Annotated in this window: 51 protein-coding genes, 1 tRNA gene and 2 pseudogenes (1 of these 54 running past the window's edge); 41 read left to right on the forward strand and 13 right to left on the reverse strand. The window is 57.6% G+C overall.

Annotated features, from left to right (window positions below):
• The 4 genes and pseudogenes from QP934_RS07300 to QP934_RS07315 all read left to right on the forward strand — a co-directional run.
• Positions 1 to 590: pseudogene (locus tag QP934_RS07300) on the forward strand (IS3 family transposase); the annotation flags it as partial.
• Positions 591 to 640: 50 nt separating this feature from the next.
• Positions 641 to 1,875 (forward strand): IS3 family transposase gene (locus tag QP934_RS07305; protein ID WP_172465262.1). Its coding sequence is split into 2 segments (ribosomal slippage): positions 641 to 929 and positions 929 to 1,875, totalling 1,236 coding nucleotides; the frame shifts between segments, so codons are not numbered across the junction.
• Between the two features lie 23 nt (positions 1,876 to 1,898).
• Positions 1,899 to 2,405 (forward strand): annotated as a pseudogene (locus QP934_RS07310) (IS3 family transposase); the annotation flags it as partial.
• 29 nt (positions 2,406 to 2,434) lie between these two features.
• Positions 2,435 to 2,863 (forward strand): hypothetical protein, encoded by a 429-nt coding sequence (locus QP934_RS07315; protein WP_419127192.1) that lies wholly within the window; start codon positions 2,435 to 2,437, stop codon positions 2,861 to 2,863.
• Positions 2,864 to 2,967: 104 nt separating this feature from the next.
• Here QP934_RS07315 and QP934_RS07320 read toward each other — a convergent pair whose 3' ends face one another.
• Positions 2,968 to 3,966 (reverse strand): bifunctional NUDIX hydrolase/histidine phosphatase family protein, encoded by a 999-nt coding sequence (locus tag QP934_RS07320; RefSeq protein WP_337888736.1) that lies wholly within the window; start codon positions 3,964 to 3,966, stop codon positions 2,968 to 2,970.
• A gap of 161 nt (positions 3,967 to 4,127) precedes the next feature.
• Between QP934_RS07320 and QP934_RS07325 the strand changes: the two genes are divergently transcribed.
• Positions 4,128 to 5,126, forward strand: a complete 999-nt coding sequence (locus tag QP934_RS07325; RefSeq protein ID WP_337888737.1) for an NAD(P)H-dependent glycerol-3-phosphate dehydrogenase — start codon at positions 4,128 to 4,130, stop codon at positions 5,124 to 5,126.
• 22 nt (positions 5,127 to 5,148) lie between these two features.
• The gene (locus tag QP934_RS07330; RefSeq protein WP_239272978.1) at positions 5,149 to 6,210 is read left to right on the forward strand and encodes a D-alanine--D-alanine ligase family protein; all 1,062 of its coding nucleotides are present in this window, start codon (positions 5,149 to 5,151) and stop codon (positions 6,208 to 6,210) included.
• 13 nt (positions 6,211 to 6,223) lie between these two features.
• Here QP934_RS07330 and QP934_RS07335 read toward each other — a convergent pair whose 3' ends face one another.
• On the reverse strand, positions 6,224 to 7,123 hold the full coding sequence (locus QP934_RS07335; RefSeq protein WP_419127193.1) for a DUF3515 domain-containing protein: 900 nt from the start codon (positions 7,121 to 7,123) through the stop codon (positions 6,224 to 6,226).
• Between QP934_RS07335 and QP934_RS07340 the strand changes: the two genes are divergently transcribed.
• Genes QP934_RS07340 through QP934_RS07375 form a run of 8 tightly spaced genes read left to right on the forward strand, consistent with a single transcriptional unit; the run spans position 7,071 to position 14,292 of the window.
• Positions 7,071 to 8,108 carry a thiamine-phosphate kinase gene (locus QP934_RS07340; protein ID WP_337888739.1) on the forward strand — a complete coding sequence of 346 codons (1,038 nt, stop codon included), beginning with the start codon at positions 7,071 to 7,073 and terminating at the stop codon, positions 8,106 to 8,108. The genes QP934_RS07335 and QP934_RS07340 overlap by 53 nt on opposite strands.
• 2 nt (positions 8,109 to 8,110) lie before the next feature.
• The gene (locus QP934_RS07345) at positions 8,111 to 8,749 is read left to right on the forward strand and encodes a uracil-DNA glycosylase (protein ID WP_337888740.1); all 639 of its coding nucleotides are present in this window, start codon (positions 8,111 to 8,113) and stop codon (positions 8,747 to 8,749) included.
• Between the two features lie 10 nt (positions 8,750 to 8,759).
• Positions 8,760 to 10,103 (forward strand): DAK2 domain-containing protein, encoded by a 1,344-nt coding sequence (locus tag QP934_RS07350; RefSeq protein WP_337888741.1) that lies wholly within the window; start codon positions 8,760 to 8,762, stop codon positions 10,101 to 10,103.
• Positions 10,104 to 10,105: 2 nt separating this feature from the next.
• On the forward strand, positions 10,106 to 12,238 hold the full coding sequence (locus QP934_RS07355) for an ATP-dependent DNA helicase RecG (RefSeq protein WP_419127194.1): 2,133 nt from the start codon (positions 10,106 to 10,108) through the stop codon (positions 12,236 to 12,238).
• Between the two features lie 19 nt (positions 12,239 to 12,257).
• A complete protein-coding gene (locus tag QP934_RS07360; RefSeq protein ID WP_419127195.1) occupies positions 12,258 to 12,470 on the forward strand; it encodes a biotin/lipoyl-containing protein in 213 nt (70 codons plus the stop codon).
• Positions 12,471 to 13,052, forward strand: coding sequence for a 16S rRNA (guanine(966)-N(2))-methyltransferase RsmD (gene rsmD, locus QP934_RS07365; RefSeq protein ID WP_299139525.1), 582 nt, complete (start codon positions 12,471 to 12,473; stop codon positions 13,050 to 13,052).
• Between the two features lie 26 nt (positions 13,053 to 13,078).
• Positions 13,079 to 13,552: a pantetheine-phosphate adenylyltransferase gene (gene coaD / locus QP934_RS07370; protein ID WP_419127196.1), complete on the forward strand. Its 474-nt coding sequence runs from the start codon at positions 13,079 to 13,081 to the stop codon at positions 13,550 to 13,552.
• Positions 13,549 to 14,292 carry a TSUP family transporter gene (locus QP934_RS07375; RefSeq protein ID WP_419127197.1) on the forward strand — a complete coding sequence of 248 codons (744 nt, stop codon included), beginning with the start codon at positions 13,549 to 13,551 and terminating at the stop codon, positions 14,290 to 14,292. Before coaD ends, QP934_RS07375 begins: the two co-directional genes overlap by 4 nt.
• Before the next feature lie 87 nt (positions 14,293 to 14,379).
• Here QP934_RS07375 and QP934_RS07380 read toward each other — a convergent pair whose 3' ends face one another.
• Genes QP934_RS07380 through QP934_RS07395 form a run of 4 tightly spaced genes read right to left on the reverse strand, consistent with a single transcriptional unit; the run spans position 14,380 to position 17,813 of the window.
• The gene (locus QP934_RS07380) at positions 14,380 to 15,144 is read right to left on the reverse strand and encodes an amino acid ABC transporter ATP-binding protein (RefSeq protein ID WP_005323289.1); all 765 of its coding nucleotides are present in this window, start codon (positions 15,142 to 15,144) and stop codon (positions 14,380 to 14,382) included.
• Entirely contained in the window at positions 15,144 to 16,097 is a 954-nt protein-coding gene (locus QP934_RS07385) for an amino acid ABC transporter permease (RefSeq protein ID WP_225747022.1), read from the reverse strand. The genes QP934_RS07380 and QP934_RS07385 overlap by 1 nt, the downstream gene beginning before the upstream one ends.
• On the reverse strand, positions 16,090 to 16,977 hold the full coding sequence (locus QP934_RS07390) for an ABC transporter substrate-binding protein (protein ID WP_419127198.1): 888 nt from the start codon (positions 16,975 to 16,977) through the stop codon (positions 16,090 to 16,092). The genes QP934_RS07385 and QP934_RS07390 overlap by 8 nt, the downstream gene beginning before the upstream one ends.
• Entirely contained in the window at positions 16,977 to 17,813 is an 837-nt protein-coding gene (locus QP934_RS07395; protein ID WP_225747020.1) for a DUF368 domain-containing protein, read from the reverse strand. The genes QP934_RS07390 and QP934_RS07395 overlap by 1 nt, the downstream gene beginning before the upstream one ends.
• A gap of 425 nt (positions 17,814 to 18,238) precedes the next feature.
• Here QP934_RS07395 and QP934_RS07400 point away from each other — a divergent pair, with 425 nt between their 5' ends.
• On the forward strand, positions 18,239 to 20,422 hold the full coding sequence (locus QP934_RS07400) for a LamG-like jellyroll fold domain-containing protein (protein WP_419127199.1): 2,184 nt from the start codon (positions 18,239 to 18,241) through the stop codon (positions 20,420 to 20,422).
• Positions 20,423 to 20,474: 52 nt separating this feature from the next.
• On the opposite strand, the gene QP934_RS07405 is transcribed toward QP934_RS07400, so the two are convergent.
• Positions 20,475 to 20,548: transfer RNA gene (locus tag QP934_RS07405), tRNA-Leu, on the reverse strand.
• Between the two features lie 128 nt (positions 20,549 to 20,676).
• Here QP934_RS07405 and polA point away from each other — a divergent pair.
• Positions 20,677 to 23,346, forward strand: a complete 2,670-nt coding sequence (gene polA, locus QP934_RS07410) for a DNA polymerase I (protein ID WP_419127200.1) — start codon at positions 20,677 to 20,679, stop codon at positions 23,344 to 23,346.
• Between the two features lie 61 nt (positions 23,347 to 23,407).
• Positions 23,408 to 24,289, forward strand: coding sequence for a DNA glycosylase AlkZ-like family protein (locus tag QP934_RS07415; RefSeq protein ID WP_419127201.1), 882 nt, complete (start codon positions 23,408 to 23,410; stop codon positions 24,287 to 24,289).
• A 397-nt stretch (positions 24,290 to 24,686) separates the two neighbouring features.
• On the opposite strand, the gene QP934_RS07420 is transcribed toward QP934_RS07415, so the two are convergent.
• Together QP934_RS07420 and QP934_RS07425 are read right to left on the reverse strand one after the other, a co-directional pair.
• Positions 24,687 to 25,157, reverse strand: a complete 471-nt coding sequence (locus tag QP934_RS07420) for an RDD family protein (protein WP_337888751.1) — start codon at positions 25,155 to 25,157, stop codon at positions 24,687 to 24,689.
• Positions 25,158 to 25,166: 9 nt separating this feature from the next.
• Complete coding sequence (locus QP934_RS07425; protein ID WP_419127202.1) at positions 25,167 to 25,898, reverse strand: class I SAM-dependent methyltransferase; 732 nt, start codon at positions 25,896 to 25,898, stop codon at positions 25,167 to 25,169.
• Positions 25,899 to 26,148: 250 nt separating this feature from the next.
• On the opposite strand from QP934_RS07425, the gene rpsA reads away from it, so the two are divergent.
• The 7 genes from rpsA (at position 26,149) to QP934_RS07460 (ending at position 34,331) form a co-directional block, all read left to right on the forward strand.
• Positions 26,149 to 27,609, forward strand: a complete 1,461-nt coding sequence (rpsA, locus tag QP934_RS07430) for a 30S ribosomal protein S1 (RefSeq protein ID WP_023021654.1) — start codon at positions 26,149 to 26,151, stop codon at positions 27,607 to 27,609.
• A 296-nt stretch (positions 27,610 to 27,905) separates the two neighbouring features.
• Positions 27,906 to 29,957 carry a glucose PTS transporter subunit IIA gene (locus QP934_RS07435; protein ID WP_419127203.1) on the forward strand — a complete coding sequence of 684 codons (2,052 nt, stop codon included), beginning with the start codon at positions 27,906 to 27,908 and terminating at the stop codon, positions 29,955 to 29,957.
• Between the two features lie 81 nt (positions 29,958 to 30,038).
• A complete protein-coding gene (gene coaE / locus QP934_RS07440) occupies positions 30,039 to 30,638 on the forward strand; it encodes a dephospho-CoA kinase (RefSeq protein ID WP_419127204.1) in 600 nt (199 codons plus the stop codon).
• Between the two features lie 90 nt (positions 30,639 to 30,728).
• Positions 30,729 to 31,091, forward strand: a complete 363-nt coding sequence (locus tag QP934_RS07445; RefSeq protein ID WP_419127205.1) for a DUF4259 domain-containing protein — start codon at positions 30,729 to 30,731, stop codon at positions 31,089 to 31,091.
• 40 nt (positions 31,092 to 31,131) lie between these two features.
• The gene (gene uvrB, locus QP934_RS07450) at positions 31,132 to 33,225 is read left to right on the forward strand and encodes an excinuclease ABC subunit UvrB (protein ID WP_419127206.1); all 2,094 of its coding nucleotides are present in this window, start codon (positions 31,132 to 31,134) and stop codon (positions 33,223 to 33,225) included.
• A 129-nt stretch (positions 33,226 to 33,354) separates the two neighbouring features.
• Positions 33,355 to 33,807: a universal stress protein gene (locus QP934_RS07455; RefSeq protein ID WP_005323274.1), complete on the forward strand. Its 453-nt coding sequence runs from the start codon at positions 33,355 to 33,357 to the stop codon at positions 33,805 to 33,807.
• 83 nt (positions 33,808 to 33,890) lie between these two features.
• Complete coding sequence (locus tag QP934_RS07460; RefSeq protein WP_317026587.1) at positions 33,891 to 34,331, forward strand: universal stress protein; 441 nt, start codon at positions 33,891 to 33,893, stop codon at positions 34,329 to 34,331.
• Between the two features lie 69 nt (positions 34,332 to 34,400).
• On the opposite strand, the gene QP934_RS07465 is transcribed toward QP934_RS07460, so the two are convergent.
• From QP934_RS07465 to QP934_RS07480, 4 genes are all read right to left on the reverse strand, one after another.
• Positions 34,401 to 35,417, reverse strand: coding sequence for an App1 family protein (locus tag QP934_RS07465; protein WP_337888757.1), 1,017 nt, complete (start codon positions 35,415 to 35,417; stop codon positions 34,401 to 34,403).
• A 20-nt stretch (positions 35,418 to 35,437) separates the two neighbouring features.
• The gene (locus tag QP934_RS07470) at positions 35,438 to 37,663 is read right to left on the reverse strand and encodes a HelD family protein (RefSeq protein WP_419127207.1); all 2,226 of its coding nucleotides are present in this window, start codon (positions 37,661 to 37,663) and stop codon (positions 35,438 to 35,440) included.
• A 163-nt stretch (positions 37,664 to 37,826) separates the two neighbouring features.
• On the reverse strand, positions 37,827 to 38,843 hold the full coding sequence (locus QP934_RS07475; protein ID WP_337888759.1) for a DoxX family membrane protein: 1,017 nt from the start codon (positions 38,841 to 38,843) through the stop codon (positions 37,827 to 37,829).
• Between the two features lie 77 nt (positions 38,844 to 38,920).
• Positions 38,921 to 39,523, reverse strand: coding sequence for an MBL fold metallo-hydrolase (locus QP934_RS07480; protein WP_419127208.1), 603 nt, complete (start codon positions 39,521 to 39,523; stop codon positions 38,921 to 38,923).
• Between the two features lie 65 nt (positions 39,524 to 39,588).
• Between QP934_RS07480 and uvrA the strand changes: the two genes are divergently transcribed.
• The 17 genes from uvrA to argH all read left to right on the forward strand — a co-directional run.
• Positions 39,589 to 42,429, forward strand: a complete 2,841-nt coding sequence (gene uvrA / locus QP934_RS07485; protein WP_419127209.1) for an excinuclease ABC subunit UvrA — start codon at positions 39,589 to 39,591, stop codon at positions 42,427 to 42,429.
• Between the two features lie 7 nt (positions 42,430 to 42,436).
• Entirely contained in the window at positions 42,437 to 43,285 is an 849-nt protein-coding gene (locus tag QP934_RS07490) for a hypothetical protein (protein WP_419127210.1), read from the forward strand.
• A gap of 270 nt (positions 43,286 to 43,555) precedes the next feature.
• Entirely contained in the window at positions 43,556 to 44,077 is a 522-nt protein-coding gene (gene infC, locus QP934_RS07495; RefSeq protein WP_080970442.1) for a translation initiation factor IF-3, read from the forward strand.
• A 36-nt stretch (positions 44,078 to 44,113) separates the two neighbouring features.
• Positions 44,114 to 44,308 carry a 50S ribosomal protein L35 gene (gene rpmI, locus QP934_RS07500; RefSeq protein ID WP_005323265.1) on the forward strand — a complete coding sequence of 65 codons (195 nt, stop codon included), beginning with the start codon at positions 44,114 to 44,116 and terminating at the stop codon, positions 44,306 to 44,308.
• A 55-nt stretch (positions 44,309 to 44,363) separates the two neighbouring features.
• Positions 44,364 to 44,747: a 50S ribosomal protein L20 gene (gene rplT / locus QP934_RS07505; RefSeq protein WP_005323264.1), complete on the forward strand. Its 384-nt coding sequence runs from the start codon at positions 44,364 to 44,366 to the stop codon at positions 44,745 to 44,747.
• Positions 44,748 to 44,900: 153 nt separating this feature from the next.
• Complete coding sequence (locus tag QP934_RS07510) at positions 44,901 to 45,353, forward strand: TM2 domain-containing protein (protein WP_419127211.1); 453 nt, start codon at positions 44,901 to 44,903, stop codon at positions 45,351 to 45,353.
• A gap of 107 nt (positions 45,354 to 45,460) precedes the next feature.
• The gene (locus tag QP934_RS07515; RefSeq protein WP_005323262.1) at positions 45,461 to 46,264 is read left to right on the forward strand and encodes a TrmH family RNA methyltransferase; all 804 of its coding nucleotides are present in this window, start codon (positions 45,461 to 45,463) and stop codon (positions 46,262 to 46,264) included.
• 103 nt (positions 46,265 to 46,367) lie between these two features.
• Positions 46,368 to 47,414 carry a phenylalanine--tRNA ligase subunit alpha gene (gene pheS / locus QP934_RS07520; protein ID WP_419127212.1) on the forward strand — a complete coding sequence of 349 codons (1,047 nt, stop codon included), beginning with the start codon at positions 46,368 to 46,370 and terminating at the stop codon, positions 47,412 to 47,414.
• A 24-nt stretch (positions 47,415 to 47,438) separates the two neighbouring features.
• Positions 47,439 to 49,952, forward strand: coding sequence for a phenylalanine--tRNA ligase subunit beta (gene pheT / locus QP934_RS07525; protein WP_419127213.1), 2,514 nt, complete (start codon positions 47,439 to 47,441; stop codon positions 49,950 to 49,952).
• 145 nt (positions 49,953 to 50,097) lie between these two features.
• On the forward strand, positions 50,098 to 51,141 hold the full coding sequence (gene argC / locus QP934_RS07530; protein ID WP_419127214.1) for an N-acetyl-gamma-glutamyl-phosphate reductase: 1,044 nt from the start codon (positions 50,098 to 50,100) through the stop codon (positions 51,139 to 51,141).
• A 15-nt stretch (positions 51,142 to 51,156) separates the two neighbouring features.
• Positions 51,157 to 52,326, forward strand: coding sequence for a bifunctional glutamate N-acetyltransferase/amino-acid acetyltransferase ArgJ (argJ, locus tag QP934_RS07535; protein ID WP_419127215.1), 1,170 nt, complete (start codon positions 51,157 to 51,159; stop codon positions 52,324 to 52,326).
• Positions 52,327 to 52,339: 13 nt separating this feature from the next.
• On the forward strand, positions 52,340 to 53,275 hold the full coding sequence (argB, locus tag QP934_RS07540) for an acetylglutamate kinase (protein ID WP_419127216.1): 936 nt from the start codon (positions 52,340 to 52,342) through the stop codon (positions 53,273 to 53,275).
• The gene (locus tag QP934_RS07545; protein ID WP_419127217.1) at positions 53,272 to 54,450 is read left to right on the forward strand and encodes an acetylornithine transaminase; all 1,179 of its coding nucleotides are present in this window, start codon (positions 53,272 to 53,274) and stop codon (positions 54,448 to 54,450) included. The genes argB and QP934_RS07545 overlap by 4 nt, the downstream gene beginning before the upstream one ends.
• Complete coding sequence (gene argF / locus QP934_RS07550; protein WP_419127218.1) at positions 54,447 to 55,367, forward strand: ornithine carbamoyltransferase; 921 nt, start codon at positions 54,447 to 54,449, stop codon at positions 55,365 to 55,367. The genes QP934_RS07545 and argF overlap by 4 nt, the downstream gene beginning before the upstream one ends.
• 3 nt (positions 55,368 to 55,370) lie before the next feature.
• Entirely contained in the window at positions 55,371 to 55,853 is a 483-nt protein-coding gene (locus tag QP934_RS07555; protein WP_419127219.1) for an arginine repressor, read from the forward strand.
• A gap of 81 nt (positions 55,854 to 55,934) precedes the next feature.
• Positions 55,935 to 57,155 carry an argininosuccinate synthase gene (locus QP934_RS07560; protein WP_049378720.1) on the forward strand — a complete coding sequence of 407 codons (1,221 nt, stop codon included), beginning with the start codon at positions 55,935 to 55,937 and terminating at the stop codon, positions 57,153 to 57,155.
• Positions 57,156 to 57,161: 6 nt separating this feature from the next.
• A protein-coding gene (gene argH / locus QP934_RS07565; RefSeq protein ID WP_419127220.1) for an argininosuccinate lyase crosses the window boundary here: on the forward strand, positions 57,162 to 57,671 show its start. Its footprint extends 921 nt past the window's final position; only the first 510 of its 1,431 coding nucleotides appear in the window; its start codon is at positions 57,162 to 57,164; its stop codon lies off the right edge, out of view.

Consider the following 57,671-nt stretch of genomic DNA (forward strand, 5'->3'; position numbering starts at 1 on the left):
GCGAAGGCTTTCATATTGGTCGCGACAAGACCGCACGTCTGATGAAACTTGCAGGTGTTTCTGGCCGCAGACGTGGGCGAACCCCAATAACAACGGTAAGCCCGAAGACACCGGATCATCGCCCGGACCTAGTGCGCCGAAACTTCCGTGCGCAGGCACCAGGCAGGCTTTGGGTTGCCGACATTACCTACGTTCGCACCCTGTCAGGATTCGCCTACACCGCGTTTGTCGTGGATGTCTTCAGCCGAAAAATTGTTGGTGTTGCTACACGCTCGACAATGCGCACCGATGCGCTGCCCATGGAGGCATTGGAACATGCGTTAACGACTGCAGGACGAATCCATGGAAACCAACTAATTCACCACAGCGATCGGGGCAGCCAGTACGTGTCACTGAAGTATTCCACCGCGCTAGCTGAGTCAGGAATCCGCCCGAGTGTGGGAACAATCGGCGATTCTTACGACAATGCACTAGCCGAAACAGTCAACGGTCTCTACAAGGCGGAACTGATTCATGCCCAGGGCCCGTGGACGTCGGTCGGAGAAGTCGAACTGGCCACCTTGCGGTGGGTGCATTGGTGGAACACTAAGTGAAGTGTCCCAGGTTTTGTTCCGTTTGAGTAGATGGGAAAATCTGGAACATGCCAAGGAAATTTGACCAGGATGCCAAAGACCGTGTGGTCCGTCTCGTGGAAGACCGCATCTTGGCGGAAAATATGTCGATGCAAGCCGCGTGCCAGGCAGTAGCTCCAAAGTTGGGGGTTTCATGGCACACGGCTCGCCAATGGACCCAGCAGGCCCGTCGTGCGGGAAACATCCCACAACCTGTGCCTGAAGACTTGGCCGCGGAAAACGCGAGGCTACGCCGTGAAAATCAAGAGCTCCGCGACACTAATGAGCTGCTGAAGGCCGCCTCAGCTTTTTTCGCGTCGGAACTCGACCCAAAACGTCGGAAATGATCCGGTTCATCGATGAATACCGGAATCGCTTCTCTGTCGAGTTCATCTGTAAGACGTTGAAGAATAACCGCACTGGTGGGTTTATCACCTCGCGTGGGTATCGCCAGTCCAAGGCCCGTGGGTTAAGTGCTCGTCGCCTTCGTGATGCTGTGCTGGTTGAACGCATTAGTGCTATTCATCGGGATAATTACGGTGTCTACGGTGTACGGAAAATGTGGCATGCTCTCCGCCGTGACGGAATTGATATCGGTCGTGAACAAACTGCCCGTTTAATGCGCCTGGCCGGTGTTTCTGGCAAAGGCAAAGGTGGATCACCAATCACAACCCGTAAGCCTAACGTGCCTGATCTGCGCCCAGACTTGGTGGAGCGTGAATTCAAAGCCCAAGGGCCGAACAAACTGTGGGTGGCTGACATTACGTATGTGCACACGAAGAACGGCTTTGTGTATGCCGCGTTTGTCACCGACGTTTACTCCCGACGGATCGTTGGGTGGGCGTTATCAGATTCTATGCGTACCGAAGCTTTGCCGCTGCAAGCTCTCAATCAGGCGATCGTGTGTGCTGAGGAAACAACAGGTCTCATTCACCATTCGGATCACGGCTCGCAGTACGTCAGCGTTGTCTACAACGAGCGCCTTGCCCAGCACGGGATTGCCGCTTCTACTGGAACAGTTGGCGACTCCTATGACAATGCTCTGGCTGAAAACGTTAACGGCTCCTTCAAGAACGAGCTAATCCATACTCGCAGGTGGAATGACGTTGTCGAGGTAGAAATCGCGACGTTCGAGTGGGTCTCATGGTGGAACGAGACCAGGCTCCACCAAAGCTTGGGGTACCGAACCCCGGTCGAGGTGGAAACCGAATTTTGGAAGCAGAACCCGCCGCAAGTGATAATAGAAATCAAGGCAAATGCCTAGGAACAAAACTCGGGGCACTTCATTGGGTTGCCGACATTACCTACGTTCGCACCCTGTCAGGATTCGCCTACACCGCGTTTGTCGTGGATGTCTTCAGCCGAAAAATTGTTGGTGTTGCTACACGCTCGACAATGCGCACCGATGCGCTGCCCATGGAGGCATTGGAACATGCGTTAACGACTGCAGGACGAATCCATGGAAACCAACTAATTCACCACAGCGATCGGGGCAGCCAGTACGTGTCACTGAAGTATTCCACCGCGCTAGCTGAGTCAGGAATCCGCCCGAGTGTGGGAACAATCGGCGATTCTTACGACAATGCACTAGCCGAAACAGTCAACGGTCTCTACAAGGCGGAACTGATTCATGCCCAGGGCCCGTGGACGTCGGTCGGAGAAGTCGAACTGGCCACCTTGCGGTGGGTGCATTGGTGGAACACTAAGCGACTTCACGAAGCATTGGACTACGCCACCCCACAGGAAGTAGAAACCGAGTACTATCTCACCCAGCCCATCAACACAGGGCCGTAAAAGAAGCGGAACTAAACCCAGGACGCTTCATGCTTATTTGGGCAGCTAGCACCTGGTACAAGGCTGCTAATAAACAGGTTGATACCGGGATGCTGGAGATAAAGGACTTTCTGATCTTTAAAAATGTCGCCGGTCTCATGGCGGTGTATGTGCTTTCGACCCTGGTTATTTCCCTGGGCTTCATTCTCCTGATTATTCCGGGACTCTTCGCCGCCTTCTTCTTTACTTGGATGCCGGCTGTTAAGGCCGCACGCCCTGAGCTATCCGTTGGCGAAACTTTCGGGGCTTCCATCGAGGTCGCGAAGAAGAATGTCGGAGTGAGCATTTTGGTGCTCGTCCTAATTGCCGTCCTGTACGCAGTGTTGAGCTTTACCCTAGTCGGCATGCTTGTGTTCCCAGCACTGAACACCCTCATTTTGGTCCTCTTCGTCCGTCGCACGCTCGGCTTGCGCGGTTAGAAACCCCGCAGACGCACGATAGTTGCGCAAATAAGGCCCTGCCGGTCCACCGAGTACGGTGGGCGGGCAGGGCCTTAATTGTTGGTCGGGGAGGAACCAGGAAACTAGCGCACCGGCAGTGGGCTAGCCAGGTAATCGGCACCGGTCAGCTCGCCATTGTTGAAAGACAAGACCCACACAGAAGCCTTCTTAAACTTCAACTTGTCCACTGGCTTTTTAAGGAACTTTGGGGCGAGGTCTTCAATGATCCCAGGAATGGTGGCGCCTTGGCTGACGATGACGGGCACCCCGCCTTCGTTGACCACGCGGCGGAAAGCTTTCTTGGCTGCTTCTGGGTCGTTCTCCCAGGCCTCGTCGCCAAAGTTTTTGTTGATGGAAATGTCCTTGCCTAGTTCGTCGGCGAGCGGGGCAGCCGTCTGCTGGCAGCGCTGGGGCAAGGCCGAGTAAATCGCGGTGGGCTGGAAGGCGCTCAGCATCGGCACCAGCATCTCTGCTTGGCGGCGGCCCTTTTTATCCAGTGGCCGCAGGTTGTCATCGCCTTCCCAGCTGCCGCTTTCATGCGCGCGTGCGTGGCGCACATAAAGCACGCGGGTAGCGGGCGCGATGCGCAGGCGCTTAGCCGCCTTGGCCACTACCGCGGTATCAACGTCGTAGGACAAGAGGTCTTGCGCCTCGTCGATGGGCAGCCACCGTAGCTCATCGGTTTCACTATTGGCGGAATAGGTTCCGCCTAGGTACTTGGCCACCCAGTAGTAGACCACCTTAGTGCGGCCCTGGACTGGGTACGTTACCTTGCCGATGAGCTTGCCTAGACGCACGCTAAAGCCGGTTTCTTCCAGGATTTCCCGGGCCGCGGTAGTGGGCAGGGATTCGCCGGGATCGACCTTGCCCTTGGGCAGGGACCAATCATCGTAATGGGGGCGGTGGATGAGCGCGATTTCTGGGTCCTGCGGGGACCCGCGCCAGATTACGGCGCCGGCCGCAAGCGTAGTGCGGTGGAATTCCTTGGCGGGGTCCACCGGGATTTCCTGGTGGCGGCCGGAAATAAACTCCTCGTGCTGCTGATCCTTGTCGGTTTCGTGCATCTTTTTAATATTGGGCATCGTCTGCCTCCACGGGGCCTTTCCACAGAAATTGGGTGTTTGAAAACAACGTCTAAGCGCCCATTGTCCCACGGGTAAGGCGCGTTGTGCATCCTCGCCCCACGGGGGACGGGCATGCTTTAAGGTTGGGGTTATAGATTTGCACGTTTGGAGGAGACACCATGGTTAATGTTGCCGTGATGGGTGCTGGTTCTTGGGGCACTACCTTGGCCAAGGTCTTTGCGGACGCCGGAAATGACGTTCGCCTGTGGGCGCGCCGCGCGGAATTGGCGCAGGCCATCAACGAGACCCACACCAATCCGGACTATTTGCCGGATACCCGGCTGCCGGCCGCAGTGAGGGCCACCCACAATGATGTGGAAGCGCTGGCGCTTGCCGACGTCGTCGTGTTCGGCGTTCCCTCCCAAACCTTGCGCGCCAACGTGGAAAAGTGGGCGCCGCACTTGCCGGAAGACGCCACCTTGGTCTCCATTTCTAAGGGTGTAGAGACCGCCACGCTCAAGCGCATGAGCGAGGTCATTATGGATGCGGCCGGCGTGCCAGCAGACCGCGTGGCGGTACTGTCTGGCCCGAACTTGGCCAAGGAGATTGCTGCCGGCCAAGTGGCCGCGACGGTGATTGCCTGCTCCGATGAAGACCGCGCTCAGCGCGTGCAAGCAGCGGTCGCCGCTCCGTACCTGCGGCCCTACACCAATACCGATGTTATAGGCGCGGAAATCGGCGGCGCCTGCAAGAACGTCATCGCCTTGGCCTGTGGTATCGCCTCCGGCAAGGGGCTGGGCAATAACACCATGGCCACCATCATCACCCGCGGTCTGGCGGAAATTACCCGCCTGGGCGTGGAGCTGGGGGCGGATCCATTTACTTTCTCCGGCCTCGCAGGCATGGGCGACTTGGTGGCAACGTGCACCTCGACATTGTCGCGCAACCGCACCTTTGGCTACCGCCTGGGCCAAGGCGGCACGATTGAAGAGGCCAAGGCCGCGACCAATGGCCAGGTCGCGGAGGGCGTCTACTCCTGTGACTCCATCTATCGCCTTGCCCAGCAGGCCGGGGTAGAGATGCCTATCACGCACGCGGTTTATGGCGTGTGCTACGAGGGTATGGCGGTGGAAGATATGATCATCGCTTTGATGGGTCGGTCCAAGAAGTCGGAGTAGGTCGAGGGTAAAATCTGCGGGCATGACTGAAAAGACCCGCGTGGCCGTTATCTATGGCGGCCGTAGCACCGAGCACTCCGTATCCTGCGTATCCGCAGGCGCGATCATGAACCACCTCGACCCAGAGAAATTCGAGGTCGTGCCCATCGGCATTACCCGTGAGGGCACGTGGACGCCCGGCACCACGGAGGGCTTAGAAATTGTCGATGGCGTTATGCCGGAGGTCAGCCCAGGTGCGGAGCTGACCCTTTCTCTTGATCCCAATGCCAGGGGACAATTCCACAACGTCACCGACGGCACGCTCTTCGCAGAGGTCGACGTGGTATTTCCCATTCTGCACGGCCCCTTTGGTGAGGACGGCACTGTCCAAGGCCTCTTTGAGCTTTCCGGCTTGCCCTATGTAGGCCCAGGGGTATTGGCTTCCTCGGTGGGTATGGATAAGGAATTTACCAAGAAGGTGCTGGCGGCCGCAGACTTACCAGTAGCACCCGAGGTCATCCTCAAAGGCCGTACCGAGCTAAGCGAGGACGAAAAGCAACGGTTAGGCCTGCCCGTCTTTGTAAAACCCGCACGCGGTGGATCCTCCATTGGCGTTTCCAAGGTCTCTACTTGGGAGGAGTTCCCCGCAGCCGTCGACCTGGCATTAGAAGATGACGAAAAGATCCTGGTGGAGCCTGAAATCGTTGGCCAAGAGGTAGAAATCGGTGTACTCCACTATGCCGATGGCACCTTGCTGGCCTCCGTCCCAGCGCTGCTTGCCGGTATCGATGATTCCGACGAGGGCTTTTATGGCTTCGACACCAAGTACCTCGACAATGTGGTCACCGCCGAAATCCCTGCGCCTTTCGCACCTGAGCTGACTGAGAAACTACGAGGCATGGCAATCCGCGCCTTCGAGGCCCTCAACTGTGAGGGCCTGTCCCGAGTCGACTTCTTCGTCACCGAGGACTCCGTGTATATCAACGAGATCAATACCCTGCCGGGCTTTACCCCGATCTCCATGTACCCGCAGGTGCTCGCGGCTTCCGGGGTGGAATACCCGGCGCTACTTGAGGCGCTTATCGAGCAGGCCCTAGCCAAGTAGGCCTAAGCGCTGCCTACTTTTCGGTCGTGTGCTCTGCGAGCACGTCGCCGATTTCCACCAGTGCCGCCTGCGCGGCATCTTGTGGGGCATGTAGCGCAAGGTAGTCCTCGCGGCCGAGGGCAAACCATGTGCCTGCGGTCGTGCCATGAGCCAAGGTAGTGTCCTCGAACCACGGAATATCGTTAACCTGCTGGAGCTTGACTCCGGCGCGATAGTTCTCCGGCTTGACTACGCCGCATCGCGCAACGATGTCTTCGCGGCCATCGGCGCTCCACACATAGGTATTCTTTTCCTCTACCTTGCGGCGGTTGTATCCCTCAGCCACCGAATCGGGCAAGGCCTTGTCCACCTCGGCGCACATGCGGTCATTGCCCGCCTTGAGCGCCTTGAGTGGCGCGTCGTGCGCGGTGGCTGGCTTTTCTTCGAGGGAAGAGAGGGCGTCGTTAAGCTCGCCCGGCTCTGCATCAGTGGAGGCAGTGACCGCGACAATGGGGAAGCGCTGTGCCGCATACCAGGTGGTGAGGTTGGAGCCAGGGGTGGCATCACGCACCTGGAACCACTGTTCGCCCTCTACGTCCTGGGTCTGGGAGTACTCGGTGTACTGGAAAGGCATATCCACGCCACAGCGCACGGTGACCTTATCGTCTGAGGTAGCGGCCCAAGCCGCGACACCAGAAGGCACGGGATCGGCAATGTCTGCCCGCGGTTTATCCATCACCTTGTCCGGCAGGGCGTCGATAAAGTTGCGGCAGGCTTGTGAGTCTGCCTCCTTAGACTCCACGGGGGAGACCGCCACGGGTGCTTTGGCGACGTTATTGAATACGTATTTTGCGCCGAAAAGGACCGCCAGAACCATCACTATGGACAACCCAAGTGAAATGAAGATCGCGGTGCGGTTAAATTGGGATGTCATAAGGGCTCATAGTATCGAAAGGAAGCTGGTGAACTTAACTCAGACTCTCGCAGATGTGGGAGAACGCGCCGCCATCCGGGAAATTACCTCCGTGGCCTCCAGTGGGCTCAATGGAGACGATGCCGCGGTTCTGCCCAGTGCGCCGCCGAATTCCCGCACCGTGACGGCCACTGATTTGATGGTGGAGGGACGTCATTTCCTGCGCGAGTGGTCTACCCCGCGCGAGATTGGCAAGAAGGCCATCTTGCGCAATTTTGCCGATGTGGAAGCTATGGGTGCTCGCCCGGTGGCCGCCCTCCTTGCTATCGCCGCGCCAGGAGATACCCCGGTGTCCTTCGTGCGCGGCATTGCCGAGGGAATTGCGGAGCATAGCTCTTTCTATAACGCCGAGTTGGTAGGCGGTGACCTTACGAAGTCCGATCTTTTGGTCATCAATATCACGGCCGTAGGCTTCCTGGGCGGCAGCCTTCCCGCCTTGACCTTGGACGGGGCGCGGGCAGGTCAGCAGGTGGTAGCGCACGGTAAGATCGGCCACTCGGCCGCCGGCTTGGCCTTGTTGCAGCGCTTCGGCCGGAACCTGCCTGCAGGGCATGAGCACCTGCAGCCGCTTATCGACGCCCACTGTGCCCCCTGGCTCAACCCCGGCCGCGGCGTCATTGCCCGTGCCGCGGGGGTCACCGCGATGACCGATAACTCAGACGGGCTAATTCAAGACTGCACTACGATGGCCGAGCACTCCTGTGTGCACATGGACTTGGATCCGCAGGCCTTGCAACCGGAAGAATTGCTGTGCCAAGCCGCGGATTTACTCGACTGCGATCCGTGGGAATGGGTACTCAGCGGCGGCGAAGACCACACCCTCATCGGCACGACCGCAAAGGAAGCACCCTCAGGATTCCGAAAGATTGGCACCGTAACCCGCGGCTGCGGGGTTACGCTGGGAGGCACCACACCGAGCTATCAGAAAGGCTGGCTGAGCTTTTAACCATGCACCCTACCTACCACCCTTCCTGGGAACCGGTGCTGGCGCCGGTAGTAGAAGAGCAATGGCCACAGATCTCCCATGCTCTTGAGGGCCAAGACTATCTGCCCCCGGCTGAGGACGTCTGCCGCGCGTTGCGCATGCCGCTGGATAAGGTCCGCGTGCTCATCGTGGGCCAAGACCCTTATCCCACCCCAGGACACGCCATGGGTATGGCCTTTTCCACCCGCCCGGGTGTGAAACCGCCGCGTTCCTTGGTCAATATTTACCGCGAGCTGCACGATGATCTGGGTATCAACGGCCGAGCGGACGGCGACCTGAGCGCCTGGGCGGATCAGGGAGTGTTGTTGCTCAACAGAGTGCTTACGGTAGCACCAGGCCAGGCTGGATCGCACCGCCGCATCGGCTGGGAAGAGATTACTGAGGCTGCCATTCGCGCGCTCAACCGCAGCCCCATGGTCGCGATTCTTTGGGGCCGGGATGCGCAAGCGTGTGAGCGCTTTCTTCCAGACGTCCCTTGTATCAAGTCCCCACATCCCTCGCCGCTATCTGCCAGTCGCGGTTTCTTTGGTTCTCAGCCCTTTTCCCGGGCAAACGCCCTTTTGCAGGACCAAGGCGCACAGGAAATAGACTGGCGCTTGTAAACTATTGCGCATGTCCTACCCCAGCACGCTGGATTCCCACGGAATGCGCAATTGGGCCACCCGCGCCGTAGGGGAATTAGCCCATCGCCGCGATGAGATCAACGCGCTCAATGTCTTTCCTGTACCGGATTCCGATACGGGCTCGAATATGGCGCACACCATGGAAGCAGCGGTTGCGGAGCTGGACAATGGCGGCGATGTCGCCGACTCCCTTGCGCTCGGGGCGGTACGTGGTGCCCGCGGGAACTCGGGAATGGTGCTGTCCCAGGTTCTGCGCGGCGTTGCCGAGTCAACTGTGGACTCAATTATCGACGGCGACGTTTTTGCCCGCTCCCTGCAGCAGGCTGTGGAGCTGGTGGGCCGAGCCATCGCCGAGCCGGTGGAAGGCACAGTTATCACGGTTCTGAAGGCAGCCGCCGAGGCCGCCGACGACGCTGAAGCGCAGTCAGGCGCAACCTTGCACAGTATTGTGAGCGCCGCAATCGCTGCCGCGGAAACGGCCCTCGAGCGCACTCCTTCGCAATTGCCAGCTCTGCGCGAGGCAGGAGTGGTGGATGCCGGCGGCGCTGGCCTCGTTATCCTTTTAGAGTCTCTTCTCGCAGAAATTGAAGGCTCGACCAGGCACACAGGCCTGCCCGAACCGGAGCCGGAAACTGAACTGGAAGTGGTCTTTTTCTTCGAGGGAGATATAGACACGCTGCAGGTAGCAATTGAACCGTTGGGAGACAGCCTGGTCATCGCTCGGGCCACCGAGGACAGTGCTAATGTACATATCCACTCCCGCCAGGCAGGCAAGGTCATTGAAACCGCCTTTGGTATCGGAGAGGTAACCAACCTGCACCTGGAGGTGTTGCCTCCTTACGCCGAAGCTGTTTCCGAAGAGCCGATTGCTCGCCGAGTGTTTGCTGCCGCACCGGCCGGGCCTATCAGCGATCTTCTGGCATCTGCGGGGGTTAGCGTAGTGTCTCCGGATGATCCCATTGCGGCTAAGGACGAGGACATCGTTCTAGCCACCGACGTGAGTTCGCAGACCGCTACTGGGCGAGTAGTGCCCGCGCAATCGCTGGTTGCAGCCTTAGCCGCGATCTCCGTTTATGAACCGGATAACCCAGATACTGGTGCCGTCGTTGCTGCTATGCGTGATGCTGCCAAGTCCATGCGAGTGGCTTACCCGAGCCCGGAAACCCCGCAGTCAATCATTGCCACTTGCCGCGATCTCTTGGCAGAAGGCGGTGAGCAGGTCACAGTCCTAAGCGCCTTAGACCTAGACCAGGAGGAACTAGCTCAACAGCTTCGCGTAGATGTTATGGCACTGAAAGTACCGGAAATCGCAACCGAAATCGGAGTGGAATAGCAATGCTCGGCTGGCAGGACAACCGCCCTTTGACAGAGGTGCTTGCGGCGAAAGACGCCGCGAAGATTACCAAAGCACTGGGGTATGAGACCTGCGGCGAGCTCTTAGCTCACTATCCGCGAGACTATATCCGCCACAACAAGGATGTCGGCCTAGGAGACGCTGCCGAGGGCGATATCGTCACGGTTACCGGAACTATTACCGGATTCACTCGCCATGACTCGGGCAAGACCACCATCATCAATGTGCAACTCGATGGCAGCATCATTGCGACGTTTTTCAATGCCAATTACGTGATGCGGATGTTGCACCGCGGACAGCGCGTGATGATGAGCGGCAAGCTTAAGTTCTTCCGTAACCAGCCGCAGTTGCAGCAGCCGGACTTTGTAGAGATCGATGCCTTCGGACGCCCCGATGGCGAACTGGATGATTACCGCCAGCCAGCGGCTGGGTCTGGCAAGAAGCACCGCCCAAAGGCCACCGGCTCGCTGCGGAACCTGTCGCAGTTTGGCAGGCTCGACCAGCTCCTCTTGGAACGTGAATGGATACCGGTGTACCCAGCCACGTCCAAGGTGACCTCGTGGTACCTCATGGGCGCCATCCACTACGTCCTATCTAAGACCCCGCCGATCGCGGAACCGCTGGATTATCAGATGATTATCAGCCTCGATAAGGCAGTGCGGGAAATCCATGAGCCAGGGGAAGCAGGCCCCTACCGTGCGATTCAGCGGCTGAAGTACAACGAGGCTCTGTCTATTGGTCTGGTGATGGCATTGCGCCAGCGAGATGCCGAAGCCCGGACCGCTTCTACCATGCCGGCTACCTTAGGCGGCTATCGCGAGGAACTGCTGAGCCATCTGCCCTTTGACCTGACCGAAGGGCAGCGTCGCGTCATTAGCGAGATCGAAGACGATCTGGCTCGTCCGCTGCCCATGATGCGCTTGTTGCAAGGCGAGGTTGGCTCGGGCAAAACCATGGTGGCTACCTGCGCTATGCTGCAGGCTGTCGACGCAGGAACGCAGGCCGCTCTGTTGGCACCTACGGAAGTACTTGCTTCCCAACACGCTGCCTCCATCGGGACCTCGGTTCCCGAAGGGGTCAAGGTGGTACTCCTGACCGGCTCCATGCGTACGGCGGACAAGCGGCAGGCTTTATTGGATATTGTCTCCGGTGACGCGGACATCATCATTGGAACCCATGCGATTATCCAAGACACCGTGGAGTTCTTTAACCTGGGATTGGTCGTCGTAGATGAGCAACACCGGTTCGGTGTAGAGCAGCGCGATAGCCTGCGGTTAAAGGCACGTGAAGGCCTCAGCCCCCACGTACTGGTGATGACAGCAACACCGATTCCGCGCACCATTGCGATGACCGTCTTTGGCGACCTCGCCGTATCAACGCTAACCGAGCTGCCCGGTGGTCGCAAACCTATTCAATCAGCGGTGGTGGCCGAGTGGCGGCCGACCTGGGTGCTGCGCGCACTCGAGCGGATACGCGAAGAGGTGGCCCACGGCCATCAGGCCTATATCGTTTGCCCGCGCATTGAAGGCAAAGGCGGGGTGCTAGAGCTTGCACAGCAGCTAGAAAACGGACCGTTTAAGGGACTGCGCGTAGCCATCTTGCACGGAAAGATGCCCAATAAAGATGAGGTAATGACGTCATTTGCTAGGGGAGAGATCGATATCTTGGTCTCTACGACGGTCATTGAGGTAGGCGTGGATGTTCCCAATGCCACGGTGATGCTCATTCGCGAGTCCGAGCATTTCGGCGTTTCCCAGTTGCACCAGTTGCGCGGGCGCGTGGGACGAGGCGGTAATGCCTCCATTTGTCTTCTGCACACAACGGCAGCCGATAACACTCCATCCTTCCGTCGTATCACTCAGATCGCCCAAACTTCCTCGGGTTTTGAACTGGCTGAGCTTGATTTGCGCCAGCGCCAAGAGGGCGACATCTTGGGCACCATGCAATCCGGAACGCATCGCACACTGCGGCTACTGAACTTGGCGGATGACCAAGACATTGTGGAGCGCACCCATGCGGATGCGCGCGCCATGGTGTTGCGCAATCCCGAGTTGGCTGAGGAACTCACGCGCAATTTGAGCGAAAGCGAACAGGAATACTTGGAGAAGAACTAAGACGGGTTAACCTAGAAGCATGAAAATTTACGCCCCCTTCGCGGGCATCGTCCGCTGCCATGTGAATGTGGGAGACACTGTTGATACCGGAGTACCGCTGGCGACCGTTGAAGCCACGAAGCTTGAGGCTTCCGTAGAAAGCCCCGGCCCAGGAAAGGTCTACCGTATCGTGGTCTCTGATTTTAGTGACGTGCTGGGCGGAGACCTTTTGATGGAGATTGGAGAAGCATAAATGACGCGCATTATTGCCGGCGAAGCCCGCGGCCGCACCATTAAAGTGCCTGCAGAAGGAACCCGGCCTACTGCAGACCGCGCCCGCGAAGGGCTGTTTTCATCCCTCACTGCACGTTGGGGCTTTGCTGGATCTTCGGTGCTCGATCTTTTTGCAGGCTCTGGTGCCCTAGGTCTTGAGGCAGCGAGCCGTGGGGCAGATGAAGCAGTACTGGTGGAATCTTCGGCCGATGCGGTAAAGATCATCCGGCACAACATGGGCGTCGTCAAGCATCCCGGCGTGCGCGTGCAAGAGATGAAGGTAAGCACTTACCTGGCTAGTGCCCCGCGCAAACACTTTGACCTGGTGCTGGCGGACCCGCCCTATGCTTTTGATGAAGTGGATGAACTCATTGCTGCCATCGAACCGGTGCTTACTGATCGCGCAATGGTAGTAATTGAGCGCCATGTTGATTCCGCGGATACTGAGTGGCCTGCTGGTTTTGAGCCCACCGGCCAGAAGCTTAAGAAGCGCACCTTTGGCATCGCACGCATGGATATGGCGGTTTATACCCGCCCCGGCAGCGAGGACACCGAAGACTAAACCACTGAAAAGAAAGCGAAAGTAGCATGACTAAGGCCGTCTGCCCTGGATCCTTTGACCCTGTCACCTTAGGCCACGTCGATATCATCAACCGCGCTAACCAGATGTTTGATGAAGTCACCGTGTTAGTAACCGGTAACCCTGGCAAGCCCTCCGGCCTCTTTAGCGTGGAGGAGCGCATGGAACTTATCCGTCAGAGCGTGGATTCTTCCATCAAGGTGGACTATTGCTCCGGGCTTTTGGTGGATTACACCACGGAGCATGGGGCGGACGTTTTGGTGAAGGGACTGCGAAGCTCTCTCGACTATGAGTATGAGCTGCCCATGGCGCAGATGAACCGGCGCCTTTCCGGTATCGATACCGTCTTCCTACTCACGGACGAGAAGTACGGATATATCAGTTCCTCGCTGTGTAAGCAGGTAGCAAAGTTTGGCGGCGACGTAACGGGTATGTTCCCCGAATCCGTAGGCCGTGCGGTAAAGGAGAAATACCGTCAGTGAGCCTCGCACTGGTTATTTTCCTCGTCGTTGTCGTTGGTTCGACACTGCAACGGGTATCCGGAATGGGGCTCGGTCTTATCGGCGGTCCCATCCTTATGCTGATAATGGGGCCGGTCGAAGGCATTCTAGTCATTAACGTTTTGGCTTGTGTTAATGCGATGTTGACCACCTATTCCGTGCGCGAGAATGTGAGCTGGAAGAAGTTCGGGCTCATAGCCCCAGTCATGGTGATTGGCTCCTTGGCCGCGGCGCTGCTCATTAGGCGTATGGACACGGCAGGGCTCATGATTGTGGTGGGTGCTGCGCTTCTGGCCGCACTGGCGGTGGTCACTTTTGGAAAGAAGTTTGTCCCGCCGATGGAGGGCAAAGGCCCTGCCATCTCGGCCGGCATTCTCGGCGGCTTTACCAATACCTTGGCCGGCGTGGCCGGCCCGGTTATTACCGTCTACGCCCAGGCGGCAAAGTGGCCCCAACATGTTTACGCCGATACGCTGCAGCCGATTTTTGTGGTAGGCGGATTCTTTTCCGTGATGACCAAGACTCTCACAGGTGCGGCACACTTTGATGGCCTGCCTTGGATGATGTGGCCCGCGGGAGTATTAGGCATGTGTGTAGGAATTTGGGCCGGAACCCGGATTGCCCAGCGTGTTCCACGAGAAAAAGCCCGCGTGCTTTCGCTGAGCGTCGCCGGCTTGGGTGCGGCCAGCGCATTGATTCGGGGTCTTTTAACACTGGTGTAGAGGAATGAGTCGCGACAAAGCCCGCCGGTCCTCTCTTTTAGCTGAAAGACGGCGGGCTGAAGGCACTCTGTTGAGTGCAGTGGGGGGCTACAGCAGCGAAGCCAAAAAGTCCTTGGTGCGTGGTTGTTGCGGGTTATCCAAAACCTCGGCAGGGCTGCCGGACTCGATGACAACGCCGCCGTCCATGAAGAAGACCTTATCGGCTACCTCGCGCGCAAACCCCATCTCGTGGGTGACTACGAGCATGGTCATGCCTTCGGCTGCGAGGTCCTTCATAACGCGCAGCACTTCGCCGACGAGCTCGGGGTCGAGGGCGGACGTAGGTTCGTCGAACAGCATAAGCTTAGGATCCATGGCCACCGCACGAGCGATGGCAACGCGCTGTTGCTGGCCGCCAGAGAGCTGTACTGGGTAGTTATTGGCCTTGGACGCCAAGCCAACGTCCTCCAACAGCTCCATAGCGCGGGCGCGGGCGGTTTCTTCCGGAATCTTTTTTACCTGCACCGGTGCCTCGATGATATTTTCAATCACCGTGCGGTGGGGGAAAAGGTTGAAAGACTGAAAGACCATGCCGATATCGGAGCGCTGCTCTGCGGCTTCCTTCTCGCTGATCTCATAAAGGGTGCCGTTCTTTTCGCGGTAGCCAATTAGCTCGCCGTCGACGTAGAGGCGGCCCGCCGTCGCCTTATCAAGGTGGTTGACGCAGCGCAGGAAGGTGGATTTGCCGGAGCCCGAGGGGCCCAACAGGCAGGCCACTTCGCCGGGCTGGACCTCAAGGTCAATGCCTTTGAGGACCTCGAGCTGTCCGAAGGACTTATGGACATTCTGGGCGGAAATCATGGGAGTAGCCATTAGTTTTTAGCCTCCGAAATCACGGATACGTTGCGGGGGATGGTGCCTTCAGCGTCTGCCAGCGCAGCAAGTTGGCGGCCGGTGAGTTCGCGGGTGGCACCGCGCTCAAAGCGGCGCTCCAGGAAGTACTGTCCCACCATCAGTAGGGAAGTAACCACGAGGTACCAGGACGCTGCGACCAGCAGCAGCGGGATGGGCTGGAAGAGAGCGGCGGAAATATCAGTGGAGCGGCCGAAGATCTCCTCGGTATAGGGAATGGCCACCACGAGGGAAGAGGTCTTGAGCAAGGAAATGAATTCATTGCCTGTAGGCGGAATGATAATGCGCATGGCCTGCGGAAGGACGGTGCGGCGCATGGTCATCCACCAGGACATGCCGAGTGCCTTGGAAGCTTCCTTCTGCCCCTCGGGAACGGAGGTGATACCGGAGCGCACAATCTCGGCCATATAGGCGGCTTCATTGAGACCCAGGCCCATCACCGCAAGGAAGAAGGCGTTGGTGAGGATCGTCTGCAAGGATACCTCGGTAAAGCCCAGGTTGATGGATTGGTAGATAGCGGAGAGCAGGCCCCAAAACACCAGCTGCACATAGATAGGCGTGCCACGGAAGACCCAGAGGAATACCCAGGAGACGCTGCGCAGCACCGGGTTCGGGGACATGCGCATAACCGCAAGTATGGCACCACCGACAACGCCGATGATCATGGACAAAATGGTGATGGCGATGGTGTGGAGGGAGGCAAGTGCAATGCGCTTATCAAAGAGGTACTGGAAGTAGGTGTCCCAGCCAAAAGCCTCGTTGCGGGCGGAGGCGATGATGAACCACACGCCGAGCACGATAAGCAGGCCGGCGAAGACCCAGCGCCACGGGTGGCGTAGAGGTCGCGCCTCGATCTTGGCGGGCTTTTCCTTTGGCTCTGCCGTAGCTGGCGTCGCCGTATTTTCATTAACCATTGATCGGCCTTTCATTAATCATTGCCTGGTCTATTAAGCCATCCTCGATGCCCCAACGGGACAAGATTTCTGCATACTCACCGGTTTCGATGAGGTGTTGCAGTGCCGCGGCAGAGGCCTTGCCCAGATCGGAATCCTTGGGTACGGCAAAGCCATAGGGCGATGCTTGGAACATATCGCCTACCTGCCGCATCTTTCCCTCGGAGCGATTGACAGCCCACGCCGTTACCGGTGAGTCTGCGGACAGGGCATCTGCGCGTCCCATGAGGACCGCCAACGCGGCGTTGTCACCCGTGTCATAAGACAAGACAGTGAGATCGCCGTTGCACGCATCCTTCTTGGGACGCACATCGTCGGTTTCAGATACCGTGGTGCGCTGCACCGCAACCGTCAAGCCGCAAGGATTATCCGGGTCAACCTTCTTAGGCCCATCTACTCGCTCGGCCCACTGGATGCCGGCGTAGAGGTGGTCTACAAAGTCGAACTCATTGCGGCGCTCGGGGTTATCCGTGAAGCCGGATGCACCCATATCAATCTGGCCCGATTGCACGGCGGGCAAGATCATCGAGAAGTCCTGTTCCATGGGCTGGAAATCGAGTCCCAAGACTCCGGCAACGGCGCGAGCAAGATCGAGTTCAACGCCCTGGAGCGCCCCGTGGGAATCCTTGAGCTGAAATGGGGCATAGGGTGGGTTAGTTCCGGCAGTGAGGACGCCATCGTTGTCGTCATACATGGCGGCAATTTCCGGCACCATTGCGGAATGGGGTTCTTCCCAGCCCTCCGGAGTGGAATCTTCCTCGTTGGTGACGCAGGCGCTGAGGCTCAGCGTGGGGACGAGGACCGCGGCGGAAATCGCGCGGCGGGAAAACGAGCGCGGCATTACTTTTGCGCCGTCCTTTCATCTATAGCGCGGGCTTTCTTCATGTCTACGACGATGAACGCAGAGACGATGAGTGCACCGAGGATGAACATGCCGATGATGATGCCGCTAGAGGCATCTTGGTCAGCTCCCCAGGGCCACAGTGCGCGCAGAGAACCGAGCATGAAACCGGCCATGGCCATCAGGGTCGGGGCGCGGTGGTGATCCAGTAGGAAGTTCAATACCTTGATAAATGCCGCAAGGCCACACAGGGCGCCTAACGCGAAGACGGCGATAGTGCCCAAGTCACGATCTGAAACGGCGCCAATAATGGGCTGGTAGAGGCCCATGGTCAGCAGGATGAGCGAGCCGGAAATACCCGGCAGGATGAGTGCGCAGACGGCGATGGCGGCGGCGAAGAAGACCACAATGAGGCTGGGGTTCTCGTGCGGTTCGGAGGTGAATCCGGTGATAAAGAAGATGGCAATCGCAGCGATTATAAATGCGATGATAGAGGAGGGGCGCAGTCTCTCCTGCTTAGAAAGCATAGATAGTGGCACAAAAATGGACACAGCCACCATGCCCAAAAATAGCGCTCCGGAAGCCGATACATGATTATCCACGAAGTTAGAAAGCACGGTGGACATTCCGAAAACGGCAATAAACATGCCGATAGCTACGGAGAGAAGAAAGCTCCATTCGACCTTTTTGAAGCGGCCGGAAATGAGATCGTTGGCGTTGTGGACTGCGCGTTCATAAATGCCCACGATGAGTGCCACGGTACCACCGGAGATGCCCGGTACGAGCTCGGCCATGCCGATGAGGGCACCGCGGATAGCGTTCAAAATGTATTGCATAAAATAAAAATCTACCTGGGAGGGGACTGGTGCGGAGGGCGACTGGCCTAGCAGGGCGGCAGAAAAGTGCCGAAGGGAGACGCTAGGCGAACCGCTGTGAAGCGTAATGCATATCTTTCATTAGAGGGCGGTGATCTACCTCCCGCGGTAGGGGAGGATCTTCTCCCTAACCGTAAAGGTAAAACCGTATTCACGAATATTCTGTCAGTTTAATGCACCCCAATGCAACTATGCAGTTTGGGGCAGGATATACGGAATCTCATACGGGAAAATACTCTCTTTGGTAGAAACCATAAGTTTTCCATTATTCAGTCTGATGTTTACGCGGGCTTCAACTAGCTGAAAGATTCACGCCCTAGAATCCCCCGCGTATTCCCGTCATTTCCCCTGTGCAAGCATCCCTTTCCAATCATAAAGGACTCTCTATGAAAAATCGTTTCGTCCTGCCTGCGTTAACTGCAACCGCAGTGGTGGGAAACCTCATTGTTATACCGGCAGCAAGCGCTGCGGAGGTTGGGGCCGAGGGCGCATCGGTCAGCGAGGGCTCTCGCTTTAGCATCGGCGTCTTACCGGATACCCAGTTCTATTCGCGCTATTCCACCCCGGAGACCGGCAACTTGGCCCAAGCTCGTTACGGAAGCGAACCCTACTTGGCCCAAACCCAATGGTTGGTGGAGCACCAAGACGAGCTGAATATGGACTTTGTCACCCATCTGGGTGACGTTGTAGACCAGTGGAACGTGGAGGGCGAATGGCAGGTGGCTGATAAGGCCATGCGGGTCCTCGACGATTCGGATCTGAACTACTCCATCCTGCCCGGCAATCACGACATGGACGTGGAGGGTGCGTCGGCTCACCCTTATGACCAGTGGTTTAGTGCCGATCGTGCCAAGGCCGCTAATCCGGAGACCTTCCAAGAGCGCTACACGGCCATCAATAATGACTCCGAGGCTCACATCTTTGAAGCCGAGGGCCAGAAGTACCTCAACCTTGCGCTGGGCTGGCGCGCCGATGATAAGGCCCTTGCGTGGGCGCAAGGCATCATCGATAAGCACCCCAACTTCCCCGTCATCGTCACGACGCACGAAGCCCTCAATATCGATGGTGAAGGAGACGTCTTCTATTCCGATGACTACGGCAAGGGGTTATGGGATAAGTTCATCAAGCGCAACGACCAGATCTTCCTGGTGATGGGCGGCCACCACCATGGTGCGGGCTACCGCGTGGATAAGAACGATGCCGGCCATGACGTCGTCTCCATCTTGCAGGACTATCAGATGGCCTACCAGGGCGGCAACGGTCTGCTGGGCGTGCTCGAGTTCGACCTTTCCGGCAAGCAATTGGAAATGACCGCGCTCTCTCCGTGGGTGGCGCAGAAGCCGCACGAGGAGCTGACGCAGTTCGACAAGCTCACCCTAGATGATAAGGGCGATAGCTACGCCATTCCGTTCGACTTTGAGCAGCGCTTTTCTTCCTTTTCCCCGGATTTCACCGTGGGCGAGGGCCACCAGCCGGACCTAGCGCAGCGTGCACGTGACATCGCCGCTGAAGGCTTTAGGCCCTATACCATTGCGGAAGACGAGCTTCCCAAGGGTGCGGATGACTTTGCCAAGAATGATCACAGAGTATTCCACTGGCGCCCGGGCCAGGCCCAGGACAAGGACGGCCATGCGCTTGCCGACGGCGCCCCTGCCGGCCGTGGTACCACCATCCCCGATATTGCCAGCGATTCCGGCAGCGACCTGCATCGCTCTGGCGCCATGCTAGGCGATCGAGTGACCTATAGCTCTGACCACCACCCGCTGTCCTCTGATTCCGGCTCCCTCTTCTGGTCCGACCCAGCGGGCAAGGTCGGCAATGCCGAGTTCCGCACCGACAAGGACGCGCCTGCAAATAAAGTTGATACCACCAAGGGCTATACCTTCGAATCCTTCGTCAAGATTCCTAAAGACTTCAATGGCGCACAGCATGGCTGGGGAAGTGCGCTTAGCCGCGACTCTGCGATCAATAGGTTGGTCGACGGCTCTGATGACACGGACCCTACCGTCATGTTTGGTATCTCCAACCTCCGCGAGCTGCGCTGGTGGGCGGAGCCGAAGCAGGGAAGCGGTTCTACCGTATGGTCCCACGAGGTGCCCAAGGACGAGTGGATGCACATCGCCGTGGTCAACGATCCGCAGCGCGATAGCGTGGAGATGTTCATCAACGGCGCGCCTATCCTGCGCAATGCGGTAGGCGCCGAAGGTCTTCTCCCGCGCGACCTGCAGTGGGTCATGGGCGGTGGCTTTGATAACCAGCGCCCGCAGGACCCCTGGTACGGCTGGATTGGTGAAACCCGACTGACCCAAGGAGTTCTGGGCAAGGAGGAATGGCTTACCGCCCGTGCGCATGATTCCGGCAAGCCGGTCGATACCACGCAACCTGCCACGGGGAGCTCCGCATCGAGCAGCGGCGCGAGCTCCAAGCCCGCCATCTTCGGAGCAATCCTCGGCATCGCAGGCGTGGCCGGACTCATTGGTCTAGCATTACCGCAGCTGAAGGCCTCGATCCCGCAAATCAACGCAGTGCTGCGCAAGTACCATCTACCTACGTTGCCTGAACTGGGCTAAAGCAAAGACCTCGGTTTCCTGACTTAGTGGAAACCGAGGTCTTTTCTAGTCGTGCCCCTGGTGAGACTCGAACTCACACTGGACGGGTTTTGAATCCGTTGCCTCTGCCAATTGGGCTACAGGGGCGCACAGTGTAAAGGCTGGCTGCCTTTGACTGTGAAAATAGTAGCGCAGGCACTAGGCGAATTCCTAATTGGGTAGTGTCAGCGGGGGAATGCCCACGTCATCCACAAAATCTGCACCGGGGTGTTCTAATGTTGGCGTGCTTCTCTAGGATGGGGCAGGTGACTACTAATCAGCCTCGACTTCTGCTCATTGACGGCCACTCTATGGCCTTTCGTGCCTTCTATGCCCTGCCGGTGGATAATTTCTCTACCTCAGGAGGTCAGCACACTAATGCCGTGTATGGCTTCTTATCGATGCTCTCTAATATCGTGGCGGAAGAGACCCCCGACGCCATTGCGGTGGCATTCGACGTGGGGCGCAAGACCTTCCGCACTGAGATGTTCCCAGACTATAAGGCCCAGCGCGAGGCCGCGCCGGAGGAGTTCAAGGGTCAGGTAGACCTCATTCGCGAGGTGCTCGAGGTACTGGGCATTACCACCCTCTCTCGTGAGAACTTCGAGGCCGATGACATTCTGGCTACTCTCGCAACCGAGGCACAGGACTATGAGACTCTCATCGTTACCGGCGACCGTGACTACCTGCAGTTAGTTAATGAGTCCACGACGGTGCTCTATCCCATGAAGGGCGTATCCACGCTCCACCGCTTTACCCCTTCCGCGGTAGAAGAGAAATACGGTCTCACTCCCGCGCAGTACCCAGACTTTGCCGCGTTGCGTGGCGATCCTTCCGATAATTTGCCGGGCATCCCAAAGGTAGGTGAGAAGACCGCCACCAAGTGGATAGTCAAGTATGGGGACTTGGCATCCTTGGTAGAGCATGCGGAGGAAATTAAGGGCGTGGTAGGCAATAACTTCCGCGAGCGCATTGAACAGGTGCAGATGAACCGCAAGCTCACCCAGATGATCACGGACATGGATCTAGAGGTTGGCCCCGATGACTTGGCCTTTAAGGAAGCCAGGGTCGCGGATGTAGCCGCCAAGTTCGACGACCTCGAGTTTGGTACCAACCTGCGTGATCGCGTACTGGCTGCCATTCCTAATGATGGCGCTGAGGCAACGGCGCAGGCCGAGGAAGTCCAAGAGCTAGAGACGGTCATCGATGACGAGCCCTTGTCCCAGTGGCTGCCCGGCCGAGAGCATGTCGCGGTGTATGTCCAAGGCGAGGGAACCCCGGGACAGGGCGACGCTTCGGCGATTGCTTTCGTGGACCAGGACCGTCACGGCCTGCAAGTGGAGCTTGGCGATCTTTCTGCCGCGGACGATAAGGCCCTGGCTCAGTGGTTAGCGTCTGATACGCCGAAGTATTTCCACGAGGCAAAGGCGGCTTTCCATATGCTTGCCGGTCGTGGGATTGAGCTGGCTGGTATCGCCCATGACACAGCCCTTGCCGCCTACCTTCTTCGCCCAGGTCAGCGCACTTACGCGCTTGCCGACGTCTATCAGCGCCACCTTCAAAAGACCCTCGGCGCCGCCACGGAACAGCTTTCCCTGCTGGATGATTCCTCCCTAGCGGACCAGGCCGCAGCAATCATGGAGCTGGCAGAAAGGCTCACCGCAGAGCTGCAGGAAATTGACTCCTTTGAGCTATATACCGACCTCGAGTTGCCGCTGGTAATCATCCTGGCGCGCATGGAGGCTACCGGAATTGCCGTTGACGTTGACATTCTCGAAACGCAAAAGGATGCCTTTGTAGAGCAAGTTGCCGAGCAAGAGCGTGCTGCCCGCGAGCTTGCCGGCGATGACAAACTCAACCTTAACTCGCCGAAGCAGCTGCAAACCGTGCTCTTTGAGACTTTTGAGCTGCCCAAGACCAAGAAGACGAAGACGGGCTATTCCACCGCGGCCAAGGAGATTGAACAACTCGCGGCTAAGAATCCCCACCCGTTCTTAGACCACCTCTTGGCTCACCGTGAGTACCAGAAGATGAAGACCACCCTCGAAGGTCTAATCAAAACCGTGCAGCCGGATGGGCGCATCCACACCACGTTTAATCAGACGGTGACATCGACTGGCCGCCTGTCTTCTACCGAGCCAAATCTGCAGAATATCCCGGTGCGCACCGAAGCTGGGCGACAGATTCGCTCCGCGTTTGTCGTAGGCGAGCGCTACGAAGAACTTATGACCGCGGACTACTCGCAGATTGAGATGCGTGTCATGGCGCACCTCTCCGCTGACCCAGGCCTCATCGAGGCCTACAAGGAAGGCGAAGACCTACACAACTATGTTGGCTCTCGAGTCTTTGACGTTCCCGTTGACCAAGTGACACCCGAGCTGCGCCGCCGGGTTAAGGCCATGTCTTATGGGTTGGTATACGGACTTTCCGCTTTCGGTCTATCCCAGCAATTGGGCATTCCGGCGGGGGAGGCAAAGTCCATCATGGAAAGCTACTTTAAGCGCTTTGGCGGCGTGAAGAAGTACCTCGATGAAGTCGTGGTCCAAGCCCGCAAGGATGGCTACACGGCAACGCTCTTTGGCCGTCGCCGCTACTTGCCAGAGCTCAACTCCGATAACCGCCTAGCACGCGAGAACGCGGAGCGCGCAGCGCTAAATGCGCCGATTCAGGGCACTGCCGCGGACATCATTAAGGTGGCGATGATTCGCGTGGACCGTGCACTGCAAGGGATGAGGTCTCGCGTGCTGCTACAGGTTCACGATGAATTGGTAGTCGAAGTCGCCCCCGGTGAGGCCGACACGGTTCGAGAGATTCTCGAGCGAGAGATGGACTCAGCGATCGAGCTCAACGTGCCTCTAGAGGTCTCCGCCGGCGCAGGCAAGGATTGGGATGCCGCAGCCCACTAGCTCGGTTACTTTCTCCCGCCGAGAAAAGGCGCGCCTTAGGCTCGCCTCGCAAGGCCTAACCGTGCCGCGGTGGGAGAGTGCTGAGGAGGTGGTTCGCGCCTTCGGTGTAATACAAGGCCAGGACCTGCATACGGTGCGCCGGTCGCTGGCCTTGCGGGCGGAAGACCACTCAGATGCCGGAAATATTGTGCGTGGCTATCCCATGCGCAATACCCTCTTCGCGGCTTCTGTCAAGGATATAGGCTGGATAACTGAACTGTGCGCTAAAGGGCGCAAGGGTGACGCAGAGTTGCTGGCAGCGGTTAACAAGCTCATTGATCGTCCCCTTTCGCGTGCCGAGCTTAAGGAACGGGCGACCACAGCGTTGCCTGAAGTGCCTTTCTGGCATGTTGTGCGCGTAGCAATGGAAAGCGGTCACGCCGTCTACTGTGGAGCCGAGCAGCTCATCACACCAGTGGAGCTGCCGGGGATAGACGAAACTTTCAATGGAGATAAGGTCGCCGCTACCGCTGACCTAATGGTCCGGTATTTCCGCACTCATGGCCCAGCGACGCTGCGGGACTTTGCTTGGTGGACAAAGCTGCCGCAAAGACTAATAAGGCCAGCAGCTGAACACCTTCCGCCGGACATCGTGCAGTGTGGGGAAGATTCCCAGGACTTTGTTTCGGCTGAGGTAGTGGAAATGGCCGAAGCACGAAAGAAGCAATCGGTATTGCTGCTGGGGGCATTTGACGAGTACATCTTGGGTTATCAGGACCGTCTATTTGCGATGACGAAGGAAGTCCACGAGACACTCGTTCCTGGAAACCGAGGGGTATTTCGCCGCGCCATCGTGGTGGATGGACAGGTCCGCGGAACCTGGAATAAACAAGCTATTGAAGACCTGGGCATGCCTGACTATGCAGTGCGGAAGGTTCAGAAGTTATGGCGGGATGAGAACTAAGTTTTTTAGGTAGCCTCTTCTGCGCAGCAAAAGTTATGAGTGTGAGCCGAAAAGCCAAGAAGGGAATTGCTGAGCCGTGACGTTAGAAGACAAGACGAATAAGTGGACACTCCGCTTTATTTGAAAGCCTGTGGGCCATTCAAGTGAATCTTCCTGCAGCCGATATTAATGACCTCGGGCTAGCCCAATTTCTTGAAGAATATAAGGTTTCTGCAATTTCGTACCCGGTTTTGGCCGGGTGTTATTTTTTGATGGCCATGATCATGGCGCGCGTGGCGCCAAACCCTAAGGTCAGGCGATTGACGGCCGTTGGGGTGATGGTCATATCCACGGCACTTGCGTTCCTCTTTCCGTCCGCGTGGATGTTTGCTGCGTTGGTTATTTTCGCACTTGCTTATTACCTCTGGCCGCGAAAAGAAGGCGTGTCCATCTGAGGTCGGCGCTCGACTAGGCAATTGGCCAGCATGTCGAAGGGCGTCTGGCCGAAAGCAAGGACGCAGAGACTTAATGCGCCGAGTAATAACGGCATGACTATCGGCAAACCGGTCAGCGTGAGCAGCGAGAGTAGCAGCCAGGAATTGCGGAGGCAGGCTGCGCGCCATCCGGGGTGGGTAACGATGATCTCCAGCTTGAGCGACCATTTTCCCAGCGACGTCGCCTTGGTGGCTTCTGCCCATACGCGGTAGACGTAGAAGACTAGGGCGAGGGCCACGGCGTTGTAAACCTCGAGGGCTTGGCCGGTTAAGGGGGCGTCGGCAAGTACATTGATTGCCCAGCGCACCACAACGATGACGGCTGCTGCCAAGAAGGCGTCGATCCACCAGGCAAGGCCGCGGCGCAGGAGTAGGCCAATTCGATCCAGAATCATGCCCATAGGTTAGCGGCAATTCCGGCAGACGAAAATGATCGTGCCCGGGAATATCTCGCCGCGCTCCGGCGACCATTGGCCCCACGTAGTGGTGAGATCCTTAGGCCATTCGGGCTCGATGATGCGCTCAATGAGGTAGGGACCTTCACCCTGTAAAGCCTGAAACCAGTCGGCGATGGTGCGGTGGAACTCCGCATAGGTGAGGTTGCCATTGTGGTCTTGCTCCAGATAAGCGCGATCGAAATAGCTGATATCGGCGGTGAGATCGGTGGGGTCGTCGGGGAAAATCCAGCGCATCGGGTGGTTGGCCGAAAGGACAAAGCGACCGGTTGGTTTAAGAACGCGGGAGACTTCACTTAAGGCTAAGTCAAGGTTGGCAAGGAAGGGAAAGGCTCCGAACGCCGAAAATGCGGCGTCGAAGGAGTCGGTGGCGTAGGGGAGTGACAGTGCATCGGCCTGCGTTAAGGGGAGTCCGGGCGCAGCGTGGTTAAGCATGCCGCGGGAGATATCGAAGCCGGTGGCGAAGTGTGCGCGCGACTGCAGCCATTCGGTGCACGGGGCGGAGCCGCAGCCAATTTCGAGGACGGAGGAGGCCGAGACGTCGCCTAGCAAGTGTGCTTGGTCTTCGTGCAGCATTTCTGGGCACCAGTAAAAGGAAGATAGGTAGTCGGGGTGCTCGGCGTGGTAGTTGTCGGCGTCGCTATCCCAGTAGGCCTGGTTTGCGTGCGAGGGGGAAGTCACGGTGGAAGAAATTCCTTTGCGAAATAGTTGGTGCGCGTATTTGCCCTTTTAGCTGGACAGATGTAGGGTTGAACGTGCGTGTCTATGCCACGGGTTGTTCTAAGCCCCTGTAGGAAGGCTTTAAGCAATCACGAGGCGGGATCGATTATTTCTCTTTTTAGCTGCATTTGCGCAGCTTAGCAAGCTTTTTTCGAGAGACACGCAGTTGTCCAATTTCGATTTCCTACATTTATTCGGAGCATTTTTCAATATGCCATCTTCTAACACCCCGCAGGTTGCGATTAACGATATCGGAACCGCAGAGGACTTCCTCGCAGCTGTAGACGCCACCATCAAGTACTTCAACGATGGTGACATTGTCGAGGGTACTGTCGTCAAGGTTGACCACGACGAGGTACTGCTGGACATCGGATACAAGACCGAAGGTGTTATCCCTTCCCGCGAGCTGTCCATCAAGCACGACGTCAACCCGGACGAGGTTGTTGAGGTCGGCGATGAGGTTGACGCACTTGTTCTCACCAAGGAGGACAAGGAAGGTCGTCTGATCCTGTCCAAGAAGCGTGCGCAGTACGAGCGTGCATGGGGCGCCATCGAGGAGCTGCAGGCCAAGGAAGAGCCTGTTACCGGTACCGTTATCGAGGTTGTCAAGGGCGGCCTCATCCTGGATATCGGCCTGCGCGGCTTCCTGCCTGCATCCCTCGTTGAGATGCGTCGCGTCCGTGACCTGGAGCCGTACATCGGCCAGGAGCTGGAAGCAAAGATCATCGAGCTGGACAAGCAGCGCAACAACGTTGTCCTCTCCCGCCGTGCATACCTCGAGCAGACCCAGTCCGAGGTTCGCTCCGAGTTCCTGCACCAGCTGCAGAAGGGCCAGGTCCGCAAGGGCGTTGTTTCCTCCATCGTCAACTTCGGCGCCTTCGTCGATCTCGGCGGTGTCGACGGCCTGGTTCACGTTTCCGAGCTGTCCTGGAAGCACATTGACCACCCATCTGAGGTTGTCACCGTTGGTGACGAGGTAACCGTTGAGGTTCTGGACGTCGATCTGGACCGCGAGCGCGTTTCCCTGTCCCTGAAGGCTACCCAGGAAGATCCGTGGCGCGTATTCGCCCGCACCCACGCTGTGGGCCAGATCGTTCCGGGCAAGGTCACCAAGCTCGTTCCGTTCGGCGCCTTCGTTCGCGTCGAGGAGGGCATCGAGGGCCTGGTTCACATCTCCGAGCTGGCTCAGCGCCACGTCGAGGTTCCGGACCAGGTTGTCACCGTTGGCCAGGAAGTTATGGTCAAGGTCATCGACATCGATCTCGAGCGTCGTCGTATCTCCCTGTCCGTTAAGCAGGCAGACGAGGACTACACCGAAGAGTTCGATCCGTCCAAGTACGGCATGGCTGACTCCTACGACGAGCAGGGCAACTACGTCTTCCCTGAGGGCTTCGACCCTGAGACCAACGAGTGGAAGGAAGGCTTCGACGAGCAGCGTCAGGCTTGGGAGGCACGCTACGCAGAGTCCGAGCGTCGCTTCAACCTGCACACCGCTCAGATCGAGCGCAACCGCGCCGCAGCCGCTGAGGCTGCTGAGTCTGCAGAGTCCTCCAACTACTCCTCTGATTCCTCCGATGCAGCTCCGGCATCCGAGACTCAGGCAGAGGTTGGCGGCTCCCTGGCTTCCGACGAGCAGCTCGCTGCACTGCGCGACAAGCTGGCTGGCAACTAAAGCTTCCGCTTAGTTTCCGCTAAGCCTTAGGGCTTTGCTCACCGCCGCGCCCACTTCATCACCTAGATGGGGTGGGCGCGGCTTTTGTGATCTTATAGACAATTTGTGCAAACGTTTGCCAGATTGTTTACTGCCTCTAGGCGGTTGACCAGCGACGAAGTAAAGACAAATAGAAAAACTTCCTGGCAAGTCCACAAAACGGGCTTTTGTTCATGTGGGAATCCTCTTATACTCAAAGGTGACGTTATAGCCAGTGCAGTACTGGTTATAAGTGGTATCGAATTGAGGAGTAAGAAGTGGCATCTATCAAGGACACTTCCGCCCACATCGTTGAAAGTATTGGCGGCGCCGACAACATCACGTCGCTGACGCACTGTGCGACGCGCTTGCGCTTTCAACTTGCTGATGCGGGGAGAGTTGATCAAGAAAAGCTCGATAGCGATCCAGCGGTGCTTGGCACCGTGCCGCAGGGCGCTCACGGCTACCAGGTAGTCATGGGCGGCGGCGTTGCTGACTACTACAACGAGATCATCAAACAGCCCGGTGTGCATGCCTCCGGCGACAAAGAGGCGTCCTCCAAGAAGGAATATGACGGGGTTCGCGGTAAGTACGACTGGGTGGATTACTGCTTCGAGTTCCTTTCTGATACCTTCCGCCCTGTTTTGTGGGCGTTGCTCGGTGCCTCGCTCATCATCATGTTGCTGATCCTGGCAGACACCGCGCACATTCAGGATTTCCGCGCTCCGCTGGAGGAACAGCCGGAAGGCTTCCGCTTGGCTCACGCCATGTACCAGTCGGTCTTCTACTTCTTGCCGGTGATGGTCGGTGCGACCGCGGCCCAAAAGTTGGGTGCGAATATGTGGGTCTCCGCGGCTATTCCCGCAGCTCTGCTGACGCCTGAATTTATGTCGCTGGGTGAGCAAGGCGATACGGTCAACGTATTTGGCCTGCCGCTGGTTATTAACTCTTATGGCTCCCAGGTTTTCCCGCCCATTTTGGCCGCAATCGGCCTGTACTGGGTGGAAAAGGGGCTAAAGAAGATTATTCCTAGCGCGGTTCATATGGTCTTCGTGCCGTTCTTCTCTCTGCTCATTATGATTCCGGCAACGGCCTTCTTACTCGGCCCGTTCGGCATTGGTGTGGGCAACGGCATTTCCTGGATCCTGTACCAGATCAATGATTTCTCGCCGTTCATCCTAGCTATCGTTATTCCGCTGCTGTACCCGTTCCTCGTTCCGATGGGCTTGCACTGGCCGCTGAACGTCATCATGATTCAGAACATCGCAACCTACGGCTACGACTTCATTCAGGGCCCGATGGGCGCATGGAACTTTGCTTGCTTCGGCGTCGTAGGCGCGGTCATGGTTATCTCCTTCAGGGAGAAGAACAATGCCATGCGCCAGGTTTCTATCGGTGCCTTCGCTGCGGGCATGCTCGGTGGCGTGTCGGAGCCTTCCCTCTACGGTATCTTGTTGCGCTTCCGCCGCAGCTACTACCGGTTGCTGCCAGGTTGTGCGATAGGCGGCGCCATCATCGGTCTCTTCGATGTCCGCGCTGAGGCCTTCGTCTTTACCTCTGCGTTGACCACTGGCGCTATGACCCCGCAGCTGGGTTACGTACTTGGTATCGCGGCTGCGTTCCTTACCTCTTTCTTCCTGACCTTGTTCTTCGGCTACCGCACTGCAGAGGAAAAGCAGGCAGACTTGGAGCGCATCGCCCGCGAACAGGGCGAATCTGTGGAGGACGTAGCTGCTCGTTCGGAGTTTAAGCCCACCAATGCTGGGAAGGAAGAGTCCTCGAATGCGGGTGGCGCAGTTGCTGCCAGCGCTGCGGGCGCTGCTGCTACTGGTGTTGCCGCCAAGCAGGCTGGCAAGGACGACATCGTGCTGGATTCCCCTCTGGAAGGCGAGGCAGTAGATCTTTCGGAGGTTCCGGATCCTATCTTCGCAGGCGCAAAGCTGGGGCCTGGCATGGCTGTCCAGCCAACTGGCAATACCGTCTATGCGCCTGCCGACGGCAAGGTGCTCACCGTTCAAAAGTCCGGCCATGCGGTAGGCCTAAGCCTCGACAATGGCGTGCAGCTGCTCATTCACGTAGGTCTCGATACCGTTGAGCTGGGAGGCGAAGGCTTCGATGTGCACGTGGAAAAGAAGCAACGCATATCCGCAGGTGACAAGTTGATTAGCTTTGACCCGGAATTCATTCGTTCCAAGGGCTATAACTTGATTACTCCAGTTGTGGTCACTAACGCCACTAAGTTCGGCGCGGTCTCCGGCGAAGCCGGCCAGGTTACCCTGAATGATGATTTGCTCCGCATTTCACCGAAGCCAGAGGAAGCAGCGGAATAAGGGATCGCTGACACCTATAGCGACAGAGGAACCTCACATCATCGAGTATGGTGGGGTTCCTTTTCGCGTAGGGTGGCTGCCATGAAACTCATTGGGCTTACAGGTGGTATTGGCAGTGGCAAGTCAACAGTCGCGAGGATCTGCCGCGAACGCGGATGGGAAGTGGTCGATGCCGATGGCATTGCGCGCGACGTCGTCAAGCCCGGGCGGCCTGCGTTAGCGGAGCTGGTGTCAGCATTTGGAGAAGATATTTTGCTGGCAGATGGCAGCCTTAACCGCAAGGAATTGGCTCGGCGAGCCTTTGCGGACAACGAACACACCGAGTTGTTAAATTCCATTACCCATCCACGCATCCAAGCGGAAACGCAACGCCGATTCGCTGAGGCACGTGAAGAATGCTATGGCTTTGCCGTTTACGATATGCCGCTTTTGGTAGATAACGGCTTAGACAAAGACATGGACTACGTCATCGTGGTCGACGTGGCGGTAGAAGAGCGCGTCCGCCGCCTCGTAGCTTCACGCGGGTTGGAAGAGGAAGACGCGCGCCGTCGCATAGCAGCGCAGGTACCTGATGAGGTGCGATTGGCCGCGGCTACGCACGTCATTGACAACAATGGCACGTTGGAGCAGTTGCGCGCGCGAGCGGCCGAGGTCATGGACCGCATAGAAGCGGACTCTTAGATGCGGAGTCACCCAAACTTTAACCGTTGGGAGGTTAGAGTTTACGCAGTTTAGAAGTTGTGTTAACTTTCGCGTCTTAAGCTACTCGCCGTGGGAACGTGGGATACTGGACCTTTTGATAATCACGCAGCGCGAGAACTGCTCGCTGGCCTGCGTGATGGTTCTTTCGATCTCACAGCCTTTCAGAAGTCATGTGCCGAGGAGCCCTTAGACTCCGATGACGCGGAAACCATGATCGCGCTGGGCGCTCTGTTAAAGCTGAAGGCTGATGCACTGCCGGAAGGCATTCACCGCGAGGATCTTGCACCCCTGTATACACCGCAGTCTAAAGCATGGTTGCGTCGCCGCATTAATAGTGCAATGCGCCCAGAGACGTCTTCTGTCTATGCGCTGTGGGAGACCACCGGCGAGCTGGAAGAGTGGCTGCGCACCGCGCAGGACTCCTTGCCGTGAACATAGCTAGCCGCGCCATATAAGCAGTAGAGTAGTGGGCATGGCTTTTGCTGCTGAACATCCTCTTATTCCAAATTCCGAGCACCGCGTCGTCAGCGAGGTTGAGCGCACCCCAGGTGAGTTTCAGGTTGTCTCTGAATACGAACCGGCCGGCGACCAGCCCGCTGCTATTGCAGAGCTCAATGAGCGCCTCAACCGCGATGAGCGCGATGTAGTACTCATGGGTGCTACCGGTACAGGTAAGTCCGCCACAGCTGCGTGGTTGATCGAAAAACAGCAGCGACCCACGCTGGTGATGGCACCAAATAAGACCCTGGCAGCGCAGCTAGCGAACGAGCTGCGCCAACTTTTGCCGCATAACGCGGTGGAGTACTTCGTTTCTTATTATGACTACTATCAGCCAGAGGCTTATATTGCCCAGACGGATACCTATATTGAGAAGGATTCGTCTATCAACGAGGACGTAGAGCGCCTGCGCCACTCGGCCACCTCGGCGCTGCTGTCCCGCCGAGACGTGGTGGTTGTGTCCTCCGTGTCCTGCATCTATGGCTTGGGTACACCGCAGTCCTATTTGGATCGCTCGGTCATTATTTCCGTGGACGAGGAGCTAGACCGGGACCGCTTCCTCCGTTTGTTGGTGGATATCCAATACGAACGCAACGACGTAGGATTTACCCGCGGCACCTTCCGCGCCAAGGGCGACACGGTCGATATCATTCCGGCGTATGAGGAACGTGCGGTGCGCATTGAATTCTTCGGCGATGATATTGATTCTCTCTACTACATTCACCCCGTCACTGGCGATGTCATCGAGGAAGTAGATGAGGTGCGCATCTTTCCCGCGACCCACTACGTGGCCGGACCTGAACGCATGGAAAAGGCCGTAGCCGCCATCAAAGAGGAATTGGCCGAGCGCCTGGACGATCTAGAAAACCGCGGCAAACTGCTGGAGGCACAACGACTTCGCATGCGCACCGAATACGATCTAGAAATGATCGAGCAGGTAGGTTTTTGCTCCGGCATCGAGAACTACTCCCGCCACGTCGATGACCGTCCAGCCGGCTCCGCGCCGGCAACGCTGCTGGATTACTTCCCCGAAGATTTTCTCACCATTATTGACGAGTCTCACGTCACGGTCCCACAGATCGGCGGCATGTTCGAGGGCGATATGTCCCGCAAGCGCAACCTAGTGGAATTCGGCTTCCGTCTGCCCTCCGCAGTGGATAACCGCCCGCTGACCTTCGATGAGTTTGAACAACGCGTGGGACAAACCGTCTACATGTCCGCCACCCCTGGCGACTTTGAACTTACGTCCTCGGACGGTGAGTACGTGGAGCAGGTGATTCGACCAACTGGTCTGGTGGATCCGAAGGTTACCGTCAAGCCTACGAAGGGCCAGATTGATGATCTCATCGATGAGGTACGCACCCGCATTTCGCAGCAAGAGCGAGTACTGGTGACCACGCTGACTAAGCGCATGGCAGAAGACCTCACCGATTACTTGTTGGAGCAAGGCATTAAGGTGCGCTACTTGCACTCGGATATCGATACCTTGCAGCGCCTCGAGCTTTTGCGGCAATTGCGCCTCGGCGAGTTTGATGTGCTGGTGGGCATTAACCTCCTGCGTGAGGGCCTTGACCTCCCCGAGGTGTCGCTCGTTGCCATCTTGGATGCAGACAAGGAAGGCTTCTTGCGCTCTACCACCTCGCTCATCCAGACCATTGGCCGTGCTGCCCGTAACGTCTCTGGCGAGGTGATTATGTATGCCGATAAAATCACCGATTCGATGCAGGAGGCAATCGAGGAGACGGAGCGACGCCGCGAAAAGCAAATAGCCTATAACAAGGAACACGGCATTGACCCGCAGCCTTTGCGGAAGAAGATTGCCGATATCCTTGACCAAGTCTATGAAGACGGCGGAGACGAAGAGTCTAACTCTGATCCCTCTACAGTGGTGGAGAAGCGGGATATTTCCAGCATGGCTACCGATGAGGTGCAGGCGCTTATCGATGACCTCTCGGCCCAAATGGGTGCCGCCGCGCGCGAGCTTAAATTTGAACTGGCTGGTCGTCTGCGCGATGAGATTGCTGATCTAAAGAAGGAATTGCGTGGATTGAAGGAAGCGGGAATTTAGTTTTCTCCCCCTGAAAGTGATGATTGGCTCCGAGGGTACTTTTCTAAAAGGCTGCGCTAGTTATACTGGATAAGTGCCAGAAGCGCCGTTTAGTTGTCACTGCGAAATAGTTCAACTGCAAGGAGAATAATGCTTACTTATAAAAACATTGCCGTCGGCACCGATGGCTCTGAAACCTCCCTGCGCGCAGTCCGCGCTGCGGCGTCCATGGCACGGGCGTACGACGCTAAGCTGATTATTATCTCAGCTTTTTATAACCACGCTGGATCCATGCTTGGTGCTCCGAGGGGCGACGAAGCCGGTCTGCCCGTTGTAAGTGAGGACATGGCCGGTACCTACCTGACCAATGCCACCCGTATCGCCGAGTCGGAGGGTGCGGAACACATTGAGATCGTAGGGAAATCTGGAGACCCAGTAAAAGCCTTGTTGGAAGTAGGCCAGGACTATGACGTGGACCTGTTCGTGGTGGGAAACCGCGGCGTGAATTCCGTTCGTGGTCGAGTCTTCGGTTCTGTCCCAACGGAACTAACCCACAAGTCAAAAGTGGACGTCGTCGTAGTTAATACCAGCGAGAAACGTTAATCTTTTTTCGTTGTTACACTGGCAGTAATGCCTCTGTAGGCTAAATAAACACTCTGGGTACACACCCACAAAGAAAGGTCATCATGAGCGACTACAACTCGATCGTTGTCGGTACTGACGGTTCTAAGTCTTCTCTCCTCGCTGTAGAGCGAGCAGCTAAGATCGCCGCTGCTTTCGATTCCAATCTGATTATCGGTTGTGCTTACTACGAAAACCAGGAGCAGGCTTCCAAGACCCTGCGTCAGGATTCGGTAACCATTTTGGGCGATGAGAAGGCGGAGGAAAACCTCCAGGAGGCTAAGGCGCACGCTGAGAAGTTCGGCGCTTCCAAGGTCGAAACCGCTGTTCGCCCGGGCACCCCAGTGCAGGCCCTGATGTCCATCGTCAACGACAACGATGCTGACCTGCTTATCGTGGGCAACCGCGGCATCAACTCCCTGACCGGTCGCCTGCTGGGCTCCGTGCCAGCAGACGTTGCTCGCCAGTCTGACTGCGATGTAATGATCGTTCACACCGTCAGCTAAAAGCGGGGATAAAACCCGCCTTGGTCTTGTTCTGGAAAGACCAAGGCGGGTTTCGTCGTTAAGCGCAGCTTAGTCCTTAGGGTGTGCGGCGTTGAATGCGGCGGCGATGGCGTTACCGTTCGCGCCCTGAATCAAGGGGATAGAGAAGTGGCCCTCCTCATTGGCATCGGCCAAAGGGCTCAGGGAACCGTGGGAGAGCAACTGCTCCTGCGGGCTGAGATTGCGGATGAGCACAGAGTGAATCCGGTCCGGATGCTCATTAGCCACATCGCCGTAGGTCAATGGATCATGTTGTCCGTCATCGCCAATGAGAATCCATTGCATATCCGGGTAGGCAATGAGCAGATTGCGCAGCTGAACACGCTTGTGCTCCTGACCGCTGCGGAACAGTCCCGTTTCCGTTGGGCCCCAGTCCGTCAGCAGCATGGGGCCCGCGGGGAAACCATGGTGAGACAGGAATTTCTTGAGCGAGCCAAAGGTATTCCAAGCGCCCGTAGAAAGATAAAACACTGGGGCTTGAGGGAAGCGTTGTTGTAGTTGAGCATAGAATTCGGCCATTCCGGGAACGGCCTGTCGCTTGCTAGGGCGCTTGGCCCAGGAATTCCACGCCGCGGTGAGCGCACGCGGCAGCCACGTGACAAGCACCGTGTCATCGATATCGCTAACAATGCCGATCTTGGCCGCCGGATCAACGATAAGTAGTTGGACCTCCACGGCATTCGCGTTTGCGGCCTCGATTGTTGCTGTATGCCACCCGGGCTCTAATTCGTGGTCATAGACTAGTAAGTCAATGTATCCGTTTCGATCGGTGGTGCCGGCGACAGTCTTTTCCCCAATAGTTACCGAAACGTCGTGGTGTCCTACTTGAATGGTAAGAAACTGCTGGTAGCCGGGTTCGCCCCACGTATCCCTCTTGCCTTCATCAGGATCGTGCATGAGTACGCGGCCGAAGACTCTCACCTGATCGGTGGTGCCATAACCTGTATATCCCACAATCAGGGGCTGCCATCCACGCCGTTGGGAGCGCTTCAAAGTAATGGAGTTTAGTGAGCTTTCAGCTTTGCGCATGATGTCAGATAAGGCCATGGCATAAAGCTTACGGGAGCCTAAAGAACTTCGCCGCAGTCACCAACGAGCGTGAGCGATTGAGTGGCACGAGTGATGCAGACATAGAGGTTCTGCAGTCCCTGTGGGGAGGCGTCCACGATGCGCTGCGGATCGAGCACGACCACGTGGTCAAACTCGAGGCCCTTGTAGTGCTCCGCCGTAGCGGCGTCAATAACCGCTGTGAGCCTGCCGTCCTCTTCGCTGTGTACTCCAGGGGTGTATGTGCCGTGCTCAAGCCGGCGGACCTGCACTCCATCACGGATGGCTGTCGCCGGAATGGCGTCAGGGTTAATCATTTCCAATAGTCCATTGGCCAAATCCGTGATGGGTTGCGGGGTGCGATAGTTGACGGTAAGAAAATGGTGACGAAAGCGTTGAGCCACAAAGGGCTCGAGGGCCTCGCCCCAGTCATCAACACCTGCTGGGGAACCAGTCTGGGAGGTATCACCCACCAAAGTCATCCACCGGGAAGGGCAGCGGCGGAAGAGCATTCGCCACTCCATAGGTGTTAATTCTTGGGCCTCGTCCACGATGATGTGACCATAAGCCCACGTATGGTCTTCGCGGGCGCGTTGGGCAGTGGTGCGTTTATCGCGTACCTCCTGGCGGTGCGCCAGGGTCTCGGCGTCGATGACATCGTGGGCAGAGAGGATTTCTGCTTCAAACATGTCATCATCATTATCTGTGGACTCGGAGGAGGACAAGATATCCAATGCGTCTTCCGCATCAGCCACTTGCTCACGCCACGCGGCATCATCGGCTGCCTTCTTTTCTTCAGGGTTGGGCAGGCCGATGAGGACGGCAAGCTCGTCTAACAAGGCCGCATCCGAATCCGTCCATGCTCGTCCCTCTGCCCGGTAGAGCGCTTCTTGGGTTTCTTCGTCATATCCGTGCGCGGCAGAAGCGATGCGCTCGCGCGAGGAGACTAGAGCAGCAAGTACATCTGTGGGGTGTAGTTCGGGCCAAAACTCATCGATCAAGGCAGTGACGGCCGCGTCCTCAGCAAGGTCATCGTGGAATTGATCGACATCGGCGCGCGAAAGAAGATTCTTTCCGCCAAGCGGATCGGCACCTACCGTGTCTGCCATCTGCTGGGCTAGGTCTTCTACGAGGTGCTCAATGAAGGCACCACGCGCCTCATTGTGTGGCTTTCGCGAGCGCCGAGCACGTGTGCGGGCGCTTTTCACCATGTTTGGCGTGACGCTTAGGGTAAGGCCGTCGATTGCGAGCTCACGGGGGGCGTCGGGAAGCAGCTGGTAGTCCTTGACCGCGGTGGAGAGGATTTCCACCATGGCGTCGCTACCCTTGATTTCCCGAGCTACGAGGTCTTCCTCGTGGCCTGGTTCAATTCCAGGGAAGAGCCCGCCAATGGTTGAGAGCACCACGCCGGTCTCACCCAGTTCGGGGAGCACGCGCGAAATATAGTCCAAGAAGCTGCTATTGGGGCCAACGATGAGTACGCCCGTGGCAGAAAGTAGCTCGCGGTGGGTATAGAGCAGATAAGCAACGCGATGCAGCGCAACTGCGGTTTTACCGGTACCGGGGCCGCCTTCTACCACCATCACGCCGCGGGTGTTATCGCGGATAATCTCGTCCTGCTCCCGCTGAATGGTCTCCACAATGGAGGCCATGTGGCCCGTGCGGGCTCGCTGCATAGCGTGATAGAGAGCGGATTCGCTCGCTACGCCGGTCTCTTCTTCACGCACGCCAGGGCCAGACAGAACCTCATCATGAATGCCGGTGACGGTGCGCCCTTTGGTCCGGATATGGCGGCGGGTGTGTACGCCTTCTGGTTGGGCGGTGGTAGCGAGATAAAAGGGCCGTGCCATGGGGGCACGCCAATCTAGAAGGAGCGTGCGGTAGTCATCTTCACGCGCATCGAGTCCCATGCGGCCGATGTAGCGGCGATCTAGGCCTTCCGAGGTGGGATTGTCACCTGGGGCATCGATGTCGATGCGGCCAAAGACCAAACCCATTTGGGCCACATTGAGACGATCCAGCTTGGCTTGGAGCCCGTGGTATTCCGTTTCGCGGCGCACCAAGGCATCCGCGTCCGGGGTGGAAGGATCTACGTCCGCCTGCACCTCATTAAGCCGTTCATTTGCCGCGGTCACCTCATCGTCGAGGCGGGAGAATAGGCCGTCCACATAATCTTGCTCCGTAGCGATGGCTTCGCGCTCCGAGGAACCTGCGGCCGCCGCGTGCTTATTGGATGCTGAGTTCACGTGACTCCTTGGTGATTGGACGTTGATGGGGTGGAAGGTGCCGGGCACGCTGTCCGGCGAGGGGGAGAGATGAGTTTAGACTCTGCTGTGACAAAGAACAACGGCCCAGCATAAGGCTGGGCCGTTGAGTCATCGCCGAGATAGTCGGCCGAGGAAGATGTGGCTACTTAGAGCGCTTTTCCAGCTTCTTGATAGCTGCCTCAATCTTCTTATTTGCCTCCTGCTGTAGCTTGTCAGCGTGCTTGGAGGCCTTCTTGTTTGCGCGCTTGGACTTTGCGCCATCCAGCTTGGCGACGGCCTTATCGGCACGTGCCTGAGCCTTGGTAGCTGCCTTCACCGCACGGGTACGGGCGATGTCGCGATTAGCCTGCGCGGTCTCGAGCCAGTCACCCTTATTGTCTTCAACGTAAGTCTTGGCGTTGTCGACCGAGTCCTCAATGAAGGACTTGGCGTTGCCCAGCAAGTCGCGGCCAGACTCCTGCCAATCGTCCTTGTTGTCCTCTACGTAGGTCTTGGCATCGTCAACATAGGACTTTGCGGTATCTAGCAGACCACGGCCGGTGGACTGCCAGTCATCCTTGTTGTCGTCTACGTAAGCCTGTGCCTTGGCAGAGGTCTCGTTGATCCAGTCGCCGGCCTTGGAAGACAGCTCGTTAGCACGGGCAGAGAGCTCTTCGCGCTTCTGCTCGGATTCAGACTTAGTAGGCAGCGCCTGCTGAATCTTTTTGTTGGTGCGCTTGCCGGCCTTCTGTGCGCGCCAACGCAGGGAAGGCTTGCCCTCGGTGTCCTGGGTAGCGATAAACAGTGCGCCGAGCAAAGCGGTGTTGGTAACGAATCCGTTGCGGCGGGATTCCTTGTCTTCCTTGTTGTCTGCAGCCCAGAAGTTGTTCTTGCCAATCAGGTTGGGCAGGGTAGCAGCGGCCAGCACCGCAGCGGAAGTGCGCGGTGCCTTGCCCAGAGCCAAGGTGGAGCCGGCGCCTACCTTAGCGCCGCCAATCGCGCGGGTAACTAGTTCTGGGTCATTGGGGATGTAGCCCTGGTACTCAGAAGGAACGGCCTTGCGCACGGTCTTGAGAAAACCCTCGGTTTCCTTCACGTGCTCGGACGCGTTGCGCAGGTTGTCTACGCCTTCCCATACAAATACGGATGCCAGCATGGGGCGGGCAAGCTTGCGAATCATAGTCCTTAAAGCTCCTTAGCTCGTTGTTCTAGACCTATCGTGTGCTAGACCATTGTACGCGGAAATTAGCCACTGGATCACCAGCGGCGTTCCCACCAGTCACCAAGCTTGGGGCGCTCCTCGCCCAAGGTCGTGGACTTGCCGTGTCCCGGGCGCACGATCGTATTGTCGGGGAACTCATCAAAGATGCGCGCCGTAACGTCCTTATAAAGGCGTACGAAGTCACCCTCAGAGGTGGTCTTGCCCAGGCCGCCGGGGAAGAGGGAATCGCCTACGAAGAGATTGGTGACGCCATCGATGCTTGCAACCAGAGCTGCCCCGCCGGGGGTGTGGCCGCGCAAGATGATGACTGGCAGCTGAAGACCCGCGAACTCGATGGAATCGCCCTCGCGCAGCTCCACGTCTACCTCAGCCGGGATGGCGGGGGAATCCAAGAAGGAGGCGTAGTGAGTGGCACCCGTTTCGGACAAAATCTCCTCGAGCGCGCGCACGTGATCCCAGTGGCGGTGCGTCGTGAGAACCGCGGTAATTTTCACTCCAGCTTTGCGGGCCATGTCGAGGATTGCGGGGGCGTCATCGGCGGCGTCGACAAGCAAGCCCTCTTCGCCCGCCTGTAGGAGGTAGCAGTTATTGTTCATTTCGGACACGGAAATCTGATGTAGCTCAAGCTCGTTAGTCATGTTTCCTAGCCTACGGGTACATTCGAGGGGAGATTGCAATCCCTAGTACTGGAGGTCTGAGCACAGTGGCTGATCGTTTGGTGGTGCGCGGTGCCCGCGAGCACAACCTCAAGGGCGTGGATATCGATATCCCCCGCGATAAAATGGTTGTTTTTACCGGTCTATCCGGCTCCGGTAAATCTTCGCTGGCCTTTGACACCATCTTCGCTGAAGGTCAGCGACGCTACGTGGAATCCTTGAGTTCTTATGCCCGCATGTTCTTAGGGCAGATGGACAAGCCGAACGTGGAATTTATTGATGGCCTGTCACCCGCGGTGTCCATTGATCAAAAATCCACCAACCATAATCCACGTTCTACGGTGGGCACGATCACGGAGATCTACGACTATCTGCGCTTGCTATTTTCCCGTGCTGGTACCCCGCACTGTCCAAAATGCGATGCGGTGATTGAGCGCCAAACACCGCAGCAGATTGTGGATGCGGTGCTGGATCTGGAAGAAAAACTGAAATTCCAGGTGCTTGCACCGGTAGTGCGTAAGCGCAAGGGCGAGTTTGTGGATCTTTTCCAAGACCTGTCGGCTCAGGGTTATTCCCGCGTGCGAGTGGATGGAGAGACCCATCAGCTCAGCGATCCTCCCAAGCTAAAGAAGCAGATCAAGCATAATATTGAGGTAGTGGTTGACCGTCTGCAGGTAAAGGCCTCGCAGAAGCAACGCTTAACGGATTCGGTGGAAACGGCCCTGCGCTTGGCGGATGGCCTAGTCACCATCGAGTTCGTGGATAGGGAAGAGCTCACCCACACGTACTCGGAGAAGGCCGCCTGCCCGAATGGCCATACGCTGACCATCGAAGAGTATGAGCCCCGTGCTTTTTCTTTCAATGCCCCGTTTGGTTCTTGCCCGGTGTGTGACGGTTTAGGTACCAAGCTGGAAGTCGATGTTGACCTGCTTATTCCGGATCCAGAGGCCCCGGCGGTTGATGCGATTCAGCCGTGGCACTCCTCTCCCAACTCCCGCTACTTTGTCAAGCTAGTGGAGGGACTGGGGAAGGCAATGGGGTTTGACCCTAAGACGCCAGTGAACGAATTGACCGAGGAGCAGCGCCACGCGCTCATCTATGGCACGGACGAGGAGGTGCAGGTTCGGTACAAGAACCGCTACGGGCGCCAGCGCAATTGGACCGCGCCGTTTGAGGGCGCGACCGGTTTCATTCACCGCAAGCTGGAAACGACCGATTCTCAGTCCCAAAAAGACCGCCTGCTGCAGTACACCCGCCGCGTGCCGTGCAGCACCTGTAAAGGCACGCGCTTGAAGCCGGAGATCTTGGCTGTCCGCTTGGCTTCTACTACTCATGGTGAGCAGTCCATTGCGGGACTGTGTGCGCTTTCGATTGAGGATGCCTCTGAATTCCTGGACTCTTTGGTGCTGGGACAGCGCGAGGAAATCATTGCCGGGGCGGTACTCAAGGAAACCCAGGCTCGGTTGCGCTTCCTTCTGGACGTTGGTCTGAATTACCTGACGCTGGATCGCGGCGCATCCACGCTTTCGGGCGGCGAGGCACAACGCATCCGTTTGGCCACGCAGATTGGTTCCGGTTTGGCCGGTGTACTTTACGTGCTCGATGAACCTTCCATTGGCTTGCACCAACGCGATAACCACCGGCTTATTAAGACGCTGCAGCGTTTGCGCGATATTGGCAATACCCTCATTGTGGTCGAGCATGATGAAGACACCATTCGGGAGTCCGATTGGCTCGTAGATGTGGGCCCGCGTGCCGGTGAATATGGTGGCGAGGTGGTCTACCAAGGCGAACCGGCAGGAATTGAAAAGGTAGAGGAGTCCCTGACTGGCCAGTATCTATCTGGCAAGAAGGTGCTCGCCGTCCCGGATCACCGCCGCGAGATCGACAAGGACCGCACCCTGAAAGTCGTGGGTGCGCGCGAGAATAACCTCAAGGGCATAAACGTCGAAATCCCGCTGGGAGTGCTGGCGTGCATTACCGGCGTGTCCGGCTCGGGTAAATCCACCGTGGTCAATGAGATTTTGGCCAAGACTTTGGCCAATAAGCTCAACCGTGCCCGCCAGGTCCCCGGCCGTGCCCAGCGCGTCGAGGGTGTGGAGCACCTAGATAAGCTGGTCCAGGTAGACCAGAGCCCGATTGGCCGTACCCCGCGTTCCAACCCAGCAACCTACACGGGCGTCTTTGACAAGATCCGAAACCTTTTTGCCGAAACCCAGGAGGCCAAGGTCCGCGGTTACAAGGCCGGCCGCTTCTCCTTCAACGTCAAGGGTGGGCGCTGTGAGGCATGCCAAGGCGATGGCACCATCAAGATCGAGATGAACTTCCTGCCGGACGTGTATGTTCCGTGTGAGGTGTGTGAGGGCGCTCGCTATAACCGCGAGACCTTGGAGGTGCACTACAAGGGCAAGAACATCGCCGAGGTACTCGACATGCCAATTTCTGAGGCAGCGGACTTCTTCGAGCCCATCAACTCGATTCACCGCTACCTTGCCACGCTTGTCGACGTCGGCTTGGGCTACGTTCGCCTCGGCCAAGCCGCTACTACGCTTTCGGGCGGTGAGGCGCAACGCGTTAAGCTCGCCTCGGAGCTGCAAAAGCGCACCAACGGTAGGACCATCTACATCTTGGACGAGCCGACCACTGGTCTGCACTTTGAGGACATTCGCAAGTTGATGTTGGTTATCCAAGGCCTCGTAGACAAGGGCAATTCGGTGCTTGTCATTGAGCACAACCTCGATGTCATCAAGGCTGCGGACTGGATCGTGGATATGGGGCCGGAAGGCGGTGCCGGCGGTGGCACCGTAGTCGCCCAGGGCACCCCGGAAGATGTTGCGCAGGTGGAAGGCTCCTATACCGGAAGGTACCTAAAAGAAATGTTGAAGTAGGGGCACAATGAATAGTTACCGCCTCGGCGTTAGCCTGCTGGCAGCGCTCACTCTGTTTACGCTGAGCGCCTGCTCTAGCGATCCTGAGACCGGGAAGGCCTCAGCGCCCGCGACGGCCTCTCCGGCACTCAACCCGGACTCAGTGCGCACACAGCTTGACCGTGCAGTGGACAAGACCGCAAGGAAGTACCACGCCAAGGTTGGGGTCGCTATTTCAGCCGGCGATGACACCATTGCTGTGGGCGATAAGGGCAAGGGCCCTGTCTGGTCCACCATTAAGGTGCCGATCGCCATCGCGGCGCTGAAAGACGGCGCGGATAAAAGCCTGGTTGACTTGGCAATCAAGGAATCCGATAACGATGCCGCCTACTCCTTGTGGTCCCAGGTGCAATGGCACGAAGGCTCCGCCGATAAGGCCGTAGAGGAATTGCTCGAAGACTATGGATCGCACGCGGATATCCATAACACCGCCTTCGGCTACTCCACGTGGTCATTGAAAGACCAGGCAGTCTTCGGTGCTGAATTGCCTTGCATTGAGGAGGCGGACTACGTCCACAAGGTACTCAAAGACATTGTGTCCTGGCAGAAAATTGGCCTGTCGAAAGAGAAGCGAACCCGCGCCAAAAGTGGCTGGGGCTTGGACGAGGACGAAAATGAGTACACCTACCGCCAATTTGGTGTTCATGAGGTTACCGGAAAGCGCATCAGTGTCGCGTTATCTGTGGTTACCGATGGCGAGGATTATGCCAAAGCTGAGCCAGCGGTAAAGTACCTCGCCCAAGAAATGGTGGGCATCGTTGATAAAGGGGTAAAGAAGGGCATTATTAAACCAGCTGCCCATTGCAAGGACAGCTAAGCGAGTTGCGATTTGGTGGAAAGGGTAGAAGCTGCTATCCTCAAAGCCACTACCGCCCATGACGCCTTTTCAAGGTTTGTGGGTCACAAGCGGAGTATCTCCCACCCGATGCCGCGAACACCGTTCGTAGGATAAAGGTAAAGGTAACCAAGCAAACGTGCTTGGCACTGTGAGAACTCCCGGCTGTCTTTGGCAGACCGGGTTTGATTCGTTTGTGGTCCCGGTAGGTGAACTACTTACTCATACACCCCCTAATCGAGGAGAACCACAATCAGCGCTGAAGCTCGCATCAATGAGCGTATCCGAGTACCCGAGGTCCGTTTGGTAGGCCCCGGTGGTGAACAGGTGGGCATCGTCCGTACTGATGATGCTCGCAAGCTTGCATACGAGGCTGACCTTGACTTGGTTGAGGTCGCCCCGAAGGCAAAGCCCCCAGTGGCCAAGATCATGGACTACGGCAAGTTCAAGTACGAGCAGGCTCAGAAGGCTCGCGAAGCCCGTAAGAACCAGCAGCAGACCGTGGTTAAGGAACAGAAGTTCCGCCCGAAGATCGATGATCACGATTATGAGACCAAGAAGGGTAACGTAGTTCGCTTCCTCGAGAAGGGATCCAAGGTCAAGGTGACCATTATGTTCCGTGGCCGTGAGCAATCGCGTCCGGAGCTGGGTTTCCGCCTCTTGGAGCGTTTGGCTGATGACGTCGCTGAAGTTGGCGTTGTTGAGTCCCGCCCCAAGCAGGATGGTCGCAATATGACCATGGTTTTGGGTCCGGTTCGCAAGGGCAAGAAGTAGACCAGATTCCACGTAGGATTTAAGGACTTAATACTCATGAAGCAGAAGACCCACAAGGGCACCGCAAAGCGTATCAAGGTGACCGGTTCCGGCAAGCTGCGCCGTGAGCAGGCTGGCCGCCGCCACCTGCTGGAGGGCAAGCCGTCCAAGCGTACCCGTCGTCTGAAGGGCACCGAGGCAGTCGCACAGCCTGACACCAAGCGCGTCAAGCGCCTGCTCGGCCGCGCATAATAGCGCCGAATCAACCCACATCCGCCATCACAATTCGAATTAAGGAAGTATCACTGTGGCACGAGTAAAGCGCTCAGTTAACGCAAAGAAGAAGCGTCGCGCGATTCTGAAGTCCGCTAAGGGCTACCGCGGCCAGCGTTCCCGCCTGTACCGTAAGGCGAAGGAGCAGTGGCTGCACTCCATGACTTACGCTTACCGCGATCGTCGCGCTCGTAAGTCTGAGTTCCGTAAGCTGTGGATCCAGCGCATCAACGCTGCTGCCCGCATGAACGACATCACTTACAACCGTCTCATCCATGGCCTGCGCCTGGCTGAGATCGAGGTTGACCGCAAGATTCTGGCTGAGCTTGCTGTCAATGACTTCGAGGCATTCTCCGCACTGTGCGAGGCTGCCAAGGCTGCCCTGCCTGAGGACGTTAACGCTCCTAAGGCTGCCTAGTTACTAGGAATACAACGCCCGTTTTTCCGGCTTATGTGCCAGGCGAAGCGGGCCTTGTTGGTTTTACGCTCTATCTGTCTAGTGAGCTCGGCCTCGCATGCTACATTGGGTCGAGACCCCGAGTAACCCCGAGACCGAGGAGCAGATTTCCCTGTGACAAACCCAAATGGTGGCTACCAACCAGAAAACGGCGAGTATTCTGGACACTCCTATGACAACAACCAGGGCCAGCAGTACAACCCTTATAACCAGCAGGCCGATTACCAGCCGCAGTACAACCAAGGCTATGCACCACAACCGAATATGGGTTCCTATCCGGTGCAGCAGCAGTATGTGGCGCAGGGACCACAAAAGTCTTGGATCGCGACTTTGCTTCTGTGCTTTTTCTTGGGCTCCTTCGGCGCGCATAACTTTTATACCGGCCGCACGAGCTTTGGCGTAGCGCAGCTGGTGCTTAATATCTTGGGCTGGGCTACTTTCTGGTTCTTGCTCGGATTCGCGTTTTGGGCCATCGTCGGAATTTGGGTCTTTATTGAGTTCATTATGATCATTGTCGGCGCCGGTGATTACGATAAGGACGCCCGCGGCGTGCCACTAGCTAAGTAGCACCCAACATTGTGATCCTGTTGCCAAATCGGCAACAGGACTTTTATTTTGCTTACGCAGCAGGGGCTGAGCCTGGGGATAGGCAACTAGTAGGTAGGGTAGGAGCCATGAATTTGGATTTTGACTCTGCCTTTACTGAACGCACTCCGCGCATTGTTAACGCAGCCAAGCTGCACCGTGCGGCTAACCGGAAGAAGGCGAAGCAGTTCCTGATTGAGGGAGAAAACGCCGTAGATGCCGCGGTGTCTACAGGCGCGGCTGTCGATGTTTTCGTCACTGAAAAGGCCGCAGAACGCTTCGGTGACATTATTACCGCCTGTGGATACATGGGGGTGTACGTACATCCCATTACCGATAAAGCGGCTAAGCATTTATCTGATACCGCCACCACCACGGGGCTTTTCGCGCTATGCAAGCCAGTGCTGTGGTCCGCGGGCAAAATCCTTAACGGCAAGCCAAGTTTGGTCTCTGTTCCCGTGCTCACTTCGGAGCCGGGCAATGCAGGCACGTTGATTAGGACTTCCGACGCCATGGGCGCAGATGGAGTAATTTTTGCGGGCGAGACGGTCGATCCCCTCAGCTGCAAGGTAGCGCGCGCCTCAGCCGGTTCGCTATTTCATGTCCCAGTAGCGCGGGATCCCAATATCAAAGACGTTTTGGGGCAGCTGCGTAAATCAGGCATGCAGATTGTGGCGACAGCCGCCGATGGGGAAGTCGACCTCGCAGAGGCAGATCTATCTCAGCCAACGGCGTGGCTTTTTGGCAACGAGGCCCACGGGTTGGGCGAGCTACTGGAAGAAGCCGATATGCGGGTGCGTATTCCGCTACGTGGGCGCGCAGAGTCACTCAACCTAGCGACCGCGGCGAGTATCTGTCTTTATGAGTCAGCAAAAGCCCAAGAGCACAGCTAAGCAGATCCCCGAATGAAAAGGGGGTCCCTGGGGCGGTCGGACTAGCCGGGACAGAGTAAGATTGCACGCGTTAGTTTTCGCGCGAGAAGAAGGTACGAAGTACGTGTCCGATACACCGCAGATCGAATTGACCGAAGAGGCTCTTGGGGCCGCGGCCGAAAAGGCTATCGCAGCCTTTGACGCAGCCGAAACGCTCGATGAGTTGGCTGCAGCCCGCCGCGAGCACCTAGGAGATGGCGGCTATATTCCGCAGGCTCGCCAGTCATTGGGGCAGCTGCCCAAGGACCAGCGCAAGAGCGCTGGCAAGGCTGTCAACATGGCCCGCGGCAAGATGGAAAAGCGCTTTGCCCAGGTTAAGGACGTCTTGGAGCAAAAGGCCCGCGAGGAGCAGTTGCGAGCAGAGACCGTAGATGTGACGGTTCCTACCACTCGCACCCAGACTGGTGCGCTTCACCCGATTACCGCACTGTCGGAACGCATTGCGGATATTTTCGTCGGCATGGGCTGGGAAATCGCGGATGGCCCCGAGGTTGAGGCGGAGTACTTTAACTTCGACGCTTTGAACTTTAAGCCGGATCACCCAGCGCGTACCCTGCAGGATACGTTCCACGTCTCCGGCGAGGGCTCTAAGCAGGTGCTACGCACGCACACCTCTCCGGTACAGGTGCGCACGATGCTGGAGCGCGATGTGCCGCTGTATATCGCTTGCCCAGGTCGCGTATTCCGCACCGATGAGCTGGATGCCACCCACACCCCGGTTTTCCACCAGGTAGAAGGTTTGGCCGTGGATAAGGGCCTGACCATGGCTCACCTGCGCGGCACCCTTGAGCACTTGGCCAAGGTGTTGTTCGGTCCGGAGACTACGACGCGCATGCGCGTGAATTACTTCCCGTTCACCGAGCCCTCTGCCGAGGTTGATGTGTGGTTCCCGAATAAGAAGGGCGGCGCCGGTTGGATCGAGTGGGGCGGCTGCGGCATGGTGAATCCCAATGTGCTGCGCGCCGTTGGTGTTGACCCAGAGGAATACACGGGCTTTGCCTTTGGCATGGGCCTCGAGCGCACGCTGCAGTTCCGCAATGGCTTGACCGATATGCGCGACATGGTCGAAGGCGATGTCCGCTTCACCCTGCCGTTTGGCGTGCAGGCTTAAAACCCAGAAAGGATAGACACACTAATGCTTATTTCCCAAGACTGGGTCACCCGCATCCTGGGCGCTAAGAACCCTGGTTGGAACGTTTCCGCTGCTGATATGGACTCCGGATTCGTGCGCGTCGGTTTTGAAACCGAAGGTTATGCTGCTGTTCCGGAGAGCACCGGTCCGCTGGTCATCGGCCAGGTGGTAGAGATCGAGGAACTTACTCAGTTCAAAAAGCCCATCCGCTACTGCCAGGTGAATGTTGGCCAGGCTAATGGGACCGGCGAGCTGCAGGGCATCATTTGCGGTGCTCGTAGTTTCCGTTTGAATGACTATGTCGTTGTGGCGCTTCCGGGCTCGGAACTGCCAGGTGGCTTTAAAATTGCGGCTCGCGAGACCTATGATCACATCTCCAATGGCATGCTGTGCTCCGGCGCTGAGCTCGGTTTGGGCGCGCAGGCCAACGGCATCATCGTCTTGGGCGATGACGTCGCCGATAAAGTAGGTGAGGATGCTCGCCCGATTATTGGGCTGCACGATACCGATTTTGATGTCAACATCACCCCGGATCGCGGCTACGCCCTATCCGCGCGCGGTTTGAGCCGTGAGATTGCCTCCGCTTTCGATCTAGAATTTGCCGATATTGCCGAGGATCCGTCGGTTGCTGGAATTGATACATCTGCTGTTCCGGCGGCGCAGGGCTCGCTTATCGACGTCACTCTAGACCCCGCGACCAAGGCGCAGCGTTTCGGCCTCCGCAAAGTCAGCGGTATAGACCCGCAGGCGCGTACCCCGTTCTGGCTGGAGCGCGAGCTCATGCTCTGCGGCCAGCGCAGCGTGAACCTGCCTACGGATATTACTAACTATGTGATGTTGCTGTTGGGCACCCCGATGCATGCCTTTGACGCTAACGTGATCCAAGGAAACCTTGTTGTCCGTAACGCGGAGGAGGGCGAGAAGTTCGACACTCTGGATCACGTAAAGCGTGAGCTTTCTGCAGAAGACGTGGTCATCTGCGATGACAATGGCATCCAGTCCCTGGCCGGTGTCATGGGCGGTACAACCTCCGAAATCTCGGCGGAGACCACTGATGTTGTCTTCGAATCCGCTATCTGGGATCCTATCACCGTGGCGCGCACCTCCCGCCGCCATAAGTTGTCTTCCGAGTCCTCCCGCCGCTTCGAGCGTGGCGTGGATCCAGCGGTCGTCGAGGTCGCTCTAGACACCGCATGTGCGCTCTTGCAGCAGCTGGCGGGCGGCACCATTGAGGAAGGCCGGACGCTTATCGGGGGCGTCGCCAAGCGCGAGCCTATTGCCCTGCGCACCGCAAAGGCTAGCGAGTATGCAGGAGTTGACTATTCCCGTGAGACCGTTATTTCCCGCCTTGAGGAAGTCGGCTGCACGGTTACTGATGAGGGGGAATTGCTGCAGGTAACGCCTGCCACGTGGCGCACCGATATCTCTATGGATGTTGACCTCATTGAGGAGATCCTACGTCTGGAGGGCTTGGAGGACATTCCCACCGTCTTGCCTACTCCGGCCGGCGGCCGCGGTCTGACCCCAGCGCAGAAGCGTCGCCGCGCTATTGGTCACGGCCTGGCCTATGCCGGTTATGCAGAGGTATTGCCGGCCCCGTTCGTGGCGAACGACACCTTTGATGTGTGGGGCTTGGACAAGGATGATGCTCGCCGCCGCACCGTAGAGGTGCAGAATCCGCTTGAGGCAGATAAGGCCATCTTGTCCACGACTCTGCTTCCGAACATGCTGGAGGCCATCGGCCGCAATGTTGCGCGTGGCCGCAGCGATCTCGCCCTGTATGGTCTGCAGCAAGTGGCATTCAAGCGCGCCGCGGCATCGCCCATGCCTTCTGTCGAGCAGCGACCTTCTGAACAGGTTGTTTCCGAACTTCTTGATACCCTTCCTGAGCAGCCGCTGCACGTTGCAACGGTGGCCACCGGCAATATTGAGCATGAGGGACCGTGGGGCGAGGGTCGCGCATATAGCTACGCCGACGCTATCGAATCCGCCCGCCAAGTCGCTCGCGCCGCCGGCGTGGATATTGAGCTGGAGGCAGCGCACGTTCTTCCCTGGCACCCAGGTCGTTGTGCTGCCGTGAAGGTTGCTGGCACTGATGTGGTTCTGGGCCATGCCGGTGAGCTTCACCCGCAGGTTCTGGAAGCGCTGAACCTGCCGGCGCGTACTTGCGCTATGGAGCTGGACGTTACCGCTATGCCATTGGAAGAGAAGTTCCCTGCGCCGGTACTGTCTTCCTTCCCTGCATTGCACCAGGACATTGCGCTCGTGGTGGATGAAGACGTCCCAGCAGAGCGCGTGCGCGCCACCGTGGAAGAGGGGGCGGGCGAACTCATCGAGACCGTGGAGCTCTTCGATATTTTCCGTGGAGAGCAGTTGGGTGAGGGCAAGAAGTCCTTGGCCTTCCAGCTCCTGTTCCGTGCAGCGGATCGCACGTTGACCGATGAGGAAGTCAATGAGCACCGCACGGCGGCAGCGGAGCTGGCTAAGCAACGCTTGGGCGCAGAGATGCGCGCATAGCTTTCCCCAAAAGGGGCGGTGAGATATAGCTCACCGCCCCTTTTTTCATACATTTTTTCGCTCCTGGCGAAGCTTTAACCAGGTATTTTTCCCAATTTGTATGAATAACATACGGGCGAGTGTATTTATTGCTATAGTCATCCCTATGACGATTTCAGTAGCAATAGCAGGCGCCACCGGATACGCAGGAAGCGAGATCCTTCGCCTGCTGCTATCTCATCCGGCCTATCTTTGCGGCCGCCTGCGCATTGGCACACTCACGGCACATTCCACCGCCGGGAAGACGGTAGCTGAGCTCATGCCGCACCTGCCTCAGTTGGCGAACAGAGTCATTGAGGAGACGGCCGCTGAAAAGCTTCGTGGGCACGACATTGTTTTCCTGGGCCTACCGCATGGGCACTCTGCTGACATCGCCCAGCAACTGGGCGAGCAGACCACCGTGATCGATTGTGCAGCCGATTTTCGCCTTCGTAGCAAGTCTGACTGGGATTCCTTTTACGGCGGCCACTATGCCGGAAGCTGGCCCTATGGAATTCCGGAGGTGCCCGGCAATCGGGAAGCGCTGCGGGGTGCTCACCGAATAGCAATACCGGGATGTTTCCCTACAGCGGTCACCCTTGGGGTTCTGCCGGCCGTGGCGCACGAGCTTGTTGAGCCGACCCTTTCGGTCATCGCTATCACCGGCGTCTCTGGTGCCGGGAAGAAAGCTTCTGTAGCGCACCTTGGCGCGGAGACCATGGGAAACCTCAAAGCATATAAACCTGGCGGGACGCACCGACACACCCCAGAGATTCTGCAGAACCTGCAGCCTTTTGCTAAGCAGAAGCTCTCTGTCAGCTTTACACCGGTTCTTGCGCCCTTACCCCGTGGGATTTTGGCCACGACTACGGCGGGGCTTAGAGGGGGCGTCGGCAAGCGTGACGTGGAGACAGCATTCCGCGACTTTTATGCCCAAGAGACTTTTTGCCGCGTCCTTCCAGCCGGGCAGCAACCCGAAACCCAGAACGTCGTGGGCACCAACATGGTCCATATCCAAGCTCACGTGGACGAACGCGCCCGACGGATCGTTGTCACTTCAGCGCTAGACAACCTGTGCAAGGGAACAGCCGGCGCTGCGTTGCAATGCATGAACCTGGCACTTGGCTGGGATGAAACCTTGGGCCTGCCGCAAGCGGCCGTGGCCCCATAACACTAGGAGAATACAATGAGTACAGCTGGGATTACCGGCCCCGCAGGCTTTAGCGCCGGCGCAACTACAGCGGGGATTAAGCCATCCGGCACACCCGATATGGCCTTGGTGGTAAATAATGGTCCGTGCTTCGATGCGGCGGCGGTTTTTACCCGCAACCGCGTGGTGGCCTCGCCGGTGAAACTGTCCCGCAAGGCGCTAAGCGATGGCCAGCTTGCTGCGGTCATCTTCAATTCTGGCAACGCCAATGCGTGCAATGGTGCGCAGGGGGACAAGGACGCCTCTGCACTGGTAGCTGAGGTTGCTCACTCCCTGCATCTTCCCGAGGGAGACATTGCCGCCTGTTCGACGGGGATTATCGGTGAGCCCATGCCAATGCACAAGGTGCTGGCTGGTGCGGCCGACGTAGTGAAGGGCCTTGGCACGAGTGCGGAACACGCCCACGCGGCAGCCGCAGCCATTATGACCACCGATACCGTGACCAAAGAAGCGACCTATGCTGCGGACGGCTGGTCAGTGGGGGCCATGGGCAAGGGAGTAGGCATGATGGCTCCTTCTCTCGCAACAATGTTGGCATGCCTTACTACCGACGCCGCCGCGAGTGCTCCCGCACTCCACAGCGCCCTAGACAAGGCCGTAGCCAAGACTTTTAACACCCTCGACGTGGATGGGTCTACCTCCACCAATGACACGGTAATCCTCATGGCCTCTGGGGCATCGGGTATTGCACCCAGCCAAGAAGACCTTGATGCGGCGGTGCTCGCGGTGTGCGCGGACATTGCGGATCAATTGCAAGCGGATGCGGAAGGCGTGACTAAGCGCGTCAAAATCACGGTAGAGGGCACGGCCACGGATGACCAGGCCCTCAATGCCGCGCGCACCTTGGGCCGCGACAACCTGTTTAAGTGCGCCATGTTTGGTTCCGATCCTAATTGGGGACGTGTCCTCGCCGCTGTGGGAATGGCAGATGCAGAAATGGAGCCGGACAATATCTCCGTCTATTTCAATGACCAGCCGGTCTGTCGGGCATCAACGGGCACGCCGGGGGCGCGTGAGGTGGACCTTAGCGGCGCCGATATCGATGTTCGCGTGGATCTGGGCACGGGAGGCGCGGGGTCGGCATTCGTGCGCACGACGGATCTCTCCCATGCCTACGTGGAAATCAATTCGGCGTATAGCTCCTAGGGTAGAGATGAGAATGTTTAGCGGACTTAGTGACCACGAGCGCGCCGCTGTCTTGGCGGATGCCCTCCCATGGCTCCAGCACTATCGGGACACCATAGTGGTGGTGAAATATGGCGGAAATGCCATGGTGGATGAGGAGCTCAAGGCGGCCTTTGCGGCGGATATGGTCTTTTTACGCACCGTCGGTGTCCATCCCGTGGTGGTCCACGGTGGCGGGCCACAGATCAACTCCATGCTGCAAAAGCTCGGCATTGAAGGGGAGTTTCGAGGCGGCTTCCGCGTGACCTCGCCGGAAGTCATGGACGTCGTGCGCATGGTGCTGTTTGGGCAGGTGGGTCGCGGATTAGTCAACCTCATCAATTCCCATGGTCCTTATGCAGTGGGGACCTCGGGAGAAGATGCAGGACTATTTCGGGCTACGAAACGGCTGGTGGAGATCGATGGCGAACCTACCGATATTGGCATGGTCGGCGACATCGTAGAGGTTAATCCTGCTGCCGTTATGGACATTGTCCAGGCCGGACGCATCCCTGTGGTCTCGACCATTGCACCGGGAGAAGATGGCGCGATTTATAACATCAACGCCGATAGTGCGGCGGGTGCTTTGGCCAGCGCGATTGGAGCAGAGCGATTAGTCATTTTGACCAATGTGGAAGGACTATACACGGACTGGCCGAACCGGGAGTCCTTGGTGTCAAAGATCGAGTGTGGCCGGCTATCCCACCTATTGCCGCACTTGGACTCCGGCATGATTCCCAAAATGGAGTCCTGCCTTAAGGCGGTAAAAGCTGGGGTATCGGCCGCCCATGTTATTGATGGCCGGATTGGTCACTCGGTGCTTTTAGAACTATTAACCCCAGGCGGCGTCGGAACCATGGTGCTGCCAGATGACTATGACAAACACGACTATCCCGAAGGGACCATCTTCAGGAAGGACGATGCAGCATGAACAAGCCACCAAGCTTGACCACGCGGTGGTCGAAGACGATTGTAGATACCTACGGCACGCCACCAATAGGCCTCGTCTCCGGCCAAGGCGCAACGCTGACCGATGAGGAGGGGAAGAGCTATGTTGACCTTCTCGCTGGGATTGCTGTCAATTCTTTGGGCTATGGCAATGCGCAGGTGGCGCAGGCGGTTTCGCACCAGGCCCGCACCTTGGTGCATACTTCGAACCTCTTTGCCACGCAGCCGGTGCTCGACGCCGGGGAGAAGTTGATTAGGCGAGTAGGAGATAGCGATGCCCGCGTCTTCTTCTGTAACTCTGGCGCCGAAGCGAACGAGGCCGCATTTAAGCTTGCCCGCTTGACTGGCAGGCGCCGAATCCTCGCGGCAGAGCACGGCTTCCATGGCCGCACCATGGGTGCGCTTGCCCTGACCGGCCAGCCCGATAAGCAGCGCGCCTTCCACCCACTACCGGGCGGGGTGGAGTTCTACCCGTTCGGGGACGCGAATTACCTGCGTCACTTGGTAGAGCAAGATCCCACCGATACCGCGGCGATCATCCTTGAGCCAATTCAGGGAGAGACCGGCGTAATTCCGGCCCCTGCGGGATTCATGCAGAAGGTAAGCGAGCTGTGCGATGAATACGGCATCTTGCTCATCGCGGATGAAGTGCAGACGGGTGCGGGCCGTACCGGCACCTTTTTCGCCCACGAGGTAGAAGGCATTCAACCGGACGTCATCACCATGGCGAAGGGCTTAGGTGCCGGAGTACCCATCGGCGCGACCATTACCCGCGGTCGCGCGAGGGATTTGTTTAAACCTGGCTCTCATGGCACCACCTTTGGCGGAAACCCCGTGGCCTGCGCTGCGGCCAACGTAGTACTTGACACCGTGGATGCGGAATTTCTTGCGGAAGTTACCCATAAGGGTGCCTATCTGCGGCAAGAGATTGAAAAATTGCCGCTTGTAGAACGCGTACGCGGCCGCGGCCTGATGCTCGGCATTGTTTTAGCACAACCGGTGGCTAAGCAGGCCGTGCGCGACGGGCTTGCACAGGGGCTCATCCTCAACGCACCCAGTGAGAATGTACTCCGCCTCACCCCGCCCTTGGTTATTTCCCACGATGAATTAGACACAGCACTGACAACATTCCGGACGATAGTGGAGGAACTGGCATGAACCTGCGACACTTTCTGGCTGACGACGATCTCAGCCCACAAGAACAAGCAACCGTTTTGGACCTAGCTGAAAGGCTCAAGAAGGATCCCTTTGCGGAGCGCCCACTAGAGGGGCCTAAGACCGTGGCGGTGCTTTTTGATAAAACGTCTACACGGACCCGCTTTTCCTTTGAAACCGCAGTAGCGAATATGGGCGGCAAGGGCATTACCGTTGATACTTCTACCACTCAGATGGGCAAAGGGGAGTCCTACCAAGATACGGCCGCGGTGCTTTCGCGGTACGTGGAGGCAATCGTGTGGCGCACCTTTGACCATGACAACCTCCTCCAGATGGCGGAGACTGCGACCGTTCCTCTGGTTAATGCGCTTTCCGACGACCTGCATCCCTGCCAGATTTTGGCTGACCTGCTGACCTGTCGCGAGAATTTGGGTGACCTCAAAGGTAAAAAGGCCGTCTACCTGGGCGATGGCGATAATAATATGGCTAACTCCTACATGATTGGTTTCGCCACGGCCGGCATGGACGTCTCTATTATCGCGCCCGAAGGATTCCAGCCGCGCCAGGAATTCGTCGACCGCGCGCGCAAGCGGGGCAACATCACCATTACTGATGACGTGGATGAAGTTGAAGGTGCAAACGTAGTCATCACCGATACGTGGATCTCTATGGGGCAGGAAAATGATGGCCGAGATAGGCGTACGCCGTTCCTGCCATATCAGGTTGATTCGACCATAATGAGCAAAGCGCATAAGGATGCAATATTCTTACATTGTTTGCCGGCGTACCGTGGAAATGAGGTCACGGCTGAGGTAATTGATGGACCACAGTCGCGCGTTTTTGATGAAGCGGAGAACCGCCTGCATGCTCAGAAAGCGCTTCTTGTCTGGTTGCTCGAAATAAATAAGGAGATCAACTAAGTAATGAACACCCCGACCACCCGCAATGCTCGGCAGGCCAAGATCTTGGAGATTTTGGATCGCAATCGCGTCACCAGCCAGGTGCAACTATCCGAGCTGCTTCTCGCAGACGGCATCGACATCACCCAAGCCACTTTGTCCCGTGACTTGGATGAGCTGGGGGCGAAGAAGGTAAAGCGCGATGGTGGCCGTTCCTACTACGTGGTCGGCGGTGAGCTGGAGCAATTTGAAGACCAGGTGGGCGGACCCCGTGAAAAACTGCGCCGCATGCTCGATGAGCTGGTGGTATCTCATAATTCTTCCGGCAATATAGCTATGCTGCGCACCCCAGCCGGTGCGGCCCAGTACCTTGCCAGCTTTATTGACAGGGTGGGGCTGCACGATGTCATCGGTTGCATCGCCGGAGATGACACCATCTTCGTCTTGGCGCGCGAGGGCGTCTCGGGCGCAGATCTGGCAGTGACACTTACCACGCGAAATATTTAGACGGCGGTGGTGGCAATTCACACCACCATCGTATATTATGTACTTAGATGAATTGTTTCCAATAGAACAAGGAGCTTAACCATGTCCGCACGCGTAGTCTTGGCTTACTCTGGTGGCCTTGATACTTCCGTTGCCATCCCATACCTAGCAAAAATGACTGGTGGTGACGTTGTCGCCGTTTCCCTGGACTTGGGCCAGGGTGGCGAAGATATGGAATCGGTTCGCCAGCGTGCACTTGACTGCGGTGCCGTAGAATCCATCGTTATCGATGCCAAGGATGAGTTTGCAGAGGAATACTGCGTTCCCACCATCAAGGCAAACGGCATGTACATGAAGCAGTACCCGCTGGTATCGGCTATTTCCCGCCCCCTCATTACCAAGCATTTGGTGAAAGCGGCGCAGGAATTCGGCGGCACCCACGTCTCCCACGGCTGCACCGGCAAGGGTAATGACCAAGTACGCTTCGAGGTTTCCTTCCGTGCGCAGGATCCTTCCCTCGAAATCATTGCCCCTGCACGCGATTATGCCTGGACCCGCGATAAGGCTATCGCCTTCGCGGAAGAGATCAACCTGCCGATTGAGCAGTCCGCTTCCTCGCCATTTTCCATCGATCAGAACCTGTGGGGTCGCGCGGTAGAGACCGGTTTCCTTGAGGATCTGTGGAACCCGCCAACGAAGGATCTCTATGCCTATACCGAGGACCCGAGCCTGGGTAATGCCCCGGATGAAATCATCATCTCCTTTGAGAAGGGCATCCCGGTGGCAGTTGATGGCCAGAAGATGTCCCCGCTGCAGATTATTGAAGAGGTCAACCGCCGCGCCGGTGCGCAGGGCATTGGCCGTCTGGATATGGTGGAGGACCGCTTGGTAGGCATTAAGTCCCGTGAGGTCTATGAGGCTCCGGGCGCCATGGTCCTCATCCAGGCCCACGAGGCGCTGGAGGATGTCACCGTGGAGCGCGAGTTGGCCCGCTACAAGCGCTTGACCGATGCCCGCTGGTCCGAAGAGGTCTATGACGGCCTCTGGCACTCGCCGCTGAAGCGTTCTCTGGATGCTTTCGTTGAGGAGTCCCAGGAAAACGTCACCGGCGATATCCGCCTGAGCATGCATGCCGGTACCGCCACGGTTACTGGGCGCCGTTCCGGTCAGTCGTTGTACTCCTTTGACCTGGCTACTTATGACACTGGCGATACCTTCGACCAGACCGCAGCTAAGGGCTTTGTGCAGCTGCACGGCCTGTCCACCCAGATCTCCAACCAGCGTGACCGCGACGGCGGTTTCCCCACCAGCGCGCAGAAGTAGGAGCACATGGAACCGCATAAGACTAATGAGGGTGCCCTATGGGGTGGCCGCTTCTCCGGCGGTCCATCTGAGGCGATGTTTGCCCTCTCTGTATCCACCCACTTTGACTGGGTGCTGGCACCATATGACGTACTAGCCTCCAAGGCGCATGCCAAGGTGTTGCATAAGGCTGGCTTGCTTTCCGACGACGATTTGGACACCATGCTCTCCGGCCTCACCGAACTAGGCGAGAAGGTGGCCTCTGGTGAGTTCCGCCCAGCGCCCACGGATGAGGACGTCCATGGTGTGATGGAGCGCGGGCTCATCGAGATTGTAGGCCCAGAGGTAGGCGGTCGCCTGCGCGCCGGTCGTTCCCGTAATGACCAGGTCGCGACGCTGTTTCGCATGTGGGTACGTGATGCCATTCGCGATACCGCGGCTCAGGTGAGCGACTTGGTGGATGCCTTGGCCGATCAGGCAGCAGCACATCCGGACGCCATAATGCCGGGCAAAACTCACTCGCAGGCGGCGCAGCCA

It is taken from the genome of Corynebacterium sp. MSK122 (genome assembly GCF_030229435.2).
Taxonomy (GTDB): Bacteria; Actinomycetota; Actinomycetes; order Mycobacteriales; family Mycobacteriaceae; genus Corynebacterium; species Corynebacterium marquesiae.

Excerpts from the sequence above, each read along its gene's own strand:
- QP934_RS07315 (WP_419127192.1), top strand. The coding sequence starts at position 2,435 with ATGCTTATTTGGGCAGCTAGCACCTGGTACAAGGCTGCTAATAAACAG.
- QP934_RS07320 (WP_337888736.1), bottom strand. The coding sequence starts at position 3,966 with ATGCCCAATATTAAAAAGATGCACGAAACCGACAAGGATCAGCAGCAC.
- QP934_RS07325 (WP_337888737.1), top strand. The coding sequence starts at position 4,128 with ATGGTTAATGTTGCCGTGATGGGTGCTGGTTCTTGGGGCACTACCTTG.
- QP934_RS07330 (WP_239272978.1), top strand. The coding sequence starts at position 5,149 with ATGACTGAAAAGACCCGCGTGGCCGTTATCTATGGCGGCCGTAGCACC.
- QP934_RS07340 (WP_337888739.1), top strand. The coding sequence starts at position 7,071 with ATGGACAACCCAAGTGAAATGAAGATCGCGGTGCGGTTAAATTGGGAT.
- QP934_RS07335 (WP_419127193.1), bottom strand. The coding sequence starts at position 7,123 with ATGACATCCCAATTTAACCGCACCGCGATCTTCATTTCACTTGGGTTG.
- QP934_RS07345 (WP_337888740.1), top strand. The coding sequence starts at position 8,111 with ATGCACCCTACCTACCACCCTTCCTGGGAACCGGTGCTGGCGCCGGTA.
- QP934_RS07350 (WP_337888741.1), top strand. The coding sequence starts at position 8,760 with ATGTCCTACCCCAGCACGCTGGATTCCCACGGAATGCGCAATTGGGCC.
- QP934_RS07355 (WP_419127194.1), top strand. The coding sequence starts at position 10,106 with ATGCTCGGCTGGCAGGACAACCGCCCTTTGACAGAGGTGCTTGCGGCG.
- QP934_RS07360 (WP_419127195.1), top strand. The coding sequence starts at position 12,258 with ATGAAAATTTACGCCCCCTTCGCGGGCATCGTCCGCTGCCATGTGAAT.
- rsmD (WP_299139525.1), top strand. The coding sequence starts at position 12,471 with ATGACGCGCATTATTGCCGGCGAAGCCCGCGGCCGCACCATTAAAGTG.
- coaD (WP_419127196.1), top strand. The coding sequence starts at position 13,079 with ATGACTAAGGCCGTCTGCCCTGGATCCTTTGACCCTGTCACCTTAGGC.
- QP934_RS07380 (WP_005323289.1), bottom strand. The coding sequence starts at position 15,144 with ATGGCTACTCCCATGATTTCCGCCCAGAATGTCCATAAGTCCTTCGGA.
- QP934_RS07385 (WP_225747022.1), bottom strand. The coding sequence starts at position 16,097 with ATGGTTAATGAAAATACGGCGACGCCAGCTACGGCAGAGCCAAAGGAA.
- QP934_RS07390 (WP_419127198.1), bottom strand. The coding sequence starts at position 16,977 with ATGCCGCGCTCGTTTTCCCGCCGCGCGATTTCCGCCGCGGTCCTCGTC.
- QP934_RS07395 (WP_225747020.1), bottom strand. The coding sequence starts at position 17,813 with ATGCAATACATTTTGAACGCTATCCGCGGTGCCCTCATCGGCATGGCC.
- QP934_RS07400 (WP_419127199.1), top strand. The coding sequence starts at position 18,239 with ATGAAAAATCGTTTCGTCCTGCCTGCGTTAACTGCAACCGCAGTGGTG.
- polA (WP_419127200.1), top strand. The coding sequence starts at position 20,677 with ATGTTGGCGTGCTTCTCTAGGATGGGGCAGGTGACTACTAATCAGCCT.
- QP934_RS07420 (WP_337888751.1), bottom strand. The coding sequence starts at position 25,157 with ATGATTCTGGATCGAATTGGCCTACTCCTGCGCCGCGGCCTTGCCTGG.
- rpsA (WP_023021654.1), top strand. The coding sequence starts at position 26,149 with ATGCCATCTTCTAACACCCCGCAGGTTGCGATTAACGATATCGGAACC.
- coaE (WP_419127204.1), top strand. The coding sequence starts at position 30,039 with ATGAAACTCATTGGGCTTACAGGTGGTATTGGCAGTGGCAAGTCAACA.
- uvrB (WP_419127206.1), top strand. The coding sequence starts at position 31,132 with ATGGCTTTTGCTGCTGAACATCCTCTTATTCCAAATTCCGAGCACCGC.
- QP934_RS07455 (WP_005323274.1), top strand. The coding sequence starts at position 33,355 with ATGCTTACTTATAAAAACATTGCCGTCGGCACCGATGGCTCTGAAACC.
- QP934_RS07460 (WP_317026587.1), top strand. The coding sequence starts at position 33,891 with ATGAGCGACTACAACTCGATCGTTGTCGGTACTGACGGTTCTAAGTCT.
- QP934_RS07465 (WP_337888757.1), bottom strand. The coding sequence starts at position 35,417 with ATGGCCTTATCTGACATCATGCGCAAAGCTGAAAGCTCACTAAACTCC.
- QP934_RS07475 (WP_337888759.1), bottom strand. The coding sequence starts at position 38,843 with ATGATTCGCAAGCTTGCCCGCCCCATGCTGGCATCCGTATTTGTATGG.
- QP934_RS07480 (WP_419127208.1), bottom strand. The coding sequence starts at position 39,523 with ATGACTAACGAGCTTGAGCTACATCAGATTTCCGTGTCCGAAATGAAC.
- QP934_RS07490 (WP_419127210.1), top strand. The coding sequence starts at position 42,437 with ATGAATAGTTACCGCCTCGGCGTTAGCCTGCTGGCAGCGCTCACTCTG.
- rpmI (WP_005323265.1), top strand. The coding sequence starts at position 44,114 with ATGAAGCAGAAGACCCACAAGGGCACCGCAAAGCGTATCAAGGTGACC.
- QP934_RS07515 (WP_005323262.1), top strand. The coding sequence starts at position 45,461 with ATGAATTTGGATTTTGACTCTGCCTTTACTGAACGCACTCCGCGCATT.
- pheT (WP_419127213.1), top strand. The coding sequence starts at position 47,439 with ATGCTTATTTCCCAAGACTGGGTCACCCGCATCCTGGGCGCTAAGAAC.
- argC (WP_419127214.1), top strand. The coding sequence starts at position 50,098 with ATGACGATTTCAGTAGCAATAGCAGGCGCCACCGGATACGCAGGAAGC.
- argJ (WP_419127215.1), top strand. The coding sequence starts at position 51,157 with ATGAGTACAGCTGGGATTACCGGCCCCGCAGGCTTTAGCGCCGGCGCA.
- argB (WP_419127216.1), top strand. The coding sequence starts at position 52,340 with ATGTTTAGCGGACTTAGTGACCACGAGCGCGCCGCTGTCTTGGCGGAT.
- QP934_RS07545 (WP_419127217.1), top strand. The coding sequence starts at position 53,272 with ATGAACAAGCCACCAAGCTTGACCACGCGGTGGTCGAAGACGATTGTA.
- argF (WP_419127218.1), top strand. The coding sequence starts at position 54,447 with ATGAACCTGCGACACTTTCTGGCTGACGACGATCTCAGCCCACAAGAA.
- QP934_RS07555 (WP_419127219.1), top strand. The coding sequence starts at position 55,371 with ATGAACACCCCGACCACCCGCAATGCTCGGCAGGCCAAGATCTTGGAG.
- QP934_RS07560 (WP_049378720.1), top strand. The coding sequence starts at position 55,935 with ATGTCCGCACGCGTAGTCTTGGCTTACTCTGGTGGCCTTGATACTTCC.